The following is a 57,212-nucleotide window of genomic DNA, read 5'->3' as shown; positions in this document are numbered from 1 at the left end:
GATTCCCGTTGAACAATGACAATGACACGGGCAGGGCACCGGCTGTAACACAAGAATGCAGAATCGAGAGGTTTCTCATGGTCGATTTCAGACCGCTACTGTTCGTCAACGCCCTGGCACTAATGCTTCTGGTGACGGCCGGCTTTGCATCGGTGCGCAATGAGCTTTCCATGGGTACGGATATCATTGCCAGTGAGCCGGAAGCCGAAGAGACCATCGCCACCGTTTCCAAAGACACTCCGGAACCGGCAACCGAGAAACTTTACCGGGAAGACAGCACCACCGAAGCCAGCGCTGGTGAAACTCCGGAACTGCCACTGGGGGACAGCGCTCTGGCCGCTTCCGGAGAACCCACTGGTGACGAGGCCGACACTGATCGCACCCGCGGCCGCATCACCGGCGAGCCCTTCTTTATCCCCGAACTACCCGAAGACCCGGAAATGCTGGCCGTAGCCGAACCCCATTCGGCAATGCCTGAAACGCGCACAGATGCATCCCCACAGCAACCGGAAGAGCCCCGCCCGACAACCGGCAAGCTGGTGCTGCGCTCAAACGTGGTCGGCGATGAAGTCACTATCAACGGCAAGGACTACGGTGCCACCCGGCTGGATCTGGAACTGGAACCCGGCAGATACGAAGTGGTTATCAGCAAGGAGGGCCACAAGCCATGGCAGCAAACAGTAGCGCTCTCGGCCGGCAATGAAAAGACGCTGGTGGGCAAACTGGACGCCTACACCCGGGTCGAATACCGCGACGGCACCTGGGTTGGCGGCATCAAAACCGGCGATGGCAGCTATGAAGATGCCAAGGGCCTGCGCTACGAAGGACACTTCGTGGATGGTGAGTTTGATGGCAAAGGTACCGCCTGGTACCCCGACGGCAGTCGCTATAAAGGCGATTGGCGTGAGGGCCAGCGCCACGGTGAAGGGACCTGGCGGAATGCTGACGACACCCGGTATACCGGCCAGTTCCGCAACGACCAGTTTGACGGCCAGGGCACGTTGACCCTGGCGAACGATGATATTCTGACCGGGCAATGGTCCGAAGGACAGCTGAACGGACATGGCTCACTCACCACGTCGGATGGCATGCTTTATGTAGGCGGCTTCCGGAACGACGAATTTCATGGCGAAGGCACCCTCACCTACCCCGACGGACGACATTACGAAGGCGAATTTTCCAACGGGGAGTTCCATGGCAAAGGCAAGGAAGTGTTTGCCGATGGCAAGAAATACGAAGGTGAATACATTGAAGGCTCGTTCCATGGCAAGGGGCTGCTACGCAATCCCAACGGTAGCTCGATCGAGGCGACTTTCAGGTATGGCGAACCCTACGGACAGGTGCGCCTGACAACGGCGGCCGGGGAGATTTTCACCGCCCGGACCAAGGAACCCGGTGTTTGTTATCGGGAGAAGAGCTATCGGGCAACCCAATGCCCGAAACTGGAAGGCTGGTAAGCATCAGCCCGCTAATGAACACACATGCAGTAAAGGTTGAGGTTGTGACATGGCGATCAAGAATGCACTCCTGGTAGACGACTCGAAAGTGGCTCGATTTGCCCTGAGCAAACTGCTGGAAGGCCGGGACATGGAAGTGAACATGGCCGGCTCGGCAGAGGAGGCGCTGGACTTCCTCAACACCAATAAACGCCCCGATGTGATCTTCATGGATCACCTGATGCCGGGCATGAATGGCGTGGAAGCCACGAAGGCCATCAAGGGCAATCCGGAAACAGCCGCCATCCCCATCATCATGTGCACCTCGAAGAAGTCCCAGTCGTTCATGGAGGAAGCACGCAATTTCGGTGTCTACAACATCCTCACCAAGCCGCCTCACACAGAGGGCCTCAGCCTGGTCCTGGAGCAGCTTGACAGCGATGTGACCGATGGCAACCTTCCCGAGCCACCGGAACCGGGTACCACCGCCGGGGCCACGGAGGAAGAACCTCTGGATATCCCCACGGATGCATCCCTGGAAATGTCGCCGAAAGCCGATGGTGAACCACAGGCCAACGGCAACGGCCCCCAGGTGGTTCCACTGACCAGCGACCTGATCGAACAGATTGCCCGCTCGGCTGTGAAAACCCACATCAACAATCGCCTGCATGAACTACTCAGCTCACTGTTCGACGAACAGTTTGACCACCTCAAGCGGGCGCTCGACGAATCCGGCAAAAGACAGGAAGCAGCGGTTGAAGAGCGCCTCAACGCTGTGACCGAAATGATCGAACAGCGTACCCGCAATCTCCGGGATGACGTGGCAGCAGAGGTCAATCTCAACCTGGCTCGTGAGCTGGCCGAGTTGCGCAAGGATCTGTCCCGCAACACGGGCTTCACCAGCGATCACATGGCGGAACTCAAAGACCACATCACCAGCGTACAGACCATTGATACCGAGTTCTGGCAGACCCTGCAATCAGAAGCCATACAGCAGGCCCACGAGATCTCCCGGGAAACCGCCGAGGACATCGCCCAGCGCACTATCGACCTGTTTGTATCCCAGCAGCGTTCGGCCACGTCCCGCATCTACACCATGGGGCTGGCCGCCAGCCTGGGCATTTTTGCAGTGGGCATCGCCTGGTTGTCAGGGCTGTTCGGGTAACTGACGGCTGACACGGCACCAGTCTGCGGGCGTATCCACATCCGAACCGGCGCCAGCCATGGCAATCCTGATGGCGCCGTTGCTCGCAAGGATGGCAGCCGCCCCTCTGTCCCCTTCCAGCATCATTACCTGAGGCCACAAACGCCTGGGGATATAGGCCGGTGCGCCAGGTTTGCCGTGCAGATCTGCCGCCACAGGTTGCGAGGGGTTGTTTCTGGCCGCCTGCGCCAGTGCGGTCAACGCGCCGGATTCAATCAGGGGTTGGTCCAGCAACACCACAAACACCCCTTTGGCATGCGCCCCCAGACTTCCAACACCGGCTTTCAACGAGGCCGACATACCTTCGTGCCAATCCCTGTTAAATACCCAGGCTGACGGTTGCACACGGCAACGATAGCGAACCAGCGGGTACCAACCGCCCGCAACGACAGTGACCGGGGCACCCAGCAGCTTTGCCTGGCCAATGGCGTGATCCAGTAGCGTGCCCGAATGCACCGGCAACAAGGCCTTTGATCTGCCCATCCTCCGGGACGCGCCGGCGGCCAACACCAGTGCGGGAAAGGCATCATGGCGATCTTCATCGGTCTTTTCCATTCTCACCTGCTCCGTTGTTTTCACCACGCACCCCATGCAAAGCTGCTAGCGTTGGCGGATTTTTGCTAGAATCCGCCCATCAATCAACCTCATCTTCCCGGGCCCCTCCGATGAACCACCTTTTCGTAGACAATCTGACGGTTATCGACTTTGCCTATCTGGACGCCTCCCGCGGGCTCGTGGGCGAAAGCTGGATTGTGGACGTGGTTCTGGGTGGCGAGCTGGACGACCAGGGTATGGTGTTTGATTTCAGTAACGTCAAACGCACCATCAAGCGGGTAATTGATGAGCGAGTGGATCACCGCCTGGTGATCCCCCGGGGCTATAGCGGGCTCGAATGGAACGAAGACGAGCCGGAAAGCTTTATGTGGCACCTGACAGACGGCACCCGCATTCTTCATCAATCTCCGGACGAGGCCGTGGTCTGGCTGTCCTCTCAACGGGTGGTTCCATCTGCGGTCGCTACTCTGCTGGAGCACGAATTGCGGGCAGTGCTTCCCGCCAATGTGACCGACGTGGAGATTTCACTGCGGGAAGATGTGATTGAAGGTGCCTACTACCATTACGTTCATGGCCTGAAGAAACACCTGGGTAACTGCCAGAGGATTGCTCACGGACACCGCTCCCCGATCCGGATTGACCGCAACGGTCATCGCGACCGGGATCTTGAAAACCGCTGGGCGAAGTTGTGGCAGGATATCTACGTGGGGTCCGAGGAAGATGTAACCCAGCGCTGGGTAGCCGCGGACGGCACGGAATATGTGACCTTCGAGTATGAGGCAAACCAGGGAGAATTTGCGCTGACGCTGCCGGAGAGTCGGGTTTATATGCTGGATTCCGATACGACGGTGGAGCTGATTGCTGCGCACATAGCCGAGCAGCTTAAGGCCGAGTTTCCGGAGGATATTATTCGAGTGAAGGCCTATGAGGGGGTTGGCAAAGGCGCTATTGCTTCTCGCTGAGGTTTCTTGCAAGCACAAAAAAACCGCCCGAAGGCGGTTTTTTTGATGGCCTACCGGTGGACTAAACCGATAAGCCGTATTGGCGTCCCCTAGGGGGTTCGAACCCCTGTTGCCGCCGTGAAAGGGCGGAGTCCTAGGCCACTAGACGAAGGGGACTAGAAATTGGTGGAGCCAAGCGGGATCGAACCGCTGACCTCAACACTGCCAGTGTTGCGCTCTCCCAGCTGAGCTATGGCCCCTCAACGGCTGCGTATATTAAGGATCGGCCCCTGGGGCGTCAACCTTTTTTCCAACGTTTTTTCAGTTTCGTGAACATCCCTGCCCAGGCCGTTTACTTATTCACCAATCTGGTTACTCGGCAAGCAACGCTGCATACTCCTTCTCTACCCGCTTGGTTTCCTTCTTGGAGAAACCGCCCATCACTTCAAGAGCATGGCGCAGGCGGGAGCGGGTCATGTCCGGGCCGAGAATGGCCATTGAGTCCATCACCGACCAGGAATTGGGGGTGCCGGCGATGGCCACGAAGATAGCGAACATGAAGTCGCCCATTTTCAGTTCCATGGACTTGGCCAGGGTTTTGATGTCGGCAAAAATGTTGTCTTTGCTCCAGTGGCGCTGGGCCTCCAGTTTCCATAGGGTGAACTGGAGCACCCGTTTGACCTGGGCTTCGTCAAGCTTGTTGTGGCTGAAATCTTCCGGCTTGAGGTTGAGCATGCCGGAGAACATGAACGAGGCCATCGGGGCCACGTCGCTGAACACTTCCGCCCTGCCCTTGATATGGGGCACCAGGTCCCGCAGGGCCTGCTCGTTGAACCACCAGTGGCGCATGCGCTCGATAAACTGCTCATCACTGAGCTCGTCGCGGATCCACTGGCCGTTGAGCCAGCGCAGTTTCTCCACATCGAAAACCGGGCCACCCAGGGAGACACGCTGGATGTCGAAGTTCTCGATCATTTCATCTAGTGTAAATTTCTCTCTTTCGTCCGGCATGGACCAGCCCATACGGCCCAGGTAGTTGGTCACCGCCTCCGGCAGGAAGCCCATGCGCTCGTAGAAATTGATGCTGGTGGGGTTCTTGCGCTTGGACAGCTTGCTCTTGTCCGGGTTACGCAGCAGCGGCAGATGGCACAGCACCGGCATATCCCAGCCAAAATACTCATACAGCAGTTTGTGCTTGGGGGCGGAGTTGATCCATTCTTCGCCACGCAGCACGTGGGTGATTTCCATCAGGTGATCGTCCACCACGTTGGCCAGATGGTAGGTGGGCATGCCGTCGGACTTCAGCAGGATCTGGCTGTCTACCTGGGACCAGTCGATCTCGATGGTGCCACGGAGCATGTCCTCGATCTCGCAGACGCCGTGTTCCGGCACTTTCATGCGAATCACATACGGGTCGCCCGCATCCAGGCGGCGCTTGACCTCTTCTTCCGGCAACTCCAGGTCACCCTTGATGCCGGGATTCAGGCCCTGGGCCTTGCGCTCCTCGCGGATGGCGTCCAGCTCTTCCGGGGTACGAAAACAATAAAAGGCATGCCCCCTGGTGACGAGATCCAGCGCGTACTGGCGGTAAGAGTCCTTGCGCTCTGACTGCCTGTAGGGGCCATGAGGACCACCCACATCAGGGCCCTCGTCCCACTCAAGTCCCAACCAGCGCAGGGCTTGCAGGATGTCCTGTTCGGATTCATCGGTACTGCGGACCTGATCCGTATCTTCAATCCGCAGAATAAACTGGCCGCCGTGTTGTCGGGCAAAGCACAGATTAAACAGCGCCACGAAGGCGGTACCAACGTGGGGATCACCGGTGGGGGACGGTGCGATTCGGGTACGTACGGTCATGAAAGCATCCTGAAGGTTACTGCCTGGTAAAGGCTGTGCGTTAAAGGCCACGCATTATACCGGCCACGGGCGGATTTCGCATGGGCCGGCGACAATCCATTTTATCCGGGCGCCTTATTGTTATATTATAACGTACCATCAATTCTGGAGACCTTACCTACTATGATCGCCAAACGCTTTGTCGGCGCCACCGCACTGGGATGCGCCGCACTCCTCGGATCCGCCACTGCCCTGGCGGCCACCCAGGTTGTCACGTCACTCAAACCCATCGAATTGCTGGTAAAAGCCGTGGCGGCGGATGATGTGGAAATAACAACACTGGTCCAGCCCGGCGCCAGCCCCCACAACTACACCATGAAACCCTCTCAGCGCCGGGCCCTGGAGAATGCTGACGCCATTTTCTGGGTGGGGCCGGAGCTGGAAACCTTTCTCACACGCCTGCTCAGCGGCAATGAGTTTCGGGACCGCACCTACTCACTGATGCACGGGGAAGATGTACCCGAGATTGAAACCGAAGATGATCACGGTGGTCATGATGATCACGCCGGGCACGGCCATGATCACGGCGACGGAGATGACCCGCATATCTGGCTGGACCCCGCACTGGCACTGGATATGGCAAGGGATATTCACAAGGTACTCGTGCAGCAGGATGGCGCCGACGCGGCTGCCCTTGACGCCAACCTGAAAAGGTTTGAGCGAGACCTGTCCACCACCGAAAGTGACATTACCACCCGACTGAAGCCTGTGGCAGAGATCGACCTGTTCACCTACCACGATGCGTTCACGCGATTCGCAGAGCACTATGGCCTGACACTGCAAGGTATCCTGACCCTGAACCCCGAGTTGTCTCCGGGCGCCCGGCATATTGCAGAGGTGCAACAGAAGCTGCAGGAGGCCAACCATCCCTGTCTGATGACGGAACCCCAGTTCAATCGCCAGTGGTGGCGCTCGATCACTGAAGGCCTGGATATTACCTTCAGCACCTGGGATCCGCTTGCCACTAACATCGAGCCCGGCCGCGACGGGTATATCACATTCCAGCAGGGCCTGGCAGACGCGGTGCTCAGGTGTTTACCAGAGAACGCCCAGTAACAGCGGAATGGTCACCATGGCCAGCAATGTCTGGCCACTGATAATGCCTGCCATCAATGGCGCGTCACCACCCAACTGACGCGCCAGGATGTAGGAAGAGGTGGCTGTCGGCAGGGCTGCCAGCAACACGATCACCTGAACCATTATCCCTTCCATACCCAGCAGTATCGCCAGAGCAGCCGTCAGCAAGGGGAAAATGACAAGTTTGGCGGTCGAGGAGACCAGGAAAGGCATCGAAGCACCACGCAGCGCCTTCAGTTGCAGCCCGGCGCCCACGGTCATCAGTCCCAGTGGCAGGGCCAGATCACTCAAGGGTTCAAGAATGCCGGCCACCAGCGGATGAAAGCCGATCTGGAAATAGCTCCAGACCATCCCGACCACCGAGCCGATAATCAACGGATTGGAGACAATGGCCCTGACAACCGGTTTCAGCTTGACTGCACCGTTCCCGGCCACCAGGGAAAACATCAGAATGCACAGCAGGTTGAGTAACGGAACTTTCACCGCCACCGCAATGGCAATCAGCGACAGGCCTTCATCACCGAGCAACATGCCTGCCGCCGCCAGGGCAACGTAGGAGTTAAAGCGAATGCCGCCCTGGAATACCGAGGAGAAAACCGGCCCGGGCCAGCGCCAGATCCACTGAAGGACGGCAAGCAACAGCGTCATCGCCACCAGCATGGCAACGATAAGAATAAGGATGTCGCCATAGGCCGACGGCGGCACCCTTGCCTGGCCCAGCTTGAAGATCAACATGGCCGGAAAGAGCACGTAGTAAGTGAAGCGCTCCGCCTGGACCCAGAAGTCGTCCCCTGGAAAATGCCAGCGCCGGAACAGGTAGCCCAACAGTATCAACACAAACACAGGCGTGAGCGCCTGTACCATTACCGGCATTGAACCTTACTCTCTGGTGAGGTTTTCCCGCATCAACTGCGCGGTACTCGAAGAGAGCTTACTGTAGACTTCCAGCAACGCCGAAATCAACTCACCCCCACTGCCCCCCAACTGGTCATCAACCTGTTTTCTGGCTTCATCCAGGGAGGCTCCCTGCTCAACAGCCTTGACGGTCATGGCCATCCGGCGATCCGATTCCAGAATATGAAACGCCAGCCAGCGGGCGAGAAAATCAAACAGATCAGACATTATCTGGCCTTTGGACTGGCCGCTGCTGCGAAGCGTCTGAATCTGGGCAAAGAACATCTGGTGAGAGTCGTGGTGGTTGCGGGCAATGGTCGCGTCACCAAACGCCGAATTCCAGATGCGTTCTTCCGACGTAAAGTGATAATTGGCGTAGGACAGCAATTCATCGAGGATCTGATCAACCCGGGACTGGGGGACGTCAGACACAGAATGCCAGACCAGCCTGTTGACAATCTTCACGAGCATTTTGTGCTGCTCATCGATCTCCTCGATGCCAACCTCGAAATGCCGGCTCCACGGAAAGAATTCCAAAGACGCCAATGCATCGCCAGAACCGGACATGACTGACCTCCTGAAAATATAGCTGCCGTGCGTCCAACCAACCTAGCGGATTCAGGAAGTCAGTTCGTTGTCATAAGTCATTTTCAGGCACCAGAACTTGCTAACCGTTGCGCCACAGCTGCTTCATAACCGCCCGGGTAACAGCGATCGGCGCGGTCCGGGTAATGGGCCAGAGCGCCCGGAACTGCAACGAAATGGGACGGTGCAGCCGGGGCTTGCGGACCTGATCCCGAACCGCAGCAGCCACGGTTTCCGCGGTCAGGTTGATGCCCAGGTTGTCGAACAGCGCTGACCGCCCCTCATTGGACTGAACCATACCGGTATTCACGAACGGCGGCATCAGGTCTCCCACTTTTATATCATATTGCTCCCATTCAATATCCAGCGCTTCGGTCAGTGCACGCACCGCGTGCTTGCTGGCGGAATAGGAGGCGAAATCAGGGGTACCATAGGACGCCGACGCGGAGCTCATATTGATCACCTGCGCGCCAGGCGTTGCCTTGAGGTAGGGAAAAGCGGCATGAAGGACATTCATCAGGCCAATCACATTCACCTCCACCACACTGCGGTGGACGGCGGGGCTGATTCCGTCAAAGGCGCCAACTTTCAATATGCCGGCATTATTGTGCAGCACCTTCAACCTGCCGCCGGTGTGCCCGGCAAACTGCGCCAGCGCCTGCGTTACTGACGGGGAATCGGTAACGTCCGCGATATGAATACTGCACCTGTCGGCTCCGAGTTCATTGCGCAGGGCTTCCAGAGCCTCCGCGTCCCTGTCTGCCGCACCGACAAACCAGCCTTCCGCAGCAAAAAGCCGGGCCGTGGCGCGACCGATTCCGGCACCGGCGCCGGTAATAAATATGCATTCGTTCATAACGTTCTCTTTGTTTCGCCAAAGCCCTACGGCCAGGCGCGCCGATTTCCTGATAGAATAGCAGCCCTTTTCATTTGATCCGTTGACCTCAGCGACGAATGACAGACAGATTCAGATTGGGCAGTTAATGATCACGAGTAGCACCACAGATATGCCAGCACAGACAGTGCAAAATCAGGTAAACACCCGTTTCGGGCCGTCACGAAGGTTCTGCGTGGCCCCGATGATGGATTGGACGACGTCCCACTATCGCTACCTGGCCCGTCAGCTCAGCCGGCACGCCCTGCTGTACACCGAGATGGTCACCACTGGCGCGTTGATTCATGGCGATACGTCGCGTTTCCTGCGGCATGATGCGGCGGAATACCCGCTGGCACTGCAATTGGGCGGCAGCAATCCACAGGAGTTGGCTCACTGCGCAGCGCTGGCGGAGCAATACGGTTTTGATGAAGTAAACCTGAATGTGGGCTGCCCCAGCGACCGGGTGCAGAACAACATGATCGGCGCCTGCCTGATGGCTTGCCCGGACAAGGTTGCCGAGGGCGTGCGGGCGATGATCAACGCCACCGGTCTTCCGGTAACGGTAAAACACCGGATCGGAATTGACGGTCGGGAATCCTGGGAGGAACTGTGCGAATTCATTGAAAAGGTCTCCGAGGCAGGCTGTCGCACCTTTATCGTCCATGCCCGCATTGCCGTTCTGGAAGGGCTGAGCCCCAAGGAAAACCGGGACATACCGCCGCTCAAGTACGACTGGGTCTATCGGCTCAAGGCCCGCTATCCCCATCTCGAAATCATCATCAATGGCGGCATCAAGACCTTCGACGAGTGCCGCCAACACCTTGAGCATACCGACGGCGTCATGCTCGGCCGCGAGGCCTATCACAACCCCTGGCTGCTGGCTGGTGTGGACACCGAGTTTTTCGGGCAACCCGGACCGGCCCGTTCCCGGCACGATGCCTTGCGTGCGGTATTACCATTCATTCAGGATGAACTGGACCGGGGGGTTTACCTCAGCCATATGTCCCGGCACCTGATGGGCCTGTTCCATGGCCAGCCCGGCGGCCGCCAGTTCCGGCGCTACATCAGTGAGAACGCCCACAAGCCGGGTTCCGGCATTGAGGTTATCGAGCAGGCCATGGCCCGGGTTCCTGAGCCGGACGCCTCACTGGTCGTGCCGGCCTGATCGCCCTGATACCTTTTACTGTCTTGTTCCTGTCAGGGCAGCCCGTTATTGTAGGCGTATAACCTTCAGCGCCCGCGATACGGGCGATCAATAACAAACCTATCAGGACGACAGGACGAATGACCAGCAAGCTTGAACAACTCAAAGCCATGACCACCGTGGTAGCCGATACCGGGGACCTGGACGCCATTGCCCAGTGGAAACCGCAGGATGCTACCACCAACCCGTCGCTTCTGCTCAAGGCCGCGGCCTCCGATGCCTACCGCCCCATGCTGGACGAAGCCGTGGCCGCCGCCCGCAAACAGGGTGGTTCGGATGCCGAGCAGCTGACTTACGCCACCGATATGCTGGCCGTACTGGCGGGAAAGCAGATTCTGGGCCGTATACCGGGCGTGGTTTCAACGGAAGTGGATGCGCGGCTGTCCTTCGACACCGGCGCCACCCTCACCCGGGCCCGCCGCCTGGTGGAGCTTTATGACCATCTCGGCATGGACACCAGCCGGGTTCTGATCAAGATCGCCTCTACCTGGGAAGGGATTCGCGCTGCCGAGCAACTGGAAAAGGAAGGCATTCACTGTAACCTGACTCTACTATTCTCCTTTATCCAGGCCGCCGCCTGTGCCGATGCCGGCGCCTTCCTGATTTCGCCGTTTGTGGGCCGTATTCTGGACTGGCACCTGGCAGCAACCGGCCGCGACGCCTTCCCGGCTGAAGAAGATCCGGGCGTGCAGTCCGTAAGCCGTATCTACAACTACTACAAGGCCAACGACTACAAGACGGTAGTCATGGGCGCCAGCTTCCGCAACACCGGTGAGATCGAGATGCTGGCCGGTTGTGACCGCCTCACCATCAGCCCGGCACTGTTGCAGGAGCTGGATAACGACTCCGGTACCCTGCCGCGGCGGTTGTCGGCGGAAGGCGCGACGAGTGCTGACAAGCCCGGCAACATCGATGAACGCCTGTTCCGCTGGGAATCCAACGAAGACGCCATGGCCACCGAGAAACTGGCGGACGGCATCCGACGTTTCACCAATGACCAGATTGAACTTGAAAACCGCGTCCGCAGACTGTCCCAGGCCGCCTGACGCCAGCAGCAGTAACCGGGAGGAGTGCCGCAAACCATGATTGAGCGCCTGAAAAAACTGTTTGGCTCGCCTGAAGACGAACCGACGCAGCCAGACAATCACCAGCTTGCCGTTGCCGCCACCGCGCTGATGGTTCAGTTATCCAGGGTGGACAATGAACAGGATGACGAAGAACTGAAAACCATCGTTGACTGCGCGGTACGGGCCCACCAGGTCACCCGTGAGGAAGCGGAAGACATCCTGCAGGACGCCCTCAGCCATGCCGATGATGCCACTTCCCTGTACGAATTTACCGGCATGATCAATGAGCAGCTGAGCCAGGACGAGAAACAGGTCCTGCTCGAGAGTATCTGGCGGGTGGCTTTTGCCGATGGCCGTATCGACAAGTACGAAGAACACCTCATTCGCCGTATGGCAGACCTGCTGCACCTGAACCACAGGGAATTCATGCAGGCCCGCCACCGCGCCGAGAGCGCTGACTGAATCTTAAGGAGCAAGTATGTTAGCCATTCTCCACCCGGATACCGCACTGGACAGCGAAGCCTATCGCCAGACCATGGACTTTCTCGAAAACCTGCCGGGCGTATCAGTCAGGGTCCACCAGGTCCAGGGCGCGAAACAACGTCTCACTGAGGTTTACCTGTTGGGAGAAACCAAGTCTCTCAACAAGGAGGACATCGAGGCCCTTCCCGCGGTGGAGCGGGCCATTCGTATCTCTGATGACTACCGGATACTCGGCCGCCACAAGGACGATCGCCGCCAGAGTGGCTTCACCTACAATGGCGTCACTTTTGACCAGTCCAATCTGAATATCTTTGCCGGGCTTTGCGCCGTCGACGTGCCGGAGCATGTGGAGCAGATGATGCAGGCACTGGAGGAGAACGGCCAGGTCTGTACCCGCATGGGTGCCTACAAGCCACGGACCAACCCCTATTCCTTCCAGGGGCACGGCAAGGGGTGTCTGCCCTGGGTATTCGAGAAAGCCGGCAAGCATGGCATCAAGGTGATTGCCATGGAAATCACCCATGAGAGCCATATTGAAGAAATCGACCACTGTCTGGAACAGCTTGGCCGTCCGACAGGCGTCATGCTTCAGGTGGGCACACGCAATACCCAGAATTTCGAGCTGCTGAAGGCTATTGGCCGCCAGTCCACGTATCCGGTACTGCTGAAGCGCGGCTTTGGTATCACTCTGAACGAATCGCTGAATGCCGCCGAGTACCTGGCCAGCGAAGGCAACGCCAACGTGATCTTCTGTCTGCGCGGCATGAAAACGGAAGCCGGCCAGCCCCACCGCAACATGGTGGACTTCGCCCACGTGCCCGCAGTCAAACGCCTTACCCGGATGCCGGTGTGTGTGGACCCATCCCACTCGGTAGGCAGCCGTGAGCGCGCGCCAGACGGAGTACTGGACGTCATGCACGCCACCGCCCAGGGCGTGATTGCCGGCGCCAACATGGTGCTGGTGGACTTTCACCCCAAGCCGGAAAAAGCGCTGGTGGATGGCCCACAGGCCCTGTTGATGGAAGAATTGCCAGCCTACCTGGAAGACATCCAGCTGTGTCATGACACCTGGAAGAAACGCCAGCAAATTTACAACCGCCTGAAGGAATCCGCTACAGAATGATCGTTTATGGGCACAGGGGGGCAAAGGGAGAAGCCCCGGAAAACACCCTCGCCGGATTCACCCATGCCTACCGCCACGGTGTCCGGCACTTTGAGCTTGATCTGGTACTGTCCAAAGATGGTAAACCGGTGATCGTTCATGACCTTACGGTCGATCGCACCACCGGCCAGGAAGGCAGTGTCAGCAGCTTCACTGCCGAGGAACTCGCGGGAATGGATGCCAGGCGAAGCGGAACGCCCTGGCCACGGACCGTCGGCATTCCCTCGTTGGAAACGCTGCTCAACGAATACCCCGATTTTGAGCATCTGCAACTGGAAGTAAAAAAAGACAGCCGCCAGCGCCTGAACATTCTCTGCAACCGCATGATCGAAGTCATTCAGCGTCGCGACCTGTACAATCGCGTTGCCATCACCTCTTCTGATCACTGGTTCCTTCAGCAGGCGCGCCGCAGGGACACGAAGGTGCGCATCGGTCTGGTTACTGACCGCAAATTCCCGAAACCCGTCAATGCGGCAGCCCGGTTGCACTGCGACTTTTTGTGCATCGGCTGGCGTATGTGCACGGAAGCCATTGTGAACGATGCCCACCGAAGAGGTATGCACGTGTCCACCTGGACCGTCAACCGCATCCACGACATGCTCCAGCTCGAGGCAAAAGGTGTCGACAGCATTATCACCGATTACCCGACCAGTACACGCATGTACTTCGATAACCGGTCAAGAGCAGCCCTGCACCTGCCCGCGGGGCAAAACAGGGCCGACAGCACCCAGTCAGAAAATCCGGTTCAGACCGTTTAGTGCGGCTACGCGGTAAGCCTCAGCCATGGTCGGGTAGTTGAAGGTGGTATTGATGAAGTAGTTCAGGGAATTGGCCTCCCCTTCCTGGTTCATGATGGCCTGGCCGATGTGAACAATTTCTGCGGCCTGGTCACCAAAGCAGTGAATACCCAGAAGCTGTCGCGATTCCCGGTGAAACAGAAGCTTGAGCATTCCAACCGGGTCGCCGGTAATCTGGGCCCGCGCCAGATCCTTGAAGAACGCCTGTCCCACTTCATAAGGCACCTTGGCTTGCGTCAACTCACGCTCGGTTTTGCCCACAGAACTGATTTCTGGGAGGGTATAGATGCCGGTGGGAACATCGGTTACCAGGCGGAAGTAGTCGTCCTTGACGATGTCGGAGGACGCCGAGCGGCCCTGGTCGTAGGCGGCGCTGGCAAGGCTGGGCCAGCCAATCACGTCACCGGCCGCGTAAATATTCTCAACGTCCGTCCGGTAATGGTCGTCCACGGCCAGCTGACCGCGGCCATTGGGCGTCAGGCCAATATTCTCCAGCCCCAGTTTTTCGGTATTCCCGCTGCGACCGTTACACCAGAGGAAAGCATCGGCACGGATTTTCTTGCCGGATTTCAGTGACAGCACAACCCCGTGGTCGTCGCCATCAACCGACTCGTACTCCTCATTGTGTCTGACCAGTACGCCGTTGTTGCGCAGGTGATAGCTCAGGGCGTCGGATATTTCATCGTCCAGGAAAGTGAGCAGGCGGCTACCCGGGTTGATCAGATCCACCTTCACACCAAGCCCGGCAAAAATCGAAGCGTACTCCGAGCCGATCACACCGGCACCATAAATGATCAATGTACGGGGGGTGTGGGACAGGTTGAGAATCGTGTCGGAGTTGTAAACCCGGTGATGACGGAAATCCACATCGGGCGGAAGATACGGACGCGACCCCGTGGCAATAATAGCCTGCTTGAAGTGAAGAATTTCGTGGGATTTGTTACCACGAATTTCCAACCGGTTGGCATCGAGAAAGCTCGCCCGGCCGTTGATCAGGTCCACCCGGTTGCGGGCATAGAACTGGGTTCTCAACTTGACCTGTTTGCCGATCACCTTCTGGGCATTCTGCAGAACGCGCGGGAACGAGAACCAACGTGGTTCACCGATGTCACGGAACATCTGATTGGTGTTGAACGTGATGATCTGCTTGACCGAGTGGCGCAGCGCTTTGGAAGGGATTGTGCCCCAGTGGGTGCAGTTACCGCCAACCGTGGGTTTGTCCTCAATGATCGCGACACGTTTACCATGCTTCGTCGCATTCATCGCCGCGCCTTCCCCCGAGGGGCCCGCGCCGATAACGACGACGTCGTAATGATGCTCTGCCATTCTGCAGTGACTCCTTAGCTACGTCGTGAGGGAGCCTCTGAAAAGACCCTGCACGTGCGCAAAGGCCAGGCAGGCGCTTTTCAGAGGCTCCCGGGATTTTTATAGTGTTCTGATAGCGTCGAATCAGTGGGTCTTGTTATTGGAGGCGTCGTAGGTTAATGCCTCCGCTGAATTGCCCTCGCTGGCAAGACGCTCATTCTCTTCTTCGCATTTCTGGGTATTACCACCGCAGATATCGCAGGATTTGCTGATACCCATGGCACCAATACCCCCACATGTACCGCTGATAGGCTTGCGACCGAAGATAACGCCGACCGACATACCGGCAACCAGCAGTACAACAATTGTCAGAACCAGCAGAAAAGTACCCATAGGAGGTCTCTCCGTTAATGTGCCAGGAACGAGGAAAAAGCCGGGGTGTAATCCGTTTCAAACCCGTCTTCGCCACGAACAATAAAGTAAGCAGCAATGTTTTCACGTGTTGCGAGGTCTTTTGCCTGTTCAAACCCCATCACATTGAAAGCCGTCGCCAGCGCGTCTGCAGTCATGCAATCGTCTGCTATAACCGTGACCGACGCCAGGTTGTGACGGATCGGTTTGCCACTCTTGGGGTCTATTGTATGTGAAAACCGCTCCCCTTCCGATTCGTAATAGTTACGATAGTCTCCCGAGGTTGCCATTGCCTGACTGTCCAGGGCAACTACCCGGTTGATTTCCCGCCGTTGTGAAACCGGCTCTTCAATGGCCAGACGCCAGGCTTCACCGTCCGGTTTACGCCCGGAAACGCGCACTTCACCACCGATTTCCACCAGAAAGGCGGAAATTCCCTCTGACTCGAGGAAGCGTGAAACCGCATCCACCCCATAACCCTTTGCTATCGCAGAAAGATCCACGTACTGATTGGGGCTGGCCCTGAGTGCGGGCGGCTCTTCCTGTAGCTCAAGCTTGTCATAGCCGATGCTTTCAAGTCTGGAGGAAAGCTCGTCATCGCCGGGCACCTGCTCTGGCCGGGCATCAGGCCCGAACCCCCACAGATTGACCACCGGGCCCACGGTCACATCGAAGGCACCACCCGTCAGTTCCGACACTTCCCTGGCTGTTGCCAGGACCTCATGAAGCGGCCTGGATATCCCGGCCCACTGACTCTGATCGTCCAGGCTGTTAAATCGGGACAGTTCCGAATCGTCCCGCCAGGTGGACATGGAGGCATCAACATCTTCAAGCACCTCCTCGATACCACCTGCCAGATTCTCAAGCCGATCTGCGTCTTCCTTCAATACCACGTTAATATGATACTGGGTGCCAAAAACAGGCCCGGATATCTCCCAGACTTTTTCCTCTTCCTCAAACGAACAACCCGCCAGCGCGGCAAAGGCCAGCACCAGAATGGCGCTGGCCAGAACCACCCTGACGGGTCGTAGCATGCTGAGTGTCATGTGAGCTGATTAACCCCCGAAGTCATCCAGCATGATGTTCTCATCTTCCACCCCAAGATCCTTCAGCATCTTGATACAGGAGGCGTTCATGATTGGGGGCCCACACATATAGTACTCACAGTCCTCAGGGGCCGGATGGTCCTTCAGATAGTTTTCGTAGAGCACATTGTGAATGAACCCGGTCGGGCCTTTCCAATTATCTTCAGGCAGAGCATCAGACAATGCCACATGCCATTCGAAGTTTTCGTTCTCCTCCGCCAGCATGTCGAAATCTTCGACATAGAACATCTCCCGGACACTTCGCGCGCCGTACCAGAAGCTGATCTTGCGCTTGGAATTCAGGCGTTTCAGCTGGTCGAAAATATGGGAGCGCATCGGTGCCATGCCGGCACCACCGCCGATAAATACCATCTCGGCATCGGTCTTCTTGGCGAAGAACTCACCGAATGGTCCCATCACGGTGATCTTGTCACCCGGCTTCAGGGCGAACACATACGTGGACATGATGCCAGGTGGATGATCTGTGCCCGGAGGTGGCGTGGCAATACGGATGTTGAACTTTAGAACCCCCTTCTCGTCCGGGTAGTTCGCCATGGAATAGGCGCGAATGGTCTCTTCCTTGTTGACTGCCTTGTAGCGCCAGATGTTGTGCTTGTCCCAGTCTTCGTGGAACTCTTCCTCAATGTCGAAATCCTTGAAATCGATCTCGTAAGGAGGGCACTCCAACTGGACGTAACCGCCAGCCCGGAAATCCACTTCTTCGCCTTCCGGAAGCTTCAGTACCAGTTCCTTGATGAAGGTTGCAACGTTGTGGTTGGAAATAACTTCGCATTCCCACTTCTTGACGCCAAAGAATTCCTCCGGCACCTCAACCTTCATATCCTGTTTTACAGGCACCTGGCACGACAGACGCCAGCCTTCCTTCTCTTCACGATTGGTGAAGTGGGTTTTCTCCGTAGGCAGCATGGCACCGCCGCCTTCCAGAACCTTGCACTTGCACTGGGCACAGGTACCACCGCCGCCACAGGCTGACGACAGGAAGATGCCGTTGTTGGCCAGAGTACCGAGAAGCTTGCTGCCGGCTTCCGTTTTCAGTGTGTGCTCGGGATCATCGTTGATTTCGATGGTCACATCACCGGTGCTTACCAGCCTGGACCGTGCCGCGAGGATGACCGCGACAAGGGCCAGTACGATAACAGTGAACATGACCACGCCGAGAATGATTTCTGTATTCATGGTCTCGCCTTTTCGTTAAACCGAATCACCGGATTGGTTACAGTGAAATGCCTGAGAATGACATAAAGCCCAGGGACATCAGACCAACCGTAATGAAGGTGATACCCAGGCCACGCAGGCCCTCGGGAACGTCGCTGTACTTGAGCTTTTCACGGATACCGGCCAGGGCCAGTATCGCCAGCGCCCAGCCAACACCTGCACCAAACCCGTACACCACGCTTTCGCTAAAGGTATAGTCGCGCTCTACCATGAACAGTGAGGCACCAAGGATGGCGCAGTTCACTGTGATCAACGGCAGGAACACACCGAGCGCTGCATACAGCGCCGGAATGTACTTGTCCAGAATCATCTCCATGATCTGGATAAGCGCGGCGATAACACCGATATACGTCAGCAGGCCCAAAAAGCTCAGGTCAACGTTCGGCAAGCCTGCCCAGTCCAGCGCACCCTCCCTCAGGATGGTGTTGTAGAGCAGGTTGTTCACCGGAACCGTGATCGTCAGCACCACGACAACCGCGATACCAAGCCCGGCAGCGGCTTCGATCTTCTTGGAGATCGCAATGAACGTACACATCCCCAGGAAAAACGCCAGCGCCATGTTTTCAACAAAAATGGCCTTCAGTATCAGACTGATATAGTGTTCCATCAGAAGGCCTCCTTAACGGTGTGGCGGGACATCTTGAAGTCGGGCTCTTCCACCTGCTCCGGCTTCCAGGTCCGCAGACCCCAGATGGTAAGACCAATAATAAAGAACGCACTTGGCGGCAGCAGTAGCAGACCATTGGGAATGTACCAGCCACCTTCGTTCACAACCGGCATCAGGGACACGCCGAATAGCGAGCCCGCACCCAGAAGTTCACGGAAGAACGCGACAAAGATAAGCAATACCGAGTAGCCGAGGCCATTACCAATGCCGTCAAGGAAGCTCAACCAGGGACCGTTCTTCATGGCGAAGCCTTCAGCCCGGCCCATAACGATACAGTTGGTGATGATCAGACCAACGAACACTGACAACTGCTTGCTGATTTCGTAGGCATAGGCCTTGAGCACCTGATCCACCACGATAACCAGGGAAGCAATAATGGTCATCTGGACGATGATCCGGATGCTGCCGGGAATCTGCATGCGAACCAGCGACACAGCCAGGTTTGAAAAAGCCGTTACCGCGATAACCGCCGCACACATGACCAGAGTCACGTTCATGCTGGTGGTCACCGCCAGCGCTGAACAGATACCCAGTATCTGCAGCGCAATAGGGTTGTTACTGAAAATCGGTTCGAAGAGAACCTGTTTGGCTGAAGCGTCTGCCATGATCAGACCTCCCCTTCACGAAGTTTTTTCAGGTACGGTGCGAAGCCCCGGTCACCCATCCAGTAGTTGACCAGCTGTTCAACACCACGGCTCGTCAGGGTCGCACCGGACAGCGCATCCACCTTGTGCTCCTTGTCGGATGCTCCGGAGCTCACGCCACCCTTGACCAGTCGAATCTGCGGCTCTTCCAGCTCATCGCCATACACTTCTTTGCCAACCCACTGACTCTTCCAGCGAGGGTTATCGACTTCGCCGCCAAGCCCGGGAGTTTCTGCGTGGTCATAGAAGCCCAGCCCTTCAATGGTGTTGGCATCGCCCTCCAGCGACACAAATCCATACAGAGTGGACCACAGTCCATAGCCATGAATCGGAAGCACCACTCTGACAAGTTCGCCGTCCTCACTCAGGGTATAGATCTTGGCCACATCCGGACGACGCTTGATACCGGCTTTGTCTTCCGACGCCGGGATATCGGTGGACATGGACGGATCAGAGGCCGCTTTGTACATGTCGTACTTCATCGGGTCCTCAACACCGACCGCGTCAGGTTCCACGTAGTTTCCGGAATCGAGGTCCACCAGCCGCACGTCGAAGCGTGAGAAGATTTCTTCAATCTCGTCAGCCGACATTCCTTCTTCAAGCATACCAGCCGCAGCCAGAATGTTGGATCGAATGTCGAGATTCTGGTTTTTGACCTGCGCCGGACGGAGCATTACCGCGGCGGTCGAAACCACAACAGAGAAGGCAATACTCAACACCAGCGCAACCATCAGCGTTCTGGAGACAGTTTCTTTAGCTTTAGCCACGTGCGAGCCTCCGTTTGATGTTGGCCTGAACCACGTAGTGGTCCATCAGCGGTGCAAAGAGGTTGGCAAACAGGATTGCCAGCATGATGCCTTCCGGGAAAGCGGGGTTGATCACGCGGATCAGCACGGTCATAACGCCTACCAGGATACCGAAGCACCAGCGCCCGGTATTGGTCATGGCAGCAGACACGGGGTCCGTGGCCATGAACATCATGCCAAAGGCGAAACCGCCCATGACCAGGTGCCAGTGCGCAGGCACGTTGAACATGGCATTGGTCTCGGAGCCGATAACGTTCAGCAGCACCGACATGCCAATCATGCCGATCATTACACCCCCGACAATGCGATAGGAGGCGATCTTCATCACCAGCAGAATGATACCGCCGATCAGTACTGCGAGCGTCGAGGTCTCACCCATTGAGCCCTGGATAGAGCCCATGAACGCCGACATCCAGCCAATCTGGGTTTCCAGTGCTTCCAGGCCACCGCTGGCTGCCCAGCTGAGTGCCGTTGCACCGCTGAATCCATCAACCGCTGTCCATACTGTGTCACCGGAAATCTGCGCCGGGTAGGCAAAGTACAGAAACGCACGGCCGGTCAGGGCCGGATTCAGGAAGTTCTTGCCGGTTCCGCCAAACACTTCCTTGCCGATAACCACACCAAAGGTGATACCCAGGGCCACCTGCCACAAGGGAATGGTGGGCGGGCAGATCAGCGCGAACAATACGGAGGTCACGAAGAACCCTTCGTTGACTTCATGACGGCGAACCGTGGCAAACAGCACTTCCCAGAAACCACCGACCACGAAGGTAACGAAGTAGATGGGCACGAAGTAGGCCATGCCGTAAACGAAGTTGTCCCAGATACTGGCGGCGTTGTTACCCGCCAGGGCACTGATAAAAGCAGTACGCAGGCCGCCGTCACCCATCAGGGCGTCGGGGTTTTCAGCCAGGAAGCTGTTGGCCTGGAAGCCGATGTTCCACATACCGAAGAACATCGCCGGGAAGGTACACAGCCACACCGTGATCATGATGCGCTTCAGGTCGACCCCATCGCGCACATGAGAGGTAGTGGACGTCACCGAGCCGGGAGTATAGAAAATGGTATCGACGGCCTCGTACAGCGCATACCAGCGCTCGTACTTGCCACCTTTTTCAAAGTGGTGTTCTATGCCATCGAGAAACTGTCGGATTGCCATCTGTTAGCCCTCGATCTCGATTCGGGTCAGGTTCTCACGGAGAATCGGACCGTATTCGTATTTACCCGGGCACACGAACGTGCACAGTGCCAGATCTTCTTCATCCAGTTCCAACGCACCCAGTTTCTGTGCCATCTCGGTGTCACCGACGATCAGCGAACGCAGCAGCTGCGTTGGCAGAATATCCAGTGGCATCACCTGCTCGTAAGCACCTACGGGCACCATGGCGCGTTCGCTGCCGTTGGTTGAGGTGGTGAAGTTGAACAGTTTGCTGCCCGCCAATTTTGACAGATAGATGTTCAGAACCGAGAACTTGTTCGGCCCCGGAGACAGCCAGCCCATAAACTCTCGCTTATAGCCTTCCTCCAGAACAGAAATCTGATTGGCAAAACGACCGAGATAGGCGCAGGGCCCATCACCGCGACGGCCACCAAACACGGAACCGGAAATCGTGCGAACCTCGCAGTCTGTGGCAATTTCACCCTCCAGAAGTTCCGTGAGGCTGGCGCCGATGCGGGTACGGATCATCCGTGGCTTCAGTGCCTTCGGCCCACCAACGGCGACGATCCGGTCTACCGGGAGCTCCCCGGTTTCGAACAGCTTGGCGATGTCGATAACGTCCTGGTAGCCGATACTCCACACCACCTTGTCGCCGGCAATCGGGTCAAGGTAGTGAATATGGGTACCGACATTGCCCGCCGGGTGAACACCATCAAACTGCTGCACTTCCACATTGTCGTCAGACGGAACCGGCACATCGGATCCTGGCTTACCGGTCACAAACACCTTGCCGTTCGTCAGCTTGGTGAGAATCTTCAGGCCCTGCTCAAAAGCGGCGCCGTTCTCACCGATGATGACCGTGGGGTCTGCCGCCAGAGGATTGGTGTCCATCACCGACACGAAGATGGAATGCGGTGCCGAGTCGATCGCAGGCACTTTGCTGTACGGACGAGTCTTGAAGGTCGTCCACAAACCGGATTCAACCAGGTTGTCGACAACCTGCTGACGCTCAAGGCCAGCAATATCGGAGGCGTCGTAGCGCGCAAATGTTTCCGCATCGTCGCCGTCAATCTCAATGACAATCGACTGGAACACGCGGCGCTCACCGCGGTTAATTTCTTTGACCACACCGGCTGCCGGTGAGGTATAACGAACGCCTTCGGTCTTCTTGTCCGTAAACAGCAGCGTACCGCGCTTTACACGGTCCCCTTCTTTCACAACCATCGTCGGCTTCATGCCGATGTAGTCAAAACCGATCAATGCCACGTGGCGAACGGGTTTGCCGTCAGTAATGGTCTGCTCAGGAGCGCCGCTGATGGGAAGATCCAGGCCTTTTTTGATCTTGATCATTAGCCTCATCCAATCATCAGAAACTGTTCGATGGATTTGTAACGCCCGACGCTTGCGGCCCAGGTATGCAATTCGGCCTGTACCGAATGGCGATGCCAGAGCAACGAATACTCCGGCGCCAGTTACATGCCGGGCATCCTGTTACAGAGCGCGATGGGAAGCGGGTGTCAGACGTACCCAAAATCGCGCCAATTATAGAGATTAAGGAATACTATTTCCACCAGAAACCCAGCGGACTTTGTGCCTGAACGTAAACACAGAGTGGTTTATAGACAACCAAAAAGAAACCCCGACCGCAAAAACGGCCGGGGTTTCCCCTGTTGCGCTGATCCTGTCAGGTGCTTATCAGTCCCTGGCCCGTTTCGGGAAGATCGGGTAGGTGACACCTGCCATCTGGTTAACCACACGGATAACCTGGGCGCTGTAACCCGCCTCATTGTCGTACCACACGTAGAGAATCAGGCGCTTGCCGTTAGCAATGGTGGCCTGGGCATCCACAATACCGGCATGGCGCGAACCGACAAAATCGGTAGAGACCACTTCCGGCGAGTTGACGAAATCGATCTGCTTCTGCAACTCGGAGTGCAGTGCCATGTCGCGGAGGTACTCATTGACCCCTTCAACCGTGACCTCTTTGGCCAGGTTCAGATTGAGAATGGCCATGGATACGTTCGGGGTCGGTACACGAATCGCGTTACCGGACAATTTGCCTTTGAGCTCCGGCAGTGCCTTGGCAACGGCCTTGGCGGCACCTGTTTCGGTAATTACCATGTTCAGGGGCGCACTGCGACCGCGACGGCTGCCCTTGTGGTAGTTGTCGATCAGGTTCTGGTCATTGGTGTAGGAATGCACCGTTTCAACATGGCCATCTTCGATGCCGTACTCATCAACGATCGCCTTGAGCACCGGCGTGATGGCGTTGGTGGTACAGGACGCCGCCGAGAGGATACGATCCTCACTGGTAATCCAGTCGTTATTGATACCGTGAACAATGTTCTTGATATCGCCCTTACCGGGCGCGGTCAACATCACCCGACTGACTCCCTTGGACTTCAGGTGCAGGCCAAGGCCTGCCTCATCACGCCAGATACCGGTGTTATCAATCACAATGGCGTTATTGATACCGTACTGAGTGTAATCCACCTGATCCGGGCCCGCGGAATAAATCACCTTGATGAAATTACCGTTGGCAATCAGCGCCGAATTCTCTTCATCCACGCTAATGGTGCCATTGAACGGACCATGAACCGAGTCGCGGCGCAGCAGGCTGGCCCGCTTCTCGAGGTCATTCTCGGCACCACCGTTGCGTACGACAATCGCACGCAGGCGAAGGTTGTTGCCGCCGCCGGCTTTTTCAATCAGGATGCGGGCCAGCAGGCGACCGATACGACCAAAACCATAAAGCACAACGTCTTTGGTGTCGTTTTCGGCGTCCTCTTCCGACTGGGTCTGGTACTGACCCACAATCGGGCCAATTTCGCGCTTCAGGAAATCCTCGAGGGAACCGCCCTCCTCCTTGAATTTCACGGCAAGCTTGCCAATATCCACATGGCCGCGCCCCAGATCCATACTGTCCATCGCCTGCAGGATAGGCAGGGTGTTATGGACTGACAGCTCACTATCCTCAACCTGGCGCACAAATCGGTGCGCTCGAATAATGTCGATGACCGACTGGTTAATAATGGAACGACCGTAAACGGACGTCACCACATTGTTTTTGCGGTAGAGACGGCCAATCAACGGAATCATGGCTTCCGCAGTGGATTCTCTTTCCGTCCAGTTAGACAGGTGCTGATTGATCTGTTCGTGACTCACGCTTGAACCTCGGCAGTTGGAACCTGGAAAATTGGGCGCACATTATCCAACGTTATGGGGCTAACAGCAAATACAGACCCCCCACTCCGCTCGTATCAGTATGCCGCTGTTGTCATGACAGCGCTATCTCTGGCCGGTAGAATACGCGCCTCGCCGTTATCCGGCCCGTCACTTTCCAGGAGAACCACAACGACCATGAGCCAAGGTGCCTCCCATTCCGAAAGACACGCCGTACTGGTGGCTCCCCCCGTTCCACACAAGGCAGCGGATCATCGAACCTGGGGCCAGTTACACGGCAGCGCCGACGCTCTGGCAATCTGTGAGAGCGCGCAGGCCCACACAGGACTGACACTGGTCATTACCCGCAGCACGGATGAAGCCATCCGGCTGGAACAGGCCATGCGTTTCTATCTCGGCCTGCCACCGGACGAGGACCAGGCCGCCATTACCCCTGACGGGCTCGAGGTGCTTTCCCTGCCGGACTGGGAAACCCTGCCATACGATCTGTTTTCGCCGCACCAGGACATTACCTCACGGCGCATCCGGGCCCTGCACCGGCTGCCCACCACCAGCCATGGCGTATTGGTGGTGCCGGCACGCACGCTGATGCACCGTTTGCCGCCGGTCAGTTACCTGCAAGGCAACACCCTGCTGCTGGAGGTGGGACAGTCGCTGGACATCGACACCTGGCGCCTGCAGCTGGAAGCCGCAGGTTACCGCCATGCCGAAAATGTCTATGAGCACGGCGAATATGCGGTAAGGGGCGCCATTCTGGACATTTTCCCCATGGGCGCGACCCGACCCTACCGGATTGACCTGTTCGACGATGAAATTGAAACCCTGCGCACCTTTGATCCGGAAACCCAGCGCTCCATCGACCGGATCGACAAAATAGAACTGCTTCCGGCCAACGAGTTTCCCTGGCACAAGGAAGCCCGCTCCGATTTTCGCAGCCGCTGGTTCGAGCAGTTCCCCCATGCCGACAAGAACTCACCGATTTACCAGGACGTAACCCACGGCATTACCCCGCCGGGGATCGAATACTACCTGCCACTGTTCTTCGAGCAGACCGCAACCCTGTTTGACTATCTGCCCGGGGAAACCCTGGTGTTTACGGCATCGGGTCTCCACCAAGCCGCAGAACATTTCGACGCCGATACCCGTGACCGCTATGAGGAACGCCGTCATGACCGGATGCGACCTATCCTGCCTCCGGCACAGCTGTTCCTGCAGCAAGACGAACTGTTTGGCCAGCTCAAGCATTTTCCGCGGGTAACGCTCACCACGGAAAACACGGAATCCGCCGGCGGCGTCAATTGTCCCACGGACGTATTGCCCGACGTTTCAATGGATGGTCGTGCCGCCGACCCTGCCGCCCGCCTCAAGCGATTCATCAATGATTTCCATGGCCGGATACTGATCTGTGCGGAGTCGTCAGGTCGCCGCGAGGCCCTGATCGAGAACCTCGCTGATCACGGGCTACAGCTAACCGCACTGGACAGCTGGCGGACATTCACAGATGATCCGGAAAACACGCTCGGCATTACCGTAGCCCCCATGGAATTCGGGCTGGTTCTGCCGCAGCAGCACGTCGCCCTGGTGACAGAAACGGCCCTGTTCGGTGAACGGGTATTGCAGCGTCGGCGGCGGGAGAAGCCCACCGAAACCGATGATTCCGGCTATCGCGACCTTTCCGAACTCAGGATTGGTGCTCCGGTGGTGCATATCGACCATGGCGTTGGCCGCTACCAGGGCCTGGAAACCATCACCGTGGAAGGGGAAGCCAGTGAATTCCTGATGCTGGAATACGCCGGCGGCTCGAAACTCTACGTGCCCGTGTCCAGCCTTCACCTGATTTCCCGGTACACCGGCTCCGACACCGATCACGCCCCCTTGCATAAACTGGGCACGGATCGCTGGAGCAATGCGAAACAGAAAGCGCTGGAGAAAATCCGCGACACCGCGGCCGAGCTGCTGGACGTCTACGCCCGCCGGGAAGCCCGCAAGGGTTTCTCCTTTGAGGACCCGAAGGAAGCCTACCGCGCGTTTGCTGCCGGCTTCCCCTTCGAGGAGACACCGGATCAGCAGGCGGCCATCGAAGCGGTGTTCGAAGACATGATCAGCGAAAAACCCATGGACCGGCTGGTCTGCGGGGACGTGGGTTTCGGCAAAACCGAGGTCGCCATGCGTGCGGCCTTTATGGCCACCTGGTCCGGCAAACAGGTGGCGGTGCTGGTGCCCACCACCCTGCTGGCGCAGCAGCATTACGAATCATTCCGGGACCGCTTTTCAGAGACTGCTGTCAGCGTGGAACTGCTCAGCCGCTTCCGCAGCGGCAGTCAGACCAGCAAGGCGCTGGCCGCTATCGAAGCCGGCAAGGCCGACATCGTGATCGGCACCCACAAACTGCTGCAGGGTGATATCAGGTTCAAAAACCTGGGACTGGTGATCATCGACGAGGAGCACCGTTTCGGCGTACAGCAGAAAGAGCGCCTGAAAGCGCTACGGGCCGAGGTCGACATGCTCAACCTGACGGCCACACCGATTCCCAGAACGCTGAACATGGCCATGGGGCATCTGCGGGACCTGTCCATCATTGCCACCCCGCCGGCCCGGCGTCTGTCGGTGAAGACCTTCGTGCGCCAGCGAGACGAAGCCATGGTCAAGGAAGCCATCCTGCGGGAGATCCTGCGGGGCGGCCAGGTGTATTTCCTCCACAACGATGTTGCCACCATCGAGAAAACCGCCGAGGAGTTACGGCGACTGATCCCCGAGGCCCGGGTAGGCGTTGCCCATGGCCAGATGCGCGAGCGTGACCTGGAACAGATCATGTCGGATTTCTACCACAAGCGTTTCAACGTCCTGGTGTGCACCACCATCATTGAAACCGGCATCGACATTCCCAGCGCCAACACCATTATTATCGAGCGGGCGGACAAATTCGGCCTTGCCCAGCTGCACCAACTGCGAGGCCGTGTCGGACGCTCCCACCACCAGGCCTATGCCTACCTGCTGACACCTCCGCCCAGAGCCATCACCGCGGATGCCAAAAAGCGCCTGGAAGCCATCTCCGAAGCGCAGGACCTGGGCGCCGGGTTCATGCTGGCCACCCACGACCTGGAAATTCGCGGGGCCGGAGAACTGTTGGGAGAGGAGCAGAGCGGCCAGATAGAGAGCATCGGCTTTACCCTGTATATGCAGCTATTGGATGAAGCCGTGCAGGCCATTCGCGAGGGCAGAACCCCGAATGCGGAACTGCCCCTGAGCCATGGCACCGAAATGAACCTGCGGATACCCGCGTTGATTCCCGATGACTACCTGCCCGACGTTCACAATCGGCTGATGCTGTACAAACGGATTGCCAGCGTCAGCGACAAGGACGGATTAAAAGAACTTCAGGTTGAGATGATCGATCGCTTCGGTTTATTACCGGAGCCGGCAAAGAACCTGATCCGCCAGTCGGAGTTGAGGATCCGCGCTGAAGCCCTCGGAATCGTGAAAGTGGACGCCGGTAAAGAGTGGGCCAGGCTGGAGTTTGGCAGTTCAACCCCCGTGGATCCGCTGGTTCTGGTTAAAAAAGTGCAATCCTCGCCAGACCGGTATCGCCTTGAAGGGGCCAACAGTTTTCGTTTCCGGCTGAACGACACCTCAACCAGTGGTAAACTCGACGGCATTTCCGACATGCTGGGCCAGCTGGTTTCATGATGCGCCCGGCCCAGAGGCCCGAGATGAACAACAGGAACATTGGAGCAAAGCCCTTGCGAACGCCCGGTAACTTATTGCTTGGAAAGTCCACCTTCATTTTTGCGGTCGTGCTGGCCCTGTCACCACTGGTGTCCGCCCAGCAGACTTCCGGACAGGCCGCTTCGACAGAGGCCCGTGAAGACTACTATCGTGCTGAATTCGTTATCCTGGAACGCAAGGTTGAACCGGACGCCATCAACGAACGAATGGCCGGCCGGATACCGGAGCCACCCAACCCGGACGTCACCGAAATTCTGCGGGCAGTGGACGGCAATGGCACCGTGGAGACGACACGGGATCTGGTTCCGCGCAGCGAACTCCACCTCAACTCAGCCGCCAACCGACTGGAGAACAGTGGCCGGTACCGGATACTTCTGGCAGCCGGCTGGTATCAGTCTTTCCCCCCCGATTTTGAGGGGGAACCACTGCGGGTCGCCATCGGAGACTGGCTGGCGGAGGCGGGGCACCGCGACGTAGAAGGACATATCACCATTGACCGGCAACGCTACCTGCATGTTGATGTGCATCTCAATCACTGGCAACCCATGCCGCGCACGGAAGAAACGGTCGATGTGATGGCGAGCGCCCCGGAAGAGGACCAGCCGTCTGATACCGGCGAGACCAGTGACGAAGGCACCGGGAGCGTCAGCGAAACGGCAGTACAGCCGGAGCAGGCAGCTATTTCGGGCATCAATTGGCCAAGAGCGGAATTGCTGACCTGGATTCGTGAAACCCGCCGCATGCGTAGCGAGGAAGTCCATTTCCTGGACTCCCCCACCATCGGCGTATTGGTTTTCTTCAAGAAAATTGAGGAGTAAGGGCGCCCAGGCCACTCATTGACACTTCGAGGATCCGCTTGATACCAGACATGCCCTGGTCGATGGCGGCCTCGATTTCCGCCATGGTAATGATGTGGTCCGATTTGCCGGCCGCATGGTTTACCACCAGCGCCAGGCAGACGTAGTTCATCTTCAATTCGGCCGCCAGCGCAGCCTCGGGCATGCCGGTCATGCCTACCAGGTCACAACCATCACGTTCCAGGCGCAACACCTCAGCGGCCGTTTCCAGCCTTGGCCCCTGGGTAGCCCCATAAACACCGAAATCAGAGAACGGCAGGCCCTGGTCCCGGGCGGCAGCAATCAGCAGCTCACGTGCCTTCCGGGTGTAAGGCCAGGTGAAATCAATATGGGTGGTTTCATCCAGTTCACCCTCGAAAAAGGTGCTCGCCCTGCCCCAGGTGTAATCGATAATCTGGTCAGGGATCACGATGTGCGCCGGCCCCATGTCCGGATGAATGCCGCCCACAGCATTCACCCCCACCACAGAGCGAACACCCGCATCATGGAGTGCCTGCAGGTTGGCCCGATAGTTGACCTGGTGCGGCGGTATGCGATGAGGGTTGCCATGGCGGGCCAGAAAGACCACCGCCTGATCTCCGAGACGCCCCTCAACCAGCGCCGACGACGGTTGCCCCCAGGGCGTATCCACGGGACGCTCGGCGGTTATCTCAAGCCCTGACAGGGTTGAAAGGCCGGTGCCACCAATAATGCCAACCGGGGGGTTGTTATCCGCTGTACCCATGATCAATTCCCTGTTGCCTCGGCGCTGTCACCCTGAGTTTCCGTCGAACCTTCGCTGCCGTCCACCGGAGCGCGGCTGCTACCCGGTTCGGCATTGGAGGCTTCACCACTGTCCCCCTTTCCGGCCTGGTTACTGGCCACGCGCACGCCGTCCGGCATGTGAAGAGTACGGGTGGGAAAGGCAACCTCGGCGCCATAGCCCTCAATAATATCACTGATTTTCAGCAGCACGTCCTGCTTGACCTCGTGAAACCGCACCCACTGAATGGTTTTGGTGAAGGTGTAAACCATGATATCCAGGGAAGACGCGTTGAAAGCCAGGAAATTGACAATCAGGGTCTGGTCGTGGTCGATATCTTCATGATTTTCCAACATGGTACGGATGTCAGCGACGATCGTGGCCATCTGGCCGACATCCGCATAGCGGATTCCAATCGTCTCTGAAATCCGCCGATTGAACATGCGGGACGGGTTCTCGACAGCAACCTGCGTAAAGACGGCGTTCGGAACATAGAGCGGGCGCTTGTCAAACGTGCGGACCGTGGTCAGGCGCCAGCCGATGTGCTCGACTGTACCTTCGATATTACGATCCGGGGAACGAATCCAGTCGCCCACTTTAAAAGGCCGGTCCAGGTGGATAATAAATCCGCCAAAAAAATTGGCCAGCAAGTCCTTCGCCGCAAAACCGACCGCGATACCGCCGACACCACCGAACGCCAACACACCAGAAATGCTGTAGCCCAAAGACTGGAGAGCAATCAGCACTGCGGTAATGATCACCACCGCCCGGGAAAGCTTGCTCACCGCGTTAACGGTGGTGTAGTCCATCGGAGTTTTCATCTTGAGGGGCGAGGTCAGTATTTCCTCTCCCTGCTTGATAAACCTCAACAGGGTCCACACCAGCAACCAGACGAAACCAATCTGCAGCAGTGTGTCATTGACGGAAAATATCTCGGCATCCGAGTAGCGGTGAGCCACCTCCGCAGCCCAGTACACCCCCTGCAACCAGACAAAGGCAACAACCGGCTTTCTGGCAGCGTGCAGCAATGCATCGTCCCAGGCGTTGTCGGTTTTCTTGAAACGCCGCTCGATGGCGCCCACGACAAAACTGGCAATGTAGGCAACCACAGCGGTCCCGAACACCAGGGCAAACACCACGAGTCCGACCCGCCAGCCCTCCGACAGCAGGCTCCAGTCCTGAATCCAGTCATTCACTATGGAAGGCGTTTCTTCAATCATCAGTTCTCTCGGTTCCGTCAGTTCAGGGATGGACTTATCGTATCAACACCGGTGTGCCCGGCTTCACCCGGCTGTACAAATCGACGACGTCTGTGTTTCGCATGCGGACACAGCCATGGGAACGCGGAACACCCATGGGTTCGGAGTCCGGTGTGCCGTGAATGTATATGAAGCGACGAAAACTATCGACCCCGGGGCCGCGATTTTTGCCGGATTCCAGGCCGCATAGCCAGAGAATTCGGGACAGTATCCAGTCCCGCTCCGGAAACTGTCGGGCAAGGTCCGCCGAATACACTTCTCCGGTCGGCCTGCGGGCGACAAAAACACTGTTCAGGGGAACACCGCCACCGACCATTGCCCGCACATAATGACTCCCCCTGGGTGTGCAGCCGCTGCTATGGCGCTCACCAGGGCCATTGAGTGCTGTGGAGACCGGGTAGGAGATTGAAGAGGTGGCGTCTTCCGGAAACAGGGTCAGTGTCTGTCTGGCCAGGTCGATTTCAATTCCCGGCGCTGTTCCGGACACATTCACGGGCACTGGGGGGGAAACAGAATCACTTGGCATGCGGCGTTGCACTCCCGGCAGACGAGTCAGACGGGAAGCCTAACCGAGAGTGGGCAATTCAGGCAACTGAGCTGTTATGGGCAGGGGGCAACAGCATGGCGTCCTCGGCCTGCATTCCGGCTGCAAGGAATGGCACCAGTCTGGCCGCGATTTCCTGAACCGTGGTTTCCACGCCCAGCTTGTTCTGCAGGATATCCCTCAGGGCGTCGCTGCTGGACATGGTAAAGGCCGTGGCACCCAGCATGAACTGAATCCGCCAGTAGCGATCCACAGACGACAGCTGCGGCGTGGCCTCTTTCAGCAGGCGCATGAAACGGCTGAATGGCTGGCTGTATTCCTGCTCGAGAAATTTGCGGAGATGCCCCTGGGACTGGGTATAGGCCAGGCCAAGCAGGCGCATGAAGATGGAGATGCCCTTCTCATTGCGCTGGGGCATACGCACAGCACTTTCTGTCAGTGCCCACAGGGTCTGGTTCAGCGTGGGTGGTTCGCCATCACAGCGCGCCTCGAGATCATCAAAGGCGTTCTCGAGTGTCGCCGAAAATGGCGTGAGAAAGCGGGCGAACACCGCATGAATCAGGGCATTCTTGGAGCCAAAATGATAATTGACAGCGGCCAGATTTACCTTAGCCTTACTGGTAATCATCCGCAGGGAGGTTTCAGAAAACCCCCGCTCTGCGAAAAGCTCTTCCGCTGCATCCAGAATCCGGTCAACCGTATCAGACTGCGCCATTTTATTATCAATGCCTCTAGCAAACGTCTGTTTGAAACATACGTTTGACCAGCAATCTTGTCAAGCTCTGGCCTCCGGCTCGGACGCCACTGATTCCCAGCCCTTGTCGATTGCCTGCTGATGCCCTTCGAAGAATGCCTGCTGGGCCCGGGTGTAGGCTTTCTCCGCCTCAAGAATATACACCAGGTAGAGACGGACGTGTTCCCGGCGTGTCATATTCCTGGCCAGTACCCGGCGCTCAGACAGTGCCAGGAGTTCACTGAAACGCGTGGCCTTGAGAGTTGGATTGAATTCAGCCATGCGGGCACATTGCCACACCAGGCCTTCTTTTCCTTCCAGGTGCTCAATGTGTTTGCGTGCGTCCCGCATTAGCCGCTGACGGCGGATGATCAGGTCCATGTGCGAGGGGCGGGAGGTATACAAACGACGAACTGTCGGCATCCCCATCAACAAAATAATAACAAACGCACCAAATCCACCGCCAGCAATCCAGGCAGGCACGAAACCGGTCATACCACTTAAAAAGACAATCGCTGCCAGCAACGCACTGAACAGCCACAAATCCCGGTTCCGCCGCGCCGCAGAGAGTGAGTAGTTGTCAGGCCAGTCCGGCAATGCCAACAGTTCAAAGTCCAGCAGTAACACCCGGTCGCACTGCCGCAGCATCAGCCTCAGCTTGCGCTGGCGGGATTCTGCCAGGGTTTTTTCGATACTCTTGGAATCATCGCTGTCCCTCTCCAGCTCACCGGAGCCTGTGGCAGCCGCTGTGTCGTTCCGGCCGGGTACGGCGACCTCCTGGCCAGCTTCAGAGTGCACGGCGTCGGTGGATGCAGCATCGGCAGTCACATCCCGCCCTTCAGGCGCAGGGGGCTGAGGATCCGCAGGACGCCCTCTCCGCAGCAGGGGCTCCTCCGGATTGGTGCTCTGCCGGACTGTACTCTGGTTCTCTGCCATTACTGGTTACCCGTTGACGATGCCCGGGCCAACAGCTTCTTATCTGTGCCCGCTTTCATTGTCTATCGACCACACCGGAGGATCCTTGAGCCCGAGGGGATGGCGGCGTAGTGCCAAACACGGCTTGGCATGTCGCCATGCTATCGCTATCCTTGCCTCTTCCAGTGTAGCCGGGACCGGCCACTAACGTCGTTAGAGGGGACTGAATGTTTACAGGTATTGTTCAGGGTGTTGCCACCATTGACAGCCTGGCCGCCGAGCCGGGACTCAGCAGCTTCGCGATCCGTTTTCCCGAAGAGCAGGTTCACGGCGTTACGATCGGGGCGTCTGTCGCTATCAATGGCACCTGCCTGACCGTCACCCGGCAGGAAGGCAGCCGGCTATACTTCGATGCCATGCAGGAGACTCTGCGGGCAACCACCCTGGGGGAACTGAAACCCGGGGACCGGATCAATTTCGAAAGGGCTGCCAGGATCGGCGACGAAATAGGCGGGCATCTGCTGTCCGGACACATTCATACCACCGCAGACATCGTGGCGATCGACCGCCCCGAGAACAACTGCACCCTGGAATTCGAGGTGCCGGAATCCTGGGCCAGATACATCTTTCCCAAGGGCTACATTGCCATTAACGGATGCAGCCTCACCATCGGGGAGGTTCGGGGTAACCGTTTCAACGTGTACCTGATTCCGGAAACCCTGCGGGCCACGACCTTTGGTGATGTCGCCGTTGGCGACCGGGTAAACATCGAAATTGACAGCCAGACCCAGACCATCGTCGATACTCTGGCACGAATGGGCTACGACCGACCGGCCTCCTGATTGCCAGCTTCGAAGACCACGAATCTCGGGTCCGCATCCAGCTGGCGAACCGTTGAAAAGAGGCGCCTGAGGCTGCGGTGATACCCCAGATGACGATTACCCACCATCAGCATTCGTCCGCTGGGTTCCAGGTGGCGGGCGACCTGCCGGAACAGCCGCAGGGCAATATGATCCCCGACCACACCGCCTTCGTGGAATGGAGGATTCAGTAATACCAGCTCAAAACGGCCGGCATCTTCAGGAATACCATCATTATGGTGGAATGCAACCTCGGCCGAGGGGAAGGCCTCTGAAACATTGTCACGGGCACTGACCACAGCCTGGCTGGAGACATCTGAAAATGTCACAGCCAACGCCGGGTTTGCTGCCAGCGCCGCCAGGCCCAGCACACCATTGCCGCAGGCAAGATCCAGAACCCGGGCACCGGCAGACAGACCGGCAGCCTCACGTTTAACCAACGGCAGAAGCAGCCGGGTACCAATATCCAGTTTGTCCCTGGCAAACACGTTGGGCATCGCACTTATTGTTTGTTCTGAGTCCGGTAGCCGGTACCCCTTCCATAAATCATCCCAGTTTCTCAGGGTCTGATCCCCTGGCGCAGCGACAATCACCCTTGCCTTTTTACGGGCCGGGCATACTTCCCGGGTGTGCACCAGATCCGCGAATACGCCGGCACTGCTGTCCGGCAGATGCTTGATCATGCCCCCGGCGATGAGCACACCGTCAGAGTCAAGCACGCCGTTCACCCATCGTAGCAGGCAGGTCAGATAGTCCACCTGCCTGGGAATACGCATGACCACCAGATCAAATGGACCTTCCGGTGGCGACAGCCAGCTTGATGGCTCCGCCATGTCCTGTCCGGAGGGCGTGTTGATGATCAGTGCAGACGCCAGCGAACGGCTGTCCGCAAAGGAAACCGGTGCAAATGACGCCAGCCCGAGCGTCAGTGCACCGAACTGGTCGTCTACAATGAGTACGCGGGGACAGGATTCCGGGCTAAAACGCGCAAAGGTCTGCTCCAGCAGCAGCTCATCCGCCGCGTCCCAGGCCCGCAGGGAGCGACCACCACCAGGGCGCTTCAGAGGCAGGGAGAGACCACTCACTTCCAGCACGTCACTTGTCATTTCGGGCTTCCGTTATTCTCTTTTGAAACAGCGGACATTCTAGGCTGATTATTCTAGAAATTAACCCTACTCTGTGCAGACGATTTCAGGTTGCTCCGCTTTTTTTGGAAGCCAACCTCTTTTGCCCCTTACCCCAGGGGCTTTTTTTCGTCCTGGAAAACCCTCACTTGGGCGCGGCGTTTATGCTTTCAATGAATGCCGGAGACAATACGTCGACAACGGGGCGCTGGCCACGGGAAAATTCAGGGGCAGGCGCGGACGGCTCCGTGGCAATGATACCGGGTTGCTCGGACCAGTGCAGTATATCCAGGCGGCCGTCCTGTTGCTCCACCAGCGCCGTACAGTGTTCCACCCAGTCCCCGTCATTGCAGTACAGGCCCTCCTGGCTGCGAAGAAAACCGGCAGAGTGGATGTGACCACAGATAAAGCCATCATAGTGGCCTCGCTCCGCCGCCGTTAGAGCGGCCAGTTCAAATCGGCGAATGAAAGACCTCGCCTTGCCAATGCGGCTCTTCACCCACGCCGCCAACGACCAGTAAGGTTTCCGGCGCAGCCTTCGCCAGGCATTGAACCAGCGGTTCAGACGCAGCAAGACGCCATGTGCACGGTCTCCCACCAGCAGCATCAACGGGCTGCACCTCACCACCTGGTCAAACTGGTCACCATGGCAGACCACGAAACGGCGGCCGTCCGCGGTGGTGTGAATGGCTTTGTGCTTGAGCTCGATGCCCGCCAGGGTCTGGCCACAAAAATGCCTGAGAAAGTCATCGTGGTTGCCGGGTACATAGATAACCCGCGTGCCGGCGTTGGCAATGGCCATGAACCGCCGCACGACCGCCTGATGGCTTTCCGGAAAATGTACCCGGCGCTGCATGGCAATCAGATCGACAATATCACCCACCAGGTACAGTGTGTCGCAGCTGATATTATCGAGAAAATCCAGAAGGTATTCGGCCTGGCAGTCGGCTGACCCCAGGTGTACATCGGATATGAAAACACTCCGGTACTGATGCATCGGCTTCTCCCACCGGACGGACCAAGGACTACAGGTACCTTGTCCGACGGCAGTGACGAGCGTGTGACAATCGTACGACAGTTCAGTGACGACGGGCAGACCAGACGGTAAAACGCTTGTCGGCGGCAATGGCTTTAACCGGCCCCACATGGCGGCGAATCAGCTCCTGGTAAGGCAGGAAGCTGTTGGCCACCAGCCGTAACTCACCACCCGGTTCCAGGTGCCCTGCCACCTGCTTCAGAAACTGTTCTGTCATCGATGTATCTGTCCGGATACCCGTGTGAAAGGGAGGGTTACTCACTACCGCAGCGTATTTGCCCTGCACACGGTCCAAACCATCCGAGGCGGTAATAACACCGCTAACATTGGCGCGCTGATAGGTAGAGCGGGCGCAAATCACAGCCTGGGACTGCACATCCACTCCATCCACGGGTGTTTCTGACTGTCCCTGTTTGCGCTGGCAGAGCTGAAGCCAGGTACCGATAACCCCGGCGCCACAGGCGAAATCCAGCACTGGCCCCGCTTTCAGGGGGAACTCGGCGAGTGAGTCCAGGAGCATGGTAGTACCGGCGTCCAGCTCACCGGCGCTGAAAATTCCGGGCAATCCGGCCACGTCGAAGCGGATACCGGCAGATTCAACCCGGTGCCACTCCAGCCACTGGCGCACATCGAACGCTTCCGATGGTTCCAGGTTATCAGCCCGCCAGACCTGGCAATGCCGGGCGCTGTCAATCTTGACGGCCTGGGGCGCCACGGTTTTGAGCTGTTTCACGGCGCCGGCGATGCCTTCCTTTTTTTCACCCACAAGAATCAGACGGGCATCCTTTGCCGCAAGCCAGCCCGCAAGTTCCAGCCGCAGTGCCAGTTCGGCCCGCGCCTTGGGAAGGAAAACCACCACCGTATCAACGCCGGCCGGAGCCAGTGCAGCGTCGTCATAGCCGAATACGGCGGTCCAGCCATCAACGGTATTGAGTTGCTGCCAGAGACCAAAATGCTCAGTCAGTACCAGACCAGACTGTGCAAGGATGGGAACCATGGAAATATCTACAGGGCCAAGCACTGCCAGACGGCCGCGCAGGTGTTCGTGGTTTTTCAGGAGTGCTTCGTGGGAGTTGGGCAACACAGACATTGTTGGACTATTCCGGTCTCGGTATCAGGCGGAATACTCTAACCGGAATAAAGCCCGGAGTCTCGGCCCTTACTTGTACCGCGCGACCGTATTGGCACGCAATGCATCTTCGGGAGACATCCCCCAATCCTCGGAGGAAGCGGGCTGGGATGCGGCGTGATTGGTTCTGCGACGGGCCTCTGCCACCTGCGACGCTTTACGCTGGTTCAGTGCGCTAAGGGCTTTCTGCATGATTTCTCGCATCATTAACCTCCTCGATTGCTACAAACCCAGTGTAACAAGCAAGGTAGCGAGTAACTGTGATGACTGCGAGGGTCAGATAGTGACGCCCGTCACGAATAATTGACACAATTTGACACTATTGGCGTCACTTTTTTTGACGCCCCGAGCGAACCGGCCTTAACACCAGTTCGTCAACGCTGTTCTGCTTGACGCTCTCGCGGTCCGCCTCGGAGGCAATGGAAAGACCCATATCCCGCAGGATACCGTCGGCCACGTCATAGACGAAACCATGAACGGTCAGCGGCTGCCCTCTGCGCCAGGCTTCCTGGACAATGCTGTTCTGGCACACATGCCCGACCTGCTCAACGACGTTAAGCTCGCACAACCGATCAACGCGGTCCTGGTCCGTTGCCAACCCGTCGAGCACATGCTGATGCTTGTCACGAACGTCCTGAACGTGCCGCAACCAGTTCGATATCAGCCCAAAGCCTTCGTCATGCAACGCCGCCTTGACGCCACCACAACCGTAGTGACCCACAACCAGGATGTGCTTCACCTTGAGTACGTCAATGGCGAACTGGAGTACCGACAGACAATTGAAATCGGTGTGCACCACCACGTTCGCGACATTGCGGTGCACAAACAGCTCACCGGGCATCAAATCAACGATCTGGTTCGCCGGCACCCGGCTGTCTGCGCACCCGATCCAGAGATACTCAGGGGCTTGCTGATTGGAAAGCCGTGTAAAAAACTCCGGGTCCTGACTCTTGATGCTGTCCGCCCACGCCCTGTTTTTATCCAGCAATTTATCGAGCTGCCCCATCGAACCTCCTGTCTGCATATTTACGATGCCGGAATTGAACGGCAATCAACGCCATAAAGCAATACTCAAGTAGTCGCACTGAGTGCGTCGTCGTGCTGTTCGTGCATGGTTGTCTGTGCCAGGTCCAGCAACTCTCTCAGAGCCACCGAGAACATCGCGTATTCCGGTTCCCTGACGCCCTTGAGCTCGGTCAGCATGGATTTCCAGCGGTTGATCATGGCGGCGTGCCTCTGCATCCAGTTCTCGACACAACCATTGACGTCAGCTGGCTTCTCGGCAAGCTTGAGCACGCCTGTGGTCAGTGCCCGCTGTTGCCAGTCCAGGTCTTCCCGGAAGCTCTCCCGCGCCAGTGCCTGCCAGTGGGAGCCGGGCACCAGTTCCGCGATGGCTTTGGCGAACCAGTTCAGGTCCAGCTTGTCGCCAAGGTCATAATAAAGATTGGCAACGGTTTTCAACGGCATGCCGGTGGCCTCCCTAGCTTCTATAATACCCAGCGACGAATACAGGTAGCTGGTGCCGGACACCACAGAGGCAAGCTCCGTCGGCAATCCCGACTCAACCAGTGCATCGTGTCGCTTCTTCCAGTCTGCCCTGGCCTGGTCTCCCAGATAATCCGGCAGGTCCGCCGTGATTTTCCACACACTGTCGGCAAACCGCTCCATATGGCTCTGGATACTGAGTTCAGCCCGGCGGTTACGAAGCAACCAGCGAACCGCCCGGCGGATCAGTCGCATGAGGTCGCCCATCAACTCCATCTGCAAGTTCGCCGGAATGAAGTAGTCCAGGTATTCAATCTTGTCCCACCAGGTATCCAGGCGGAACACGTCCCGGGCAATGATCCACGCCAGCGCAATGGAACCGGCATCGGCACCGGTAGACTGCTTCAGTCTCTCAACAAAGGTAATGCCCATGTGATTGACCATATCATTCGCAATCTGGGTGGCGATGATCTCGCGACGCAACTGGTGCTCGCCCAGCTCCTTTGAAAACTTGCGGGTGAGCTCTTGCGGAAATACCTTGTACATCTCCCCCGCCAACGAAGGTTCGTCGGGGAGACTGCTGTTGATAAGGGTCTGTTTCAGGTCACCCTTGACGTAGGAAATCAGCACCGAAAGCTCGGGACGCGTCAGCCCTTTCTTGTCCAGTTTCCTCTCGGAGAGCGTCTCGTCATCCGGCAGGAACTCGAGGCTGCGATTGAGCTTGCCTTCGCTTTCCATGGTGTTCATCAGGCGGCGGTATTCTTCCAGCCGGCTCACTGCACCCATGCTGGCAATACTGATGGCCTGGGTTTGCCGGTAGTTGTTTTTCAGCACCAGAGCGGCAACGTCATCGGTCATCTCCTCCAGCATGATGTTGCGCTGTTTGTCGGTGAGATCCCCCATGGCGACCGCATGGTTGAGCAGGATTTTCATGTTTACTTCGTGGTCAGAGCAGTCCACCCCACCGGAGTTATCGATAAAGTCCGTATTCAGCCGGCCACCCTTCAGGGCAAATTCAATGCGCCCCAACTGGGTCATGCCCAGGTTGCCGCCCTCACCTACAATCTTGCAGCGGAGCTCCGAGCCGTTAATACGTAAGGCGTCGTTAGCCTTGTCCCCCACATCGGCGTGGGACTCTTCGTGCCCCTTAACGTAGGTGCCGATACCACCGATCCAGAGCAAATCCGCCTGGGACTTGAGTATATGGGTGATCAGCATGTTGGGGGGCACGCGGTCAGACTTGATGCCCAGCAGTTTCTTCATCTCCGGGCTGACCGGAATCGACTTGGCACTGCGGCTGAACACACCACCGCCCTTGGAAATCAGGCTGGTGTCGTAATCGGTCCACGATGAACGGGGCAGCTCGAACAGGCGCTTGCGCTCCTTGTAGCTTTTGGCGGCATCCGGCGCCGGGTCAATGAAGATGTGAATGTGGTTGAACGCAGCAACGAGCTTCGTCTTCTCGGACGACAGCAGGCCATTACCAAACACATCACCACCCATGTCGCCGATGCCGATGGCAGTGAATTCGTCCAGAGCGGGATTGATGCCCAGCTCGCGGAAGTGCCGCTCCACGGATACCCAGGCGCCCCGGGCCGTAATGCCCATTTTCTTGTGGTCATAGCCGTTGCTGCCGCCGGAGGCAAACGCATCCCCCATCCAGAAGCCGTATTCCGCAGCCAGGCCGTTGGCGATATCCGAGAAGGTCGCCGTACCCTTGTCGGCGGCTACCACCAGGTAGTGATCGTCCTCATCGTGACGGATCACCGACTCCGGCGGTTGGATGCCGGCATCCACAAGGTTATCGGTAATATCCAGCAGGCCACGAATAAAGGTTTTGTAGGCCTCGATACCCTCGGCCTGGAAAGCTTCCCGGTCCGACATGTCGGGCAGGCGCTTGGCCACGAAACCGCCCTTGGCGCCTACCGGCACAATAACGGCGTTCTTGACCTGTTGCGCCTTGACCAGCCCCAGGATCTCGGTGCGATAGTCCTCAAACCGGTCGGACCAACGCAGGCCACCGCGTGCAACTTTACCGCCACGCAGGTGCACACCTTCAACCCGTGGCGAGTAGACAAAAATCTCGAACATGGGCAGGGGCAACGGAACGTCCGGAATCTCTGACGGATCGAACTTCACGCTGATATAGGGTTTGGTGCGGCCGTCCTTGTCCGGCTGGTAGTAGTTGGTGCGCAGGGTGGCCTGCATCAGTTCCAGGAACAGCCGCAGCACCCGGTCCTCGCTGAGGTTTTCGACACTGTCCAGGCCAGCATTGAACTCGATCTCCAGTTTCTGCTGGGCAGCCGCACTCTTGCCGTCACTCTGGTAACGCGCGGGATTGAAACGAACCTCGAAGAACTCGAGTAACAGGCGCGTCAGTTCCACATGGTTGACGAGGGTGTTGGATATGAAGGTCTGACTGTTGGAAAAGCGAATCTGCCGCATGTAGCGCGCATAGGTGCGCAGCAGGGCAATTTCCCGCCAGCTCATGTAGGAGGACAACAACAACCGGTTAAAGGCATCGTTTTCCGCATCGCCGTACCAGACCCGACGGAACAGGTCTTCGAAGATAGGGCGGATGCGGTGGATATCCACCACTGCTCCGCTATGAGCCTGCAGGGTGAAGTCGTGTATCCAGACAGTCTCGCCGCGACGGTCACTGACCTCAAACGGATGTTCACCAATAACCCGGAACCCGAGATTGTCGAAAATCGGCATTACATCGGATAGCGGCAATGGCTCATCCGGATAGAAAAGCTTGAAATGCAGCGTGCTTTCGTCCTCTTCCAGCGCCCTGTAGAAGCTCATGGTGAGATGCTTTTCTCTGGCAGCTCCGGCAATGTGCTCAAGGTCTATGGCCGCCCGCCGTGGCGAGAACATGTCCTTATAGCTGGCCGGAAAGCCTGCGGAATAGAGCCGGAACATTTCGTTGCCCTGCTCTTCACCGTACGCCTCATTCAATGCTTCCAGCAGGCCGTCACGCCAGGACTGGGCAAGATCAATAACCTTCTCTCGAATCTCCGAGATCGGTATCTGGCGGTTTTCCACCTGGGGCACGCGAACCGTGAACTGCACCCGTGCCAGCACCGATTCGGAGAAGTGGGTGACAAACTCGATGTCCTCCGCCTCAAGCCTGTCCCGCAACACCTGCTCAACCTTCAGGCGCAGTTCCGTGTTGTAGATATCCCGCGGGAAAAATGCCAGACAGGTGACGAACTGACCATACACATCCTCCCGCATGAACAGCTCGATGCGACGACGTTCCTGAATGTAGAGAATGCTTTTGGCAACCGACAGCAGCTCACCGGGCTCGATCTGGAATAATTCGTCCCGTGGATACACCGTGAGTATCTGATCAAGCTCTTTACCGGCGTAATCGGCCCGCAGAAAACCGGAACGCCTCATGACGGTCTGGAACTTGCGGCGCAGCAGAGGAATCTCGTCCGGCCGTTCGTTGTAGACGCGGGACGTATACAGACCCAGGAAGCGGCGTTCACCGACCACTTCACCTTTGCTATTGAACTTCTTGACCGCAATGTAGTCGGGATAAGCAGGCCTGTGCACTCGCGAGCGCTGGGCAGACTTGGCAAAGATGAAAATATCATCCGTGCGGGTCATCTCATGCCGCGTGCGTTGCGGCAATTCGTTCAGCCGCACCTTGTCCGGGCGTTCATTGTTGACCCGCAGGATACCCAGCTCGGAATTCTCAACGCGGCGGACCACCAACCCGCTCTTGTCCTTGGCAAAATCGTATTCATCGTAGCCCAGGAAGGTGAAATGGTCCCTTACCAGCCAGTCCAGGAATGCCTTCGCTTCTTCTTTCTGCTCTTCGTCGATACCGGCGGTGGTGCTATCGAGTTCCCGACTGATTTCATTGACCTTTTCAGTTACAAGAGGAAAGTCACTGACCGCAATCCGGACTTCATGAAGAATGGTCTGAAACACTTCTTCCAGCGACCGGAGATCCTCCGGATTGCTGTGGCGGTCGATTTCCAGAACAATGAACGCCTCGTGATTGCCATCGGCGACCTTTTTCTTGGGTGGGTGCAGTTTTTTCAACTTGCCCTGAGCGTCGCGCTCCACCTGGAGAATCGAATGCTGGATCGAGTGGGTACCTATCTCACGCTGATTGATCGCTATCCGCAGAGAATCAATCAGGAACGGCATGTTCGGGTGAAGAATGAAGATGACGGAGTGGGTCGACTGCCAGCCGTCACTTTCCAGCTCGGGATTGAACACCGCCACCGGGGTTTCTTCGGCGGTACGTTTCTGCAGAAACTTCCAGGCCGCAAGAATGGCACCGTAGGTATCGGAAAAACGGCGACTCACAAGCTCTTCGAGAGGAATATGGGCATAATGCTGCTTTGCGAATTCACTGATTTTCTTCGCTTCGGGTTTCGCTATTTTTTCCGCGAAAGCTTCGTCCAGCTGCTGAAAAAACTGTTCCTTGCTGGCGATAGTCAGCGCATTCATAGTCGACCTCTATGAGTGTGAAATAAACGTAATCGGCGTACTGTCACATAAGCATAGTCAAAGCCTTGATTTTTGCGCCGCAGATGCGAAAACTGCGGCAACTACTTACGCGAACCGTCCCTGCAGTAGGAGTAGACATTCCCCATGGCATTACAGCATACGTTTGGTGAGCTCAGATCTCAGTTAGCAAAAAGAATCATCGGCCAGGAAAAGCTGGTGGACCGTTTGCTGATTGCCCTGCTCGCCGACGGCCACCTGTTGGTGGAAGGCGCACCCGGGCTTGCCAAGACAACCGCCATCAAGGCCCTGGCCGATCACCTTGAAGGTGACTTCCACCGTATCCAGTTTACTCCGGACCTGCTGCCGTCAGACGTTACCGGCAGTGAGATCTACCGGGCTGAAACCGGCCAGTTCGAATTCCAGCATGGGCCGATTTTCCATAATCTGGTGCTGGCTGACGAGATCAACCGCGCGCCGGCCAAGGTTCAGTCAGCATTGCTGGAGGCCATGGGGGAACGCCAGGTCAGCGTCGGCATGCGCACCTTTCCGCTGGACCGTCTGTTCATGGTAATGGCCACCCAGAACCCGATCGAACAGGAAGGCACCTATCCGCTTCCCGAAGCCCAGCTTGACCGGTTCCTGATGCACGTGGTCATCGACTACCCTTCCGCTGATGCGGAAAAGGCGATCCTGCACCTGGCCAGAAATGACTATCGGCGCGGGCAGGTGGCCGCGGAAGTCCGTCTCACGGCCGACCAGGTTTTCGACGCCCGGAACGAGGTCTCGGATATCTACATGTCGGAGCCGGTCGAGCAGTATCTGCTGGCCCTGGTGCTGGCAACCCGGGACCCCGCCACTCTGGACCCCGAGCTTGCCCGCTGGACTGCCTTCGGTGCCAGCCCGAGGGGCACGATTGCCCTGGATCGTTGCGCCCGGGCCATGGCCTGGCTTGATGGAAGGGATTACGTCAGCCCGGACGATGTCCGCAATATCGCCTTTGATGTACTCAGACACCGTATCCTGCTGACCTTCGAAGCCGAAGCCGAAGGCCTGACCGCAGACGCCATCATCCAGCGACTGATCGACCGCGTTCCGGTAACCGCCTGAAACCGTGACCATGACTGCAACCGAACCAGCCACCCATATTTCCCTGCCGGAGCTGATCCGGTTACAGGCAGATGCCCGTGCCCTGAAGTTGCCAGCGGCACGGCCGGTCAGGTCCCGCCAGGCCGGACTGCAGCGTTCTCCACGTCGGGGGCGGGGAATGGCTTTTGCGGAGGTGCGTCAATATCAACCCGGCGACGATATACGCAGCATTGACTGGCGGGTTACCGCCAGGCGGCAATCCCCCCATACCAAGCTTTATGAAGAGGAGCGCGAGCGTCCGGTACTGTTGCTGTGCGACCTTGGCCCTTCCCTGTTCTTTGCCAGTACCGGTGCCTACAAACAGGTCCGTTGTGCACAGCTGGCCGGTATTCTGGCCTGGCTGGCGCTCTGGTCCGGGGATCAGGTGGGGGGTATCGTGTTCAACGGCAGCGAGCTGAGCGTTCAACGCCCTGCCCGCCGCAAGAAATCAGTGCTGCGTTTGCTTGATACCGTGGCGCAGCAGCAAAGAGTATCCCGGAACGATCCGGACCTGCAGGGGGGCAGTGAGACCACTCGTGCTCTCGACACCGCACTGCAGGAGGCCCGCCGGGTCGCTCACACCGGCAGTCGTATTTTTGTGATCAGTGATTTTCTCAACATTACCGCAGACACGTCACGGCTGCTCGGGTCGCTGGCACGCCACAATACCGTCAGCGCCCTCAGGGTCATTGATCCGCTGGAGCTGAAGCTGCCAGACAGCGGACGCTTCGCCATCGCTGGTGAAGACGGGCCGGTATGGTTTGACAGCAGTAATCCACGGTTTCAGCAGGCGTATGCCGAAAAGGTACGGCAGCATACCGAAGCAGTGGGCGAATGCTTCCGCACCGCAGGCGTACAACCGGCCAGTGTCATGACCAGCGACCAGCCGGCACTGATACTGCAGACACTGCTCGGCCCCCGTGGCCACATTGGATAACAGGACCGCTTCTAGCCCATGATGGAACAGGATCCACTGAGCCAGCTCAGAGACATACACCTGCCGCAACCGGGCGGCTTCTGGCCTCCCGCGCCGGGCTGGTGGTTTCTGTTCGCCATTGCCCTGGCGCTGGCCGTACTGGCCTTTGTTCTTGTCAGGCGAAAACAGCGCAGAAACCGCTGGCTTGGCGTCGCAAAGAGAGAGTTGCTACGGCTGGAACAGACTGCGGCGGCAGATAATGACTGGTTTGCTGCCCTGAACCAGCTGTTGAAACAGTCGGCTCGCATGCGCTACCCGGAACAGGTACCGGAATCGCTGTCGGGCGAGCCCTGGATCCGCTTCCTGCTTGAAACCAGCCCGAAAGACCGGGTCGCATCGCGACCGGTGGTCGAGGCCATGGTCAACAGTGCCTGGCAACCGGTACCGGGGTGCCGACCAGAGGAAGCCGTCGCCTTTGCCCGGGTTTGGCTGGGAGGACAGAGATGCTGAGCCTTGCCTTTCCCTGGGCACTGTTACTGGCCCTGTTGCCCTTGCTTACGCACTTGCGTCGCCGTAGTGCCCAGGCGGTGGAGGCGCCGGTTTTTCCCGTCGGCCACTGGCTGTCCGATTTGCCCGGCGTCAGCCGCAGCGGCAGCAGAACCCCCCTCTGGCAACAGCTGGTACTGTTGCTGATGTGGCTTCTGCTGGTGGTAGCGCTGGCCCGGCCGCAACATGTCGGGGAGCAGGTACAACTGCCCGTCAGCGGCCGCGACCTGCTGCTGGCCGTGGACATTTCCCCCTCCATGGACGAACAGGACATGGTGGTTCAGGGCCGCAGCATTAACAGACTGCAGGCGGTCAAGCGGGTACTGGATGACTTCATCCAGCGCCGGGAAGGGGACCGGCTCGGGCTGCTGCTGTTTGGCACCGAACCCTACATCCAGGCCCCTTTGACGTTTGATCGGGCAACGGTGCAAACCTTACTTAACGAGGCCGGCATTGGCATGGCCGGGAGAGCGACTGCCATAGGCGACGCCCTGGGTCTGGCCGTCAAGCGCCTGCGGGACCGCCCACAGGAACAACGGGTCGTCATACTGCTGACCGACGGCGCCAATACGGCGGGAGAAATTGCCCCGGACAAGGCCGCCGAGATCGCCAGGGCTGCCGGTGTGCGCATCTACACCATCGGCATTGGCGCTGAATCCATGGTGCAGCGCGGGCTGCTTGGCTCACGCCGGGTCAATCCGTCCCGGGATCTGGACGAGGACCTGCTGAAGCGGGTAGCCCAGCAGACTGGCGGAGAGTATTTCCGTGCCCGCAGCCTGCCCGAGCTCGAGCTGATCTACGAAAGCATCAACCAGCTGGAACCCATTGAACTGGAAGGCAAGCACTACCGTCCCGTGACCGAACTTTATGCCTGGCCAGCGGGCCTTGCCGCCCTGATATGGTTATTGATGCAAGGTGTCAGGCTGGCAGGTGTCAGACGCCATTCGGTCAACACCGCACAGGAGGCAGGCAATGGCTGACTTTCATTTCCTTCGCCCACTGTGGCTACTGTTATTACTGGCAGCCTTCCTGTTGCCGCTGGTTTTACGGCGCTTTCACCAGAGCGACAGCGGCTGGAGCAGGATCATTCCCGCAAGACTGCTGCGCCCGATGATCAGCCACTCGGGTGCCGCCGGCTCTCCCCGAAAGTCACCCGTGTTACCGGCGGTTGCCGCCTTAGTCGTGCTGTCGATTGCGCTGGCCGGGCCATCCTGGCGACAGGCCCCCACGCCGTTACAGCAGCAGAACGACAGCCTGGTGATCGTGCTGGACCTGTCCCTGTCCATGCTGGCTACCGATGTGGAGCCAGATCGGCTGACGGTCGCCAAACGCAAGATCCGTGATATCCTCAAGGCCCGCGAAGGTGCCCTCACCGCACTGGTGGTGTATGCGGCAGATGCCCATGTGGTCACGCCCCTGACGGATGACCGCAACACCATCGAAGGCATGCTGGACGTACTTGAGCCCGTCATCATGCCCGCGGCCGGAAACCGCACCGACCTCGGTATCAAGCGTGGTCTTGATTTGCTGGAACAGGGAGCCCCCGGCAACGGACGCCTGTTGTTGATCGCAGACGACGTTGCAGAACGCTATCGCCAGCGCATTACCGATCACCTGGCCAACAGCCGCTTTGCCCTGAGCACACTTACCGTCGGCACCGCAGAGGGTGGGCCGATTCCGTTGGCACGCCAGGGATTTATCAGGGACAACGGCGATATCGTCATCGCCCGTGCCGACCCGGACAGCATGGCGGACCTGGCGCGCCGTAACGACGGCGACAGCCACACACTGACCATTACCGATGACGACATCCTTGCTCTGGAGCTCCGCCCCATCGACGCCGCTGACTGGGAAGACAGCGATCGGGACCTGACGGTCAATCGCTGGCAGGACGATGGCTACTGGCTACTCTGGCTGGCGGCGCCTCTGGCGCTTATTGGCTGGCGTCGCGGTGCCATGGTCATCATGCTGTTCGCGCTCTTGCCGCTCACGCCCCGCCCGGCCATGGCACTGGACTGGGACAGCCTCTGGTCGCGGCAGGACCAGCGGGCGCCGGAACTGATCGAGAAAGATCCCGGCCGGGCAGCACAGGTCCTGGATGATCCCGCCTGGCGCGGCAGCGCGCTCTACCGCGAAGGAAACTTCGAGAGCGCTGCAGAGGCCTTTGCCCGGGCCGAGACTCCATCGGCGCAATACAATCGTGGCAATGCCCTTGCGCGGGCCGGCAAGCTGGAAGAAGCACTGAAGGCTTACGACAGAGCGCTGGAGAAACAGCCACAGAACGAGGATGCCCGATTCAACCGTGACTTGGTAAAGCAGCTTATGGAGCAACAACAGGACCAGTCCGGTGGTGAAGGTAATGAATCCTCCGACCAGGACGGGGACCAGCAACAACAGGACGATCAGCAGAACTCCCGGGGCGATTCGGACAGCCAGAATCAGCAGGGCAACTCGTCCGGTCAGCCCGGTGACCAGCAGCAGGACAACCAGCAGAATAATCCGGACAATGAGCCGGATGGCGACGGTGACAACCAGGAACAGGAACAATCCCCGGGACAGCAGGACCAGAGCAACACTGAAGGCACTGACAGCGAGGCCGCCCGATCGCCAGCCGAGTTGGAGACCTCGCCACTGAGTCAGGGTCAGGAGCAATGGCTCAGGCGGGTTCCGGACAACCCCGGCGGCCTGCTGCGAAGAAAATTCCTGCAACAATACCAGGAACGGGAAACACCATCTGACGAGGGCGATACACCATGGTAAGCCGGCTGACCTATCCGTTTATTCTGATATCGCTGCTTCTGACCATGGCTGGACAGGCCATGGCTGCGCAGGATCTGACTGTGGAGCCTGACCGGACTCGCCTGTACGAAGGCGAAGTACTGACGTTGACGGTGAAAGGCAGTACGAAGATTGATATCAACCTCGGCAATCTGTTTGATTTCGACATGTCCAGCCTGCCCAAGCCGGATATCGAGAAAGTAAAGGACGATTTCGAAATCCTGGCCCGCAATCAGCAGTATTCCATCCGCACAATCAACAACGAAATGGTTGGCGAAATCACCTGGACCTACCAGCTGGCCCCCAAAACGACCGGCAAGCTGACGATTCCGGCGCTGAAATTCCGGGATTCAGAATCCGACCCGGTCACGGTCAATGTCATCGACGGCACACCACCGGAGGTGGAAGCCGATGCGTCGCGTGACAGTTTTATCGAACTGGCCGCCGACAAGGACGAAGTCTACGTGCAGGAACAACTGGTGCTTACCATCAAGCTGTTCTTCACCGGCAACCTCATCCGTGGTGAGCTGTCAGAGCCCGAGCATCCACACGCCATCATTGAGTCCCTGGGCAAGCAGAGCGAATACACCCGCTACAGGGACGGCGTGCGCTACAGAGTGGTGGAACGCCGATACGCCATTTATCCCCAGAAAGAAGGACAACTCAGCCTGCAGCCCATCCGATTTGAGGGTCAGGCCCGCAACAGCGACGGCCAACTGAAATTCCTCCGTGACAATGCCACCCTGTTCGACGTACCCGTCAACGGAATTCCTGCAGATTTCAGCGGTGATACCTGGTTGCCAGCACGCAACCTGGAGCTGAATGAGTCCGGGTTGCCACAAAGCCGGACACTGACGGCGGGACAGAACCTCACCCGAACCCTGACTCTGCAGGCAGATGGCTTACCGTCGGAAACCCTGCCGCCCTTCCCCGAAGAAATGCCCGACGGCATTCGTGCCTATCCCGAGAAGGCAGAGCGATCCACAACCCCGGGCAGCGAAGGGCTGGCATCTCGACTCACCCAGACCACAGCGTTGGTGCCAGTACAGCCTGGACAACTGGTGCTGCCTGAAATCCGGATCCCCTGGTGGGATACCGAGAGTGACACCGAGCGGGTTGCGGTGGTCCCTGCCAGAACGCTGACCATTGATGCCATTCCCGGTCAGATTGAGACCTCAGCCGCTGACTCACCCAACCAGGCCACCCGCGCTGTTGAAGAGGAAGGGGATGAAACGAAAAATACAGCTACAGGGACCGCTGGCGCTGGTTTCTGGCCTCTGGCGACGCTGACACTTCTGGGTATCTGGGTGGTTACCCTTGCAGCCTGGTGGCTGTCCCGACGCAAGTCGCGGCCCGAAACAGCGGCCGAAAACCCCCGTGAGATTCGTGAGAAGGCCCTGTTCCGGGAACTCTGTGAAGCAGGCCGAGCGGGATCACCGACAACCACCGAGTTGCTGGTACGCTGGATGGCGGTGCAGCATCCGGAAACCACCTTCCGCAGCGTGGTGGATGTTAACCGGTTTCTGCAGGACAAAGACCTGGCGGCCGAGATTGAACAGTTGCAGCACCGGCTGTTCGGAACGCCGGAACAGCAAGCGTCGGCCCCCTGGGATGGGGACCGCCTGGTGGCAACACTGATCCGGATTCGCGGTGCCGCTGGCTCGCACAGCACAGAAGAGCCGTTACCGCCACTCTACCCAGACGGTTTGAGAACCAGCGGAAACTGACGTGGCTACTGCACCAGCCGGGTGTCTATAACCAGAGTGACCGGGTCGGCTTCGTTACCGGTTACCGCAACCGGCTGGTCAAGCTCTCCCTCCCAGTCACCGGCCTGGGGCCGCGCAGTGCCTGACCGTGAAAGTCGCGCCTGCACACGTACCTCGCCAGCATCGGACAGTTTTGAATCCGGTGACATATTGAAGCGGTCATCCAGACGTACATCTGTCGGCAACTGGCCCGCGGTCAGGCGGGCAACCGCCAGTGGCGGCCCACCCTGCCCTTCGGCTCTGCGGGCAAAAACAAACAGTGTGGTGTCGTCCGGAACCTCGTTCCGGAACGACTCGGCAATCTCCACCCGGACGGTCACACCCGGCCCGGATGCAACCGCTGCGTCGTCGGCAGGCGCCTCGCGACCGAGCCGCTGATAGGCCTGCTCGATACCCTGGCGTATAGAGCCGATCTGAGGATGGTCAGGCGCCACATCCACAATCCGCTCCCAATAACGAATCGCCCCTTCGTAGTCTTCCTGGCTGAACGCATAGATACCCAGCAATCCCAGGGAATTCACCTCATCCGGATTAAGAGCCCTGGCTTTTTCGATGGTCTCTGTCACCTGGGGCGTCATGCCCCCCTGGCTCAGGAAAAACTGCGCCTGCGCCGACAGCCCCCACGCCACGGCCTTACCATTGTCGTCGTCATCAATGCTGCCGGCGAGCCGCTCAAAGGCCCAGGCGGCATCGCTGTACTGTTCCAGGCGCATATAAGTCCGGCCCAGCATCGCCCAGCCTTCCGTATTGTCCGGATTCTCCTCCAGGCGCTCCCGTAACTGTGCCGTGAGCTTCTGCATCTGCCCGAGACGGTCGCCATCCGCTGCCATCATTTCCTGCATGGAGCGGAACTGCTCGACATCATCCAGTGCCCCCCATTGCTGGTACAGAAACACAGCGGCAGCGGGGATTATCACCAGACTGGCAAGCACTACGGCAACGGAGCTTTTGCCACCTTTGTTCACCTGCGCCGGAGACTCCAGCATACCCCTGTCAGCATCCGGCACATCATCCAGCATGCTGCCCGCGAGTTCTTCCTTAAGCTGACGATAGCTGTCTTCGTCCATGGCCCCCGACTCATACTCGCGATCCAGCTCCGACATCCGGCTTCGATAGGCCATCAGATTCTGGTTACGCAAGTCCAGTTCAGCGCGGCGGCCCGAGCGGTGGAAGAACAGCGGTGCAATAATAAAAGCCAGCGCAAGTACGATCATTACGGCTGCAGTGAGCCAGAAAGTCTGTGTCATGGAGCAGTCATGGTCCGGTTAAATGGAATAATCAGGATGTGCGATCGGAATCATCCCCGGCAAGAATTCTTGATGCCCGGGCACGCTCCTCATCAGTGAGTGCAGGCTCGCTTTCGCCATTGCGACGGGCGCGTATTACAATAATGGCAACCACCAGGAAGCCAACCACCACGGCGATCACCGGGGTAGCCCACAACAGGATCGTCCGGCTGTCCACCTCGGGTTTGTAACGCACAAACTCGCCGAATCGGCTGACCAGGGCATCGACGATTTCTTCGTTGCGGGCGCCTTCTGACATCATCTGGTAGACCTCGTCCCTCATATCTTTGGATATCGGGGCATTGGAATCGGCAATGTTCTGGTTCTGGCACTTGGGGCAGCGCAGCTCCGAGATCAGCGTCTGGAACCGTTGCTCTTCTGTGCGGGAATCGAAACTGTACACATCGTCGGACTGGGCCATTGACGAAGGTCCGAATGCCATCAGCAGCAACGCGGCCAGCACAGCACGAATCATCAGATCTTCTCCCTGTAACGATTGACCAGGGGCTCGATATCCTGTTCCCAGACCTTTTCATTGACCACGCCAACATGCCGGTGGCGCACGATGCCTTCGGCATCGATCACGTAGGTCTCCGGTGCGCCGTAGACACCCAGATCAAAGCCAAGCCGGCCACGGGGATCGTAGATGGACACCTGGTAGGGATCGCCCAGCCTGTCCAGCCAGACCAGGGCATCGTCACGGTTGTCCTTGTAGTTGAGGCCGACGATCCGGATCCCCTTCTCTTCGGCAAGCCACACCAGATCGTCATGCTCATCACGGCAGGCCGGACACCAGGTCCCCCAGACATTCAGCAGCGATACCTGACCCTTGAACACCTCACGGGTCAGTTCACGCTCTTCGTCGTGAAGGTCCTTCAACCGGAATTCCGGCACCGGCTTGCCAATCAGTGCCGATTCCAGCTTGTTGGGGTCTTTGCCGATGCCGGCGAACAGGAACACACCAAGTACTACAGCGAAAATAACCGGTATAAACAGGAACAGCCGCTTCATGACACAGCCCCTGCCGGATCCGGGCGACTGTTGTCACCGACCTGCGGCCGGGGTGCCGTCGACGGCTGGCTTTCCGATACCTTGTCGCGAATGCGATAACGGCGGTCAGAAATGGCCAGGAAGCCGCCTGCCGCCATGAACAGAGAACCCAGCCACAACCAGCGCACCAACGGCTTGTATTGCAGACGGATCGCCCAGGCGTCGTCAGAAACCCGCTCGCCGATCGCCACAAACACATCGCGGAACAGCCCGGCATCTATCCCGGCTTCGGTCATGGTGTTGCGCTGCACCATATACTGGCGTTTTTCCGGGTAAAGTGTCGAAACCACCCGACCGTTGCCATCAGAAACCTCAAAACGTCCGTATTCCGCGGTAAAGTTCTTGCCCCGTCGGTTGCCGAACTCGGTAAATGCCACCTGGTAGCCCCCCGCTGAGGCGGTATCGCCCGGCGACATCCTTACGTCCCGCTCTATTCCGTAATTGGATACCACGGTCGCACCAGCCATGGTAATGGCCAGCCCCAGGTGCCCGAGTACCATGCCATAGTAGCTTCGCGACTGGCGCCTCAGCCCATGGAGCCGGCCTTTTTTCGAGCCGGACTTATCCCAGAGATCCCAGAAGGTTGCAACGCTCACCCACACGGCCGCGAAGACGCCACCGAAGGCCCAGGGTTTGAACCCTCCGTAACCCACCAGAACCGCAGCCGTCACCACAATACTGACTGCCAGAGGCCATAGCAGCTTGCGCCCCAGCCAGCCGCCGTCGGTTTTCTTCCAGCGGGAGAATATGCCAGCACCCAGCAACAGGCCGGCGGCGATGGCCAGTGGGCTGAAGGTCAGGCTGAAGAACGGCTCACCAATGGAGAGCCGGCCCATATCAAGATAATCCAGTACCAGCGGGTACAGGGTTCCCACGAGTACCAGCAGGGTTGCTGCCACCAGCAGAACGTTGTTGAGCAGCAGGAAAATCTCCCGCGACAGGGTTCCGTAACGGGAACGTACATGCACCACCGGCGCCCGGAACGCATACAGGGTCAGGCTGGATACGATGGTGATTGCCAGCAGCACCAGAAGAAAAGTGCCGCGATCCGGATCGGACGCGAAGGCGTGCACGGACGTCAGCACACCCGAACGCACCAGGAAGGTACCCAGCAGGCTCAGGGAGAAGGTGACAATGGCCAGCAACACCGTCCAGCTTTTGAACACCCCTCGTTTCTCGGTGACGGCAAGACTGTGCATCAACGCCGTTCCGGATAGCCAGGGCAACAGGGATGCGTTTTCCACCGGGTCCCAGAACCACCAGCCACCCCAGCCAAGCTCGTAATAGGCCCACCAGCTGCCAAGGGCAATACCCAGAGAGAGGAACGCCCAGGCCACGGTTGTCCAGGGGCGTGACCAGCGCGCCCAGGCCGCATCCAGCTTGCCGTTGATCAAAGCCGCTATGGCAAAGGCAAAGGCCACGGAGAAGCCTACATAACCCATGTAGAGCATGGGCGGGTGCACAATCAGACCGAAATCCTGCAGCAGAGGATTCAGATCGGCGCCGTCAGCCGGTACGTTGGGCAGTGTGCGATCGAAGGGGTTGGAGGTGATGATGGTGAACAGCAGGAAACCCACCGCAACCATACCGAGCACTGCCAATACCTGGGATACCATCACCGCCGGCAGGCGGCGGCTGAACACGGCAACCGCCAGGGTCCAGCCTACCAGCATCAGTATCCAGAGCAGCAGCGAGCCTTCATGGCCACCCCATACGGCACTGAACTTGTAGTACCAGGGCAGCATGCTGTTGCTGTTATTGGCCACGTAAGCCACGGAAAAATCATCCGTTACAAAAGCATGGGTCAGTATTCCGAAGGCCAGGGCCACAAACACAAACATCCCTGCGGACAGTGGCCTGGCAAAGGCCTGCAACTGGTCACGCCCAGTCACCGAGCCCGCAAGAGGGACCACGGAAAGCAACACTGCCAGCAACAGCGCGAGTATCAGTGCAATCTGTCCGAGTTCCGGATACATCAGAGTTCTCCAACTAATTCAACAGGGTGGCCGGCGGGCTCAGTAGCTGGCGGCCGCTTCGCCTTGTGCATCAGAGATCGCGGCGCGTTTACCGGCCGCTTTTTCCAGTGCCTCGTTTACTTCAGGCGACATGTAATTTTCATCATGCTTTGCCAACACCTGGTCCGCCACGAAGCGGCCATTGCCATCCAGACGTCCCATGGCAACAACCCCCTGGCCCTCGGCAAACAGATCCGGCAGGATACCGGTGTACTCCATCAATACCGATGAGGTGAAATCCGTTACCTTGAACTCCACCTTCAGGCTTTCCGGATCCCTTATGACCGAACCCTCTTCTACCATACCACCGGCTCTTATACGCACATCCACCGGCGCCTCGCCTTCAGCAATCTGGCTGGGGTCATAGAACAGGTTGATGTTCTGTCGCAGCGCATAGGTGGTCAGGCCTACGGCCACCGACACGCCCACAAGCAGGAAAAGGACAATGGTGAGCCGTTTTTTACGGATCGGATGCATGGTTCGTCTACCAGTCAGTCTTGTGAAGGTTCAATTCGGGTAAAGCTGGCGCCGGCCGGGCTCATGTCCCGTGCTGGCGTAATATCCATCTGGCGGCGCTGTTGGGCAATAACGGAACGACGCTGACGCAGTGACCACAGTGCAACGGCACCCATTAACAGGAAGAACACGAAGTAACAGGTCCACACATAGGGACCGTGCCCTTCCATAGCGATGAAGGCGCCGAACGAGTCAAATGCCATCGGATCAGTTCCCCCCTGCCTGAACCAGTTCTTTCACCCAGCGGGTGCGACTTTCCCGCATCAGTATCTCGGTCTGCATCCGCAAACAGGCCAGCCAGCCGAAAATCATATACAGCCCCAGTACCGAGAGTAACAGTGGCACCCACATTTCCGCAGGCATGCTTGGCTTTTCCGTCAGCTTGAAGGTTGCGGGCTGATGAAGGGTATTCCACCACTCCACGGAGTATTTGATGATAGGTATATTCACGACACCCACCAGCACCAGAACAGCAACCGCCCGCGCCGACGACTTCTCGTCCGATATGGCTGCACCTAAAGCTATCACACCGAAATACAGAAACAACAGGATCAGCATCGAGGTAAGCCGGGCATCCCATATCCACCAGGTTCCCCAGGTCGGTTTACCCCAGACCGCCCCGGTAAACAGGGCCAGAAAGGTCAGAACGGCTCCCACCGGTGCGACGGCTTTGACAAAAACATCGGCCAGTTTCATACGCCAGACCAGGGTCACCAGGCCTGCTACCGCCATCATGATGTAGACAGACTGGGCCAGAAAGGCCGAGGGCACATGAATAAAAATAATGCGGTAACTATTGCCCTGCAGGTAATCCTGGGGCGCAAAGGCGAGCCCCCAGCCGATACCTGCTGCCAACAGCGCGACGCCAACCCAAAGCAGCCAGGGCATCAATGTTGACGCAATACCGAAAAACCACTTCGGCGAGCCCAGCTTGTGAAAAATTTGCCACATCAGGTTGCTACCCTTCTACTTTTAACTGTTGGACAGACTGATCCGTAAAGCGGCTGCCGATGCGAAGGGCGCCAATGTCAGGGCCAGCACCAGAAACGCCCCCATCAGTGCCAGCTGTCCCGCCACCGGCGCACCCTCGGAGGCGGCCATCACTGTTCCGGTACCGAAAATCAGCACCGGAATGTACAGCGGAATGATCAGCAGTGACAAGAGCACCCCTGCCGACCGCAAACCAAGCGTTAACGCTGCCCCGATGGAGCCTATCAGGCTGAGCACGGGCGTTCCGATCAGCAGCGTTAGACACAATACCGCAACAGAGTTCCCTTCCAGGTGCACCATTACCCCAAGAACCGGCGTCAGCAGTACCAGTGGTAACCCCGTCAGTACCCAGTGCGCCAGGGATTTGGCCAGCACCAGCAGAAACAGTGGCTGCGGCTGAAGTACCAATTGCTCCAGCGTGCCATCGTCGAAATCATGCCGGTACAGGTGGTCCAGTGACAGCAGCACTGACAGCAATGCCGCCACCCACAGGATACCGCTGCCGGCCTGCTGGAGGAATGACACTTCCGGGCTAACCCCAAGGGGGAAGAGGCTTACTACCATCACGAAGAACAGTAATGGATTGAGCAGATCCTGGGGCTGACGGAACGCTGTTTTCAGGTCCCGGACAAAGACTGCTTTCATGGCGGTTGCTGTGCCTACCGAT

52 protein-coding genes and 2 tRNA genes (1 of these 54 only partly in view) are annotated in these 57,212 nt (G+C 58.0%); 18 read left to right on the top strand and 36 right to left on the bottom strand.

The genetic code is table 11. The features are described 5' to 3' along the window. Positions 1 to 77: 77 nt before the first annotated feature. The gene (locus tag QPL94_RS10575) at positions 78 to 1,457 is read left to right on the top strand and encodes an MORN repeat-containing protein (protein WP_285357236.1); all 1,380 of its coding nucleotides are present in this window, start codon (positions 78 to 80) and stop codon (positions 1,455 to 1,457) included. A gap of 49 nt (positions 1,458 to 1,506) precedes the next feature. After that, positions 1,507 to 2,601: a response regulator gene (locus QPL94_RS10570; RefSeq protein WP_285357235.1), complete on the top strand. Its 1,095-nt coding sequence runs from the start codon at positions 1,507 to 1,509 to the stop codon at positions 2,599 to 2,601. On the opposite strand, the gene QPL94_RS10565 is transcribed toward QPL94_RS10570, so the two are convergent. Next, positions 2,584 to 3,195, bottom strand: a complete 612-nt coding sequence (locus tag QPL94_RS10565) for a nucleotidyltransferase family protein (RefSeq protein WP_285357234.1) — start codon at positions 3,193 to 3,195, stop codon at positions 2,584 to 2,586. The genes QPL94_RS10570 and QPL94_RS10565 overlap by 18 nt on opposite strands. A gap of 110 nt (positions 3,196 to 3,305) precedes the next feature. Here QPL94_RS10565 and QPL94_RS10560 point away from each other — a divergent pair, with 110 nt between their 5' ends. Further along, entirely contained in the window at positions 3,306 to 4,157 is an 852-nt protein-coding gene (locus tag QPL94_RS10560) for a 6-pyruvoyl trahydropterin synthase family protein (protein ID WP_285357233.1), read from the top strand. Positions 4,158 to 4,237: 80 nt separating this feature from the next. Here the strand turns inward: QPL94_RS10560 and QPL94_RS10555 are convergent. The 3 genes from QPL94_RS10555 to gltX all read right to left on the bottom strand — a co-directional run bounded on the left by QPL94_RS10555 (position 4,238) and on the right by gltX (position 5,993). Beyond that, positions 4,238 to 4,313 (bottom strand) — tRNA-Glu (locus QPL94_RS10555). A 7-nt stretch (positions 4,314 to 4,320) separates the two neighbouring features. After that, a tRNA-Ala gene (locus tag QPL94_RS10550) sits at positions 4,321 to 4,396 on the bottom strand. 112 nt (positions 4,397 to 4,508) lie between these two features. Then, positions 4,509 to 5,993 (bottom strand): glutamate--tRNA ligase, encoded by a 1,485-nt coding sequence (gene gltX / locus QPL94_RS10545; RefSeq protein WP_285357231.1) that lies wholly within the window; start codon positions 5,991 to 5,993, stop codon positions 4,509 to 4,511. Between the two features lie 162 nt (positions 5,994 to 6,155). Here gltX and QPL94_RS10540 point away from each other — a divergent pair, with 162 nt between their 5' ends. Continuing rightward, positions 6,156 to 7,088: a zinc ABC transporter substrate-binding protein gene (locus QPL94_RS10540; RefSeq protein ID WP_285357230.1), complete on the top strand. Its 933-nt coding sequence runs from the start codon at positions 6,156 to 6,158 to the stop codon at positions 7,086 to 7,088. Here QPL94_RS10540 and QPL94_RS10535 read toward each other — a convergent pair. The 3 genes from QPL94_RS10535 to QPL94_RS10525 all read right to left on the bottom strand — a co-directional run bounded on the left by QPL94_RS10535 (position 7,068) and on the right by QPL94_RS10525 (position 9,444). Next, positions 7,068 to 7,982: an AEC family transporter gene (locus QPL94_RS10535; protein WP_285357229.1), complete on the bottom strand. Its 915-nt coding sequence runs from the start codon at positions 7,980 to 7,982 to the stop codon at positions 7,068 to 7,070. The two genes, QPL94_RS10540 and QPL94_RS10535, sit on opposite strands and share 21 nt — an antisense overlap. Before the next feature lie 6 nt (positions 7,983 to 7,988). Then, on the bottom strand, positions 7,989 to 8,570 hold the full coding sequence (locus QPL94_RS10530; protein ID WP_285357228.1) for a bacteriohemerythrin: 582 nt from the start codon (positions 8,568 to 8,570) through the stop codon (positions 7,989 to 7,991). 100 nt (positions 8,571 to 8,670) lie between these two features. After that, positions 8,671 to 9,444, bottom strand: coding sequence for an SDR family oxidoreductase (locus tag QPL94_RS10525; RefSeq protein WP_285357227.1), 774 nt, complete (start codon positions 9,442 to 9,444; stop codon positions 8,671 to 8,673). A 151-nt stretch (positions 9,445 to 9,595) separates the two neighbouring features. On the opposite strand from QPL94_RS10525, the gene dusA reads away from it, so the two are divergent. The 5 genes from dusA to QPL94_RS10500 all read left to right on the top strand — a co-directional run bounded on the left by dusA (position 9,596) and on the right by QPL94_RS10500 (position 14,139). Then, the gene (gene dusA, locus QPL94_RS10520) at positions 9,596 to 10,630 is read left to right on the top strand and encodes a tRNA dihydrouridine(20/20a) synthase DusA (protein WP_285357226.1); all 1,035 of its coding nucleotides are present in this window, start codon (positions 9,596 to 9,598) and stop codon (positions 10,628 to 10,630) included. A gap of 119 nt (positions 10,631 to 10,749) precedes the next feature. Then, complete coding sequence (tal, locus tag QPL94_RS10515; protein ID WP_285357225.1) at positions 10,750 to 11,715, top strand: transaldolase; 966 nt, start codon at positions 10,750 to 10,752, stop codon at positions 11,713 to 11,715. Positions 11,716 to 11,751: 36 nt separating this feature from the next. Beyond that, a complete protein-coding gene (locus tag QPL94_RS10510; protein ID WP_285357224.1) occupies positions 11,752 to 12,198 on the top strand; it encodes a tellurite resistance TerB family protein in 447 nt (148 codons plus the stop codon). Positions 12,199 to 12,214: 16 nt separating this feature from the next. Further along, positions 12,215 to 13,342, top strand: a complete 1,128-nt coding sequence (locus tag QPL94_RS10505; RefSeq protein ID WP_137434913.1) for a 3-deoxy-7-phosphoheptulonate synthase — start codon at positions 12,215 to 12,217, stop codon at positions 13,340 to 13,342. Then, entirely contained in the window at positions 13,339 to 14,139 is an 801-nt protein-coding gene (locus QPL94_RS10500; RefSeq protein WP_285357223.1) for a glycerophosphodiester phosphodiesterase, read from the top strand. The genes QPL94_RS10505 and QPL94_RS10500 overlap by 4 nt, the downstream gene beginning before the upstream one ends. Here the strand turns inward: QPL94_RS10500 and sthA are convergent. From sthA to QPL94_RS10450, 10 genes are all read right to left on the bottom strand, one after another. Continuing rightward, positions 14,113 to 15,504, bottom strand: coding sequence for a Si-specific NAD(P)(+) transhydrogenase (gene sthA / locus QPL94_RS10495; RefSeq protein ID WP_285357222.1), 1,392 nt, complete (start codon positions 15,502 to 15,504; stop codon positions 14,113 to 14,115). The two genes, QPL94_RS10500 and sthA, sit on opposite strands and share 27 nt — an antisense overlap. 123 nt (positions 15,505 to 15,627) lie before the next feature. Further along, positions 15,628 to 15,876, bottom strand: a complete 249-nt coding sequence (gene nqrM / locus QPL94_RS10490) for a (Na+)-NQR maturation NqrM (protein WP_285357221.1) — start codon at positions 15,874 to 15,876, stop codon at positions 15,628 to 15,630. A gap of 14 nt (positions 15,877 to 15,890) precedes the next feature. Then, a complete protein-coding gene (locus QPL94_RS10485) occupies positions 15,891 to 16,940 on the bottom strand; it encodes an FAD:protein FMN transferase (RefSeq protein ID WP_285357219.1) in 1,050 nt (349 codons plus the stop codon). Positions 16,941 to 16,949: 9 nt separating this feature from the next. Beyond that, complete coding sequence (gene nqrF, locus QPL94_RS10480) at positions 16,950 to 18,176, bottom strand: NADH:ubiquinone reductase (Na(+)-transporting) subunit F (protein WP_285357218.1); 1,227 nt, start codon at positions 18,174 to 18,176, stop codon at positions 16,950 to 16,952. A gap of 37 nt (positions 18,177 to 18,213) precedes the next feature. Continuing rightward, entirely contained in the window at positions 18,214 to 18,822 is a 609-nt protein-coding gene (nqrE, locus tag QPL94_RS10475; protein WP_137434919.1) for an NADH:ubiquinone reductase (Na(+)-transporting) subunit E, read from the bottom strand. Continuing rightward, positions 18,822 to 19,487 carry an NADH:ubiquinone reductase (Na(+)-transporting) subunit D gene (locus QPL94_RS10470; RefSeq protein WP_137434920.1) on the bottom strand — a complete coding sequence of 222 codons (666 nt, stop codon included), beginning with the start codon at positions 19,485 to 19,487 and terminating at the stop codon, positions 18,822 to 18,824. The genes nqrE and QPL94_RS10470 overlap by 1 nt, the downstream gene beginning before the upstream one ends. 2 nt (positions 19,488 to 19,489) lie before the next feature. Then, positions 19,490 to 20,293, bottom strand: a complete 804-nt coding sequence (locus QPL94_RS10465) for a Na(+)-translocating NADH-quinone reductase subunit C (protein ID WP_285357217.1) — start codon at positions 20,291 to 20,293, stop codon at positions 19,490 to 19,492. Continuing rightward, the gene (locus tag QPL94_RS10460) at positions 20,286 to 21,491 is read right to left on the bottom strand and encodes an NADH:ubiquinone reductase (Na(+)-transporting) subunit B (protein WP_285357216.1); all 1,206 of its coding nucleotides are present in this window, start codon (positions 21,489 to 21,491) and stop codon (positions 20,286 to 20,288) included. Before QPL94_RS10460 ends, QPL94_RS10465 begins: the two co-directional genes overlap by 8 nt. Before the next feature lie 3 nt (positions 21,492 to 21,494). Then, positions 21,495 to 22,841: a Na(+)-translocating NADH-quinone reductase subunit A gene (locus QPL94_RS10455; RefSeq protein WP_285357215.1), complete on the bottom strand. Its 1,347-nt coding sequence runs from the start codon at positions 22,839 to 22,841 to the stop codon at positions 21,495 to 21,497. A gap of 345 nt (positions 22,842 to 23,186) precedes the next feature. Further along, on the bottom strand, positions 23,187 to 24,656 hold the full coding sequence (locus QPL94_RS10450) for a glyceraldehyde-3-phosphate dehydrogenase (protein WP_285357213.1): 1,470 nt from the start codon (positions 24,654 to 24,656) through the stop codon (positions 23,187 to 23,189). A gap of 195 nt (positions 24,657 to 24,851) precedes the next feature. Between QPL94_RS10450 and mfd the strand changes: the two genes are divergently transcribed. Together mfd and QPL94_RS10440 are read left to right on the top strand one after the other, a co-directional pair. Continuing rightward, positions 24,852 to 28,361, top strand: coding sequence for a transcription-repair coupling factor (gene mfd, locus QPL94_RS10445; RefSeq protein WP_285357211.1), 3,510 nt, complete (start codon positions 24,852 to 24,854; stop codon positions 28,359 to 28,361). Between the two features lie 23 nt (positions 28,362 to 28,384). Beyond that, on the top strand, positions 28,385 to 29,218 hold the full coding sequence (locus QPL94_RS10440; RefSeq protein ID WP_285357210.1) for a CsiV family protein: 834 nt from the start codon (positions 28,385 to 28,387) through the stop codon (positions 29,216 to 29,218). Here QPL94_RS10440 and QPL94_RS10435 read toward each other — a convergent pair. The 5 genes from QPL94_RS10435 to QPL94_RS10415 are packed head-to-tail and all read right to left on the bottom strand — an operon-like array spanning position 29,199 to position 33,471. After that, the gene (locus QPL94_RS10435; protein ID WP_285357209.1) at positions 29,199 to 29,981 is read right to left on the bottom strand and encodes an S-methyl-5'-thioinosine phosphorylase; all 783 of its coding nucleotides are present in this window, start codon (positions 29,979 to 29,981) and stop codon (positions 29,199 to 29,201) included. The two genes, QPL94_RS10440 and QPL94_RS10435, sit on opposite strands and share 20 nt — an antisense overlap. 2 nt (positions 29,982 to 29,983) lie before the next feature. Then, a complete protein-coding gene (locus QPL94_RS10430; protein WP_285357207.1) occupies positions 29,984 to 31,219 on the bottom strand; it encodes a mechanosensitive ion channel family protein in 1,236 nt (411 codons plus the stop codon). A 34-nt stretch (positions 31,220 to 31,253) separates the two neighbouring features. Beyond that, positions 31,254 to 31,784, bottom strand: coding sequence for a L,D-transpeptidase (locus QPL94_RS10425; RefSeq protein WP_285357206.1), 531 nt, complete (start codon positions 31,782 to 31,784; stop codon positions 31,254 to 31,256). Positions 31,785 to 31,842: 58 nt separating this feature from the next. Beyond that, positions 31,843 to 32,517, bottom strand: a complete 675-nt coding sequence (locus QPL94_RS10420) for a TetR/AcrR family transcriptional regulator (protein WP_285357204.1) — start codon at positions 32,515 to 32,517, stop codon at positions 31,843 to 31,845. A 60-nt stretch (positions 32,518 to 32,577) separates the two neighbouring features. Then, complete coding sequence (locus tag QPL94_RS10415) at positions 32,578 to 33,471, bottom strand: hypothetical protein (RefSeq protein WP_285357203.1); 894 nt, start codon at positions 33,469 to 33,471, stop codon at positions 32,578 to 32,580. Positions 33,472 to 33,677: 206 nt separating this feature from the next. On the opposite strand from QPL94_RS10415, the gene QPL94_RS10410 reads away from it, so the two are divergent. After that, positions 33,678 to 34,292 carry a riboflavin synthase subunit alpha gene (locus tag QPL94_RS10410; RefSeq protein ID WP_285357201.1) on the top strand — a complete coding sequence of 205 codons (615 nt, stop codon included), beginning with the start codon at positions 33,678 to 33,680 and terminating at the stop codon, positions 34,290 to 34,292. Here QPL94_RS10410 and QPL94_RS10405 read toward each other — a convergent pair. From QPL94_RS10405 to QPL94_RS10380, 6 genes are all read right to left on the bottom strand, one after another. Next, positions 34,271 to 35,416 carry a class I SAM-dependent methyltransferase gene (locus QPL94_RS10405; protein ID WP_285357200.1) on the bottom strand — a complete coding sequence of 382 codons (1,146 nt, stop codon included), beginning with the start codon at positions 35,414 to 35,416 and terminating at the stop codon, positions 34,271 to 34,273. The genes QPL94_RS10410 and QPL94_RS10405 overlap by 22 nt on opposite strands. A gap of 163 nt (positions 35,417 to 35,579) precedes the next feature. After that, a complete protein-coding gene (locus tag QPL94_RS10400; RefSeq protein ID WP_285357198.1) occupies positions 35,580 to 36,431 on the bottom strand; it encodes a UDP-2,3-diacylglucosamine diphosphatase in 852 nt (283 codons plus the stop codon). Between the two features lie 82 nt (positions 36,432 to 36,513). Further along, positions 36,514 to 37,560, bottom strand: coding sequence for a methyltransferase (locus QPL94_RS10395; protein ID WP_285357197.1), 1,047 nt, complete (start codon positions 37,558 to 37,560; stop codon positions 36,514 to 36,516). 69 nt (positions 37,561 to 37,629) lie between these two features. Then, on the bottom strand, positions 37,630 to 37,806 hold the full coding sequence (locus QPL94_RS10390) for a hypothetical protein (protein ID WP_285357196.1): 177 nt from the start codon (positions 37,804 to 37,806) through the stop codon (positions 37,630 to 37,632). Between the two features lie 121 nt (positions 37,807 to 37,927). Continuing rightward, positions 37,928 to 38,605: a carbonate dehydratase gene (gene can, locus QPL94_RS10385; RefSeq protein ID WP_285357195.1), complete on the bottom strand. Its 678-nt coding sequence runs from the start codon at positions 38,603 to 38,605 to the stop codon at positions 37,928 to 37,930. A 65-nt stretch (positions 38,606 to 38,670) separates the two neighbouring features. Beyond that, positions 38,671 to 43,557 (bottom strand): NAD-glutamate dehydrogenase, encoded by a 4,887-nt coding sequence (locus QPL94_RS10380; protein WP_285357193.1) that lies wholly within the window; start codon positions 43,555 to 43,557, stop codon positions 38,671 to 38,673. Between the two features lie 144 nt (positions 43,558 to 43,701). Here QPL94_RS10380 and QPL94_RS10375 point away from each other — a divergent pair, with 144 nt between their 5' ends. The 6 genes from QPL94_RS10375 to QPL94_RS10350 are packed head-to-tail and all read left to right on the top strand — an operon-like array spanning position 43,702 to position 50,649. After that, positions 43,702 to 44,664, top strand: coding sequence for an AAA family ATPase (locus QPL94_RS10375; RefSeq protein ID WP_285357192.1), 963 nt, complete (start codon positions 43,702 to 43,704; stop codon positions 44,662 to 44,664). A 10-nt stretch (positions 44,665 to 44,674) separates the two neighbouring features. Then, positions 44,675 to 45,619, top strand: a complete 945-nt coding sequence (locus tag QPL94_RS10370) for a DUF58 domain-containing protein (RefSeq protein ID WP_285357191.1) — start codon at positions 44,675 to 44,677, stop codon at positions 45,617 to 45,619. Between the two features lie 18 nt (positions 45,620 to 45,637). Continuing rightward, positions 45,638 to 46,108 (top strand): DUF4381 domain-containing protein, encoded by a 471-nt coding sequence (locus QPL94_RS10365; RefSeq protein WP_285357189.1) that lies wholly within the window; start codon positions 45,638 to 45,640, stop codon positions 46,106 to 46,108. Further along, positions 46,102 to 47,124: a vWA domain-containing protein gene (locus tag QPL94_RS10360; protein WP_285357188.1), complete on the top strand. Its 1,023-nt coding sequence runs from the start codon at positions 46,102 to 46,104 to the stop codon at positions 47,122 to 47,124. The genes QPL94_RS10365 and QPL94_RS10360 overlap by 7 nt, the downstream gene beginning before the upstream one ends. Then, positions 47,117 to 48,904, top strand: a complete 1,788-nt coding sequence (locus tag QPL94_RS10355) for a VWA domain-containing protein (protein ID WP_285357187.1) — start codon at positions 47,117 to 47,119, stop codon at positions 48,902 to 48,904. Before QPL94_RS10360 ends, QPL94_RS10355 begins: the two co-directional genes overlap by 8 nt. Then, a complete protein-coding gene (locus tag QPL94_RS10350; RefSeq protein WP_285357186.1) occupies positions 48,898 to 50,649 on the top strand; it encodes a BatD family protein in 1,752 nt (583 codons plus the stop codon). Before QPL94_RS10355 ends, QPL94_RS10350 begins: the two co-directional genes overlap by 7 nt. A 5-nt stretch (positions 50,650 to 50,654) precedes the next feature. Here QPL94_RS10350 and ccmI read toward each other — a convergent pair whose 3' ends face one another. The 8 genes in view from ccmI to ccmB are tightly spaced (at most 39 nt apart) and all read right to left on the bottom strand, a layout consistent with a single transcriptional unit that may run on beyond the window. Then, entirely contained in the window at positions 50,655 to 51,935 is a 1,281-nt protein-coding gene (gene ccmI, locus QPL94_RS10345; RefSeq protein ID WP_285357184.1) for a c-type cytochrome biogenesis protein CcmI, read from the bottom strand. A gap of 31 nt (positions 51,936 to 51,966) precedes the next feature. Next, complete coding sequence (locus QPL94_RS10340) at positions 51,967 to 52,449, bottom strand: cytochrome c-type biogenesis protein (protein WP_137434944.1); 483 nt, start codon at positions 52,447 to 52,449, stop codon at positions 51,967 to 51,969. After that, a complete protein-coding gene (locus QPL94_RS10335; RefSeq protein WP_285357182.1) occupies positions 52,449 to 52,985 on the bottom strand; it encodes a DsbE family thiol:disulfide interchange protein in 537 nt (178 codons plus the stop codon). The genes QPL94_RS10340 and QPL94_RS10335 overlap by 1 nt, the downstream gene beginning before the upstream one ends. Further along, on the bottom strand, positions 52,982 to 55,000 hold the full coding sequence (locus tag QPL94_RS10330; protein WP_285357181.1) for a heme lyase CcmF/NrfE family subunit: 2,019 nt from the start codon (positions 54,998 to 55,000) through the stop codon (positions 52,982 to 52,984). Before QPL94_RS10330 ends, QPL94_RS10335 begins: the two co-directional genes overlap by 4 nt. Before the next feature lie 39 nt (positions 55,001 to 55,039). Next, positions 55,040 to 55,516: a cytochrome c maturation protein CcmE gene (gene ccmE, locus QPL94_RS10325; RefSeq protein WP_285357180.1), complete on the bottom strand. Its 477-nt coding sequence runs from the start codon at positions 55,514 to 55,516 to the stop codon at positions 55,040 to 55,042. 14 nt (positions 55,517 to 55,530) lie between these two features. Further along, a complete protein-coding gene (gene ccmD / locus QPL94_RS10320; protein WP_285357179.1) occupies positions 55,531 to 55,758 on the bottom strand; it encodes a heme exporter protein CcmD in 228 nt (75 codons plus the stop codon). A gap of 4 nt (positions 55,759 to 55,762) precedes the next feature. After that, entirely contained in the window at positions 55,763 to 56,506 is a 744-nt protein-coding gene (locus tag QPL94_RS10315) for a heme ABC transporter permease (RefSeq protein ID WP_285357178.1), read from the bottom strand. 21 nt (positions 56,507 to 56,527) lie between these two features. Next, positions 56,528 to 57,212: the 3' portion of a heme exporter protein CcmB gene (gene ccmB, locus QPL94_RS10310; protein ID WP_285357176.1), read on the bottom strand. Its footprint extends 41 nt past the window's final position; the window shows 685 of its 726 coding nt (coding positions 42–726); its start codon lies off the right edge, out of view — the gene reads right to left on this strand; its stop codon occupies positions 56,528 to 56,530.

The sequence above is a fragment of the Marinobacter sp. SS13-12 genome, assembly GCF_030227115.1.
Taxonomy (GTDB): Bacteria; Pseudomonadota; Gammaproteobacteria; order Pseudomonadales; family Oleiphilaceae; genus Marinobacter.
Note: the sequence above shows the minus strand (reverse complement) of the source record. Positions and strands in the feature narration are given on the sequence as shown.

Excerpts from the sequence above, each read along its gene's own strand:
- QPL94_RS10575 (WP_285357236.1), top strand. The coding sequence starts at position 78 with ATGGTCGATTTCAGACCGCTACTGTTCGTCAACGCCCTGGCACTAATG.
- QPL94_RS10570 (WP_285357235.1), top strand. The coding sequence starts at position 1,507 with ATGGCGATCAAGAATGCACTCCTGGTAGACGACTCGAAAGTGGCTCGA.
- QPL94_RS10565 (WP_285357234.1), bottom strand. The coding sequence starts at position 3,195 with ATGGAAAAGACCGATGAAGATCGCCATGATGCCTTTCCCGCACTGGTG.
- QPL94_RS10560 (WP_285357233.1), top strand. The coding sequence starts at position 3,306 with ATGAACCACCTTTTCGTAGACAATCTGACGGTTATCGACTTTGCCTAT.
- gltX (WP_285357231.1), bottom strand. The coding sequence starts at position 5,993 with ATGACCGTACGTACCCGAATCGCACCGTCCCCCACCGGTGATCCCCAC.
- QPL94_RS10540 (WP_285357230.1), top strand. The coding sequence starts at position 6,156 with ATGATCGCCAAACGCTTTGTCGGCGCCACCGCACTGGGATGCGCCGCA.
- QPL94_RS10535 (WP_285357229.1), bottom strand. The coding sequence starts at position 7,982 with ATGCCGGTAATGGTACAGGCGCTCACGCCTGTGTTTGTGTTGATACTG.
- QPL94_RS10530 (WP_285357228.1), bottom strand. The coding sequence starts at position 8,570 with ATGTCCGGTTCTGGCGATGCATTGGCGTCTTTGGAATTCTTTCCGTGG.
- QPL94_RS10525 (WP_285357227.1), bottom strand. The coding sequence starts at position 9,444 with ATGAACGAATGCATATTTATTACCGGCGCCGGTGCCGGAATCGGTCGC.
- dusA (WP_285357226.1), top strand. The coding sequence starts at position 9,596 with ATGCCAGCACAGACAGTGCAAAATCAGGTAAACACCCGTTTCGGGCCG.
- tal (WP_285357225.1), top strand. The coding sequence starts at position 10,750 with ATGACCAGCAAGCTTGAACAACTCAAAGCCATGACCACCGTGGTAGCC.
- QPL94_RS10510 (WP_285357224.1), top strand. The coding sequence starts at position 11,752 with ATGATTGAGCGCCTGAAAAAACTGTTTGGCTCGCCTGAAGACGAACCG.
- QPL94_RS10505 (WP_137434913.1), top strand. The coding sequence starts at position 12,215 with ATGTTAGCCATTCTCCACCCGGATACCGCACTGGACAGCGAAGCCTAT.
- QPL94_RS10500 (WP_285357223.1), top strand. The coding sequence starts at position 13,339 with ATGATCGTTTATGGGCACAGGGGGGCAAAGGGAGAAGCCCCGGAAAAC.
- sthA (WP_285357222.1), bottom strand. The coding sequence starts at position 15,504 with ATGGCAGAGCATCATTACGACGTCGTCGTTATCGGCGCGGGCCCCTCG.
- nqrM (WP_285357221.1), bottom strand. The coding sequence starts at position 15,876 with ATGGGTACTTTTCTGCTGGTTCTGACAATTGTTGTACTGCTGGTTGCC.
- QPL94_RS10485 (WP_285357219.1), bottom strand. The coding sequence starts at position 16,940 with ATGACACTCAGCATGCTACGACCCGTCAGGGTGGTTCTGGCCAGCGCC.
- nqrF (WP_285357218.1), bottom strand. The coding sequence starts at position 18,176 with ATGAATACAGAAATCATTCTCGGCGTGGTCATGTTCACTGTTATCGTA.
- nqrE (WP_137434919.1), bottom strand. The coding sequence starts at position 18,822 with ATGGAACACTATATCAGTCTGATACTGAAGGCCATTTTTGTTGAAAAC.
- QPL94_RS10470 (WP_137434920.1), bottom strand. The coding sequence starts at position 19,487 with ATGGCAGACGCTTCAGCCAAACAGGTTCTCTTCGAACCGATTTTCAGT.
- QPL94_RS10460 (WP_285357216.1), bottom strand. The coding sequence starts at position 21,491 with ATGGCAATCCGACAGTTTCTCGATGGCATAGAACACCACTTTGAAAAA.
- QPL94_RS10455 (WP_285357215.1), bottom strand. The coding sequence starts at position 22,841 with ATGATCAAGATCAAAAAAGGCCTGGATCTTCCCATCAGCGGCGCTCCT.
- mfd (WP_285357211.1), top strand. The coding sequence starts at position 24,852 with ATGAGCCAAGGTGCCTCCCATTCCGAAAGACACGCCGTACTGGTGGCT.
- QPL94_RS10440 (WP_285357210.1), top strand. The coding sequence starts at position 28,385 with ATGAACAACAGGAACATTGGAGCAAAGCCCTTGCGAACGCCCGGTAAC.
- QPL94_RS10435 (WP_285357209.1), bottom strand. The coding sequence starts at position 29,981 with ATGGGTACAGCGGATAACAACCCCCCGGTTGGCATTATTGGTGGCACC.
- QPL94_RS10430 (WP_285357207.1), bottom strand. The coding sequence starts at position 31,219 with ATGATTGAAGAAACGCCTTCCATAGTGAATGACTGGATTCAGGACTGG.
- QPL94_RS10425 (WP_285357206.1), bottom strand. The coding sequence starts at position 31,784 with ATGCCAAGTGATTCTGTTTCCCCCCCAGTGCCCGTGAATGTGTCCGGA.
- QPL94_RS10420 (WP_285357204.1), bottom strand. The coding sequence starts at position 32,517 with ATGGCGCAGTCTGATACGGTTGACCGGATTCTGGATGCAGCGGAAGAG.
- QPL94_RS10415 (WP_285357203.1), bottom strand. The coding sequence starts at position 33,471 with ATGGCAGAGAACCAGAGTACAGTCCGGCAGAGCACCAATCCGGAGGAG.
- QPL94_RS10410 (WP_285357201.1), top strand. The coding sequence starts at position 33,678 with ATGTTTACAGGTATTGTTCAGGGTGTTGCCACCATTGACAGCCTGGCC.
- QPL94_RS10405 (WP_285357200.1), bottom strand. The coding sequence starts at position 35,416 with ATGACAAGTGACGTGCTGGAAGTGAGTGGTCTCTCCCTGCCTCTGAAG.
- QPL94_RS10400 (WP_285357198.1), bottom strand. The coding sequence starts at position 36,431 with ATGCATCAGTACCGGAGTGTTTTCATATCCGATGTACACCTGGGGTCA.
- QPL94_RS10395 (WP_285357197.1), bottom strand. The coding sequence starts at position 37,560 with ATGTCTGTGTTGCCCAACTCCCACGAAGCACTCCTGAAAAACCACGAA.
- QPL94_RS10390 (WP_285357196.1), bottom strand. The coding sequence starts at position 37,806 with ATGATGCGAGAAATCATGCAGAAAGCCCTTAGCGCACTGAACCAGCGT.
- can (WP_285357195.1), bottom strand. The coding sequence starts at position 38,605 with ATGGGGCAGCTCGATAAATTGCTGGATAAAAACAGGGCGTGGGCGGAC.
- QPL94_RS10380 (WP_285357193.1), bottom strand. The coding sequence starts at position 43,557 with ATGAATGCGCTGACTATCGCCAGCAAGGAACAGTTTTTTCAGCAGCTG.
- QPL94_RS10375 (WP_285357192.1), top strand. The coding sequence starts at position 43,702 with ATGGCATTACAGCATACGTTTGGTGAGCTCAGATCTCAGTTAGCAAAA.
- QPL94_RS10370 (WP_285357191.1), top strand. The coding sequence starts at position 44,675 with ATGACTGCAACCGAACCAGCCACCCATATTTCCCTGCCGGAGCTGATC.
- QPL94_RS10365 (WP_285357189.1), top strand. The coding sequence starts at position 45,638 with ATGATGGAACAGGATCCACTGAGCCAGCTCAGAGACATACACCTGCCG.
- QPL94_RS10360 (WP_285357188.1), top strand. The coding sequence starts at position 46,102 with ATGCTGAGCCTTGCCTTTCCCTGGGCACTGTTACTGGCCCTGTTGCCC.
- QPL94_RS10355 (WP_285357187.1), top strand. The coding sequence starts at position 47,117 with ATGGCTGACTTTCATTTCCTTCGCCCACTGTGGCTACTGTTATTACTG.
- QPL94_RS10350 (WP_285357186.1), top strand. The coding sequence starts at position 48,898 with ATGGTAAGCCGGCTGACCTATCCGTTTATTCTGATATCGCTGCTTCTG.
- ccmI (WP_285357184.1), bottom strand. The coding sequence starts at position 51,935 with ATGACACAGACTTTCTGGCTCACTGCAGCCGTAATGATCGTACTTGCG.
- QPL94_RS10340 (WP_137434944.1), bottom strand. The coding sequence starts at position 52,449 with ATGATTCGTGCTGTGCTGGCCGCGTTGCTGCTGATGGCATTCGGACCT.
- QPL94_RS10335 (WP_285357182.1), bottom strand. The coding sequence starts at position 52,985 with ATGAAGCGGCTGTTCCTGTTTATACCGGTTATTTTCGCTGTAGTACTT.
- QPL94_RS10330 (WP_285357181.1), bottom strand. The coding sequence starts at position 55,000 with ATGTATCCGGAACTCGGACAGATTGCACTGATACTCGCGCTGTTGCTG.
- ccmE (WP_285357180.1), bottom strand. The coding sequence starts at position 55,516 with ATGCATCCGATCCGTAAAAAACGGCTCACCATTGTCCTTTTCCTGCTT.
- ccmD (WP_285357179.1), bottom strand. The coding sequence starts at position 55,758 with ATGGCATTTGACTCGTTCGGCGCCTTCATCGCTATGGAAGGGCACGGT.
- QPL94_RS10315 (WP_285357178.1), bottom strand. The coding sequence starts at position 56,506 with ATGTGGCAAATTTTTCACAAGCTGGGCTCGCCGAAGTGGTTTTTCGGT.